This window comes from Georgenia wutianyii (assembly GCF_006349365.1).
In the GTDB taxonomy this organism is placed as follows: domain Bacteria; phylum Actinomycetota; class Actinomycetes; order Actinomycetales; family Actinomycetaceae; genus Oceanitalea; species Oceanitalea wutianyii.
This window is the reverse complement of record NZ_CP040899.1, coordinates 1,259,265-1,316,528: the sequence shown is the minus strand read 5'-3', so window position 1 is coordinate 1,316,528 and position 57,264 is coordinate 1,259,265. Positions and strand designations below refer to the sequence as shown.

Here is a 57,264-nt window from a genome sequence, read left to right as displayed (position 1 = left end):
GACCACCAGGTGGAGTCGTGGCCGACGACGCCGGAGGGTGAGGAGCGCCAGGCGCAGGAGATCGTGCGGCACTACCGCACGCTCGTGTCCCACCCCGCCGTCGAGGCCGTCACCTACTGGGGCCTCACCGACGAGGGCAGCTGGCTCGGGGCGCCGGTCGGGCTCGTGCGGGCGGACGGGAGCACCAAGCCGTCCTTCGACGCGCTGCACGGGCTCCTCAAGGACGAGTGGTGGCTGGCGCCGACGACGCTGCGCACCGACGCCGAGGGACGGGTGAGCGTGCGCGGCTTCCGGGGCGAGTACGCGGTGAGCGCGTCCGGCGCGCGGGCGGCGTTCACCCTCGACCGGGACGGCGACGTCGAGGTGACGCTCCCGGCGTCCTGAGGGGGAAGCCTGTCGGGACACGTCAGACTGCCCCACCTCACGGGGCAGTCTGACGTGTCGACGCACGCTCCCCCGTTGGACGGCCGCGGGACGAGGAAGGCCCGGGCGGCGCACACGCCGACCGGGCCTCTCGCTGCTCCCGCGACTGGACTCGAACCAGTAACCGTCCGATTAACAGTCGGATGCTCTGCCAATTGAGCTACGCGGGATCGCGCGGGAACGATCCTACCAGCAGAGCACGGGAGCGACGGACGCGTCTCAGCCGATCCGCACGCCGCCCAGGCGCTCGGCGACGTCGGGGTCGTGGTGGTCCAGCGCGACCGAGCGGCCGGTGTCGAGCGTCGCGATCAGGCTCATCTCCTCCGGCCCCAGCTCGAAGTCGAAGATGTCGAGGTTCTCCGCCATCCGCTCGGGACGGACCGACTTGGGGATGACGACGACCTCACGCTGGACCAGCCAGCGCAGCACCACCTGCGCGACGGTCTTGTCGAACGTCTCGGCGATCGACGTGAGCGTGGGGTTGGTGAAGATGTCGTTCTTCCCCTCCGCGAGCGGGCCCCACGACTCGATCTGGACGCCGAGCCCGACCATGACCTCCTGGTCGACGGTCCGCTGGTAGAAGGGGTGCGTCTCGATCTGGTTGACGGCGGGGGTGATCTCGTTGTGCGCGGTGAGGTCGACGAGGCGGTCGGGGAAGAAGTTCGACACGCCGATCGCCCGGGCGGCCCCCTCCCGGTACAGCCCTTCCATCGCGCGCCAGAAGGAGTAGTAGTCCCCGAAGGGCTGGTGGACGAGGTAGAGGTCGACGTAGTCGAGGCCGAGCTTGTCCAGCGAGGTCGCGAAGGCCGTCCGGGTGCCGTCCTCGCCGCCGTCGTGGTTCCACAGCTTGGTCGTGACGAAGAGCTCCTCGCGCGGGATGCCGCTGGCGGCGATCGCCCGGCCGACGGCGTCCTCGTTGCGGTAGGCGGCCGCGGTGTCGAGGTGGCGGTAGCCGGCGGCGAGGGCGTCGGTGACCACCCGCTCGGTCTCCTCGGGCGGGACCTGGAAGACGCCGAAGCCGAGGATGGGCATCGTCGTCCCGGTGTTGAGCGTGACGGTGGGGATCTGGGTCATGCGAGTGCCTCCGGTTGGGTGTGGGCCGCCGGGCGAGGCTGCGTCCGTCCGCGGCCCTGCCATCCTCAGCGCTCCCCCGGTCCGGCGCGAGCGCAGGCGCCGGCCGGGGATGCACGAAGGCCCGGAACCAGGGGTTCCGGGCCTCGCCTGCTCCCGCGACTGGACTCGAACCAGTAACCGTCCGATTAACAGTCGGATGCTCTGCCAATTGAGCTACGCGGGATCGTGCCGCTCGACTGTAACAGGAGCGAGCGGGCGGTCGGGAGCCGCGACCGGCGCCCCGAGGTGTGAGTTGGGCCGCACTTGGCTCAGCGCGGCAGTCCCACGGCCTCGCGGACCCGCGCCTCGAGCTCGTCGAGCTGCTGGTCGACGTCCTCCCGGCGCGGCAGCGGGCCGAAGGCGGTGAGCTGGGAGTAGAGGCTGCCGTCCTCCCGGCGCCGGACCGTGGCACGCACCCTGGTGCCCTCGACGTCGATGACCTCCTGGTGGACGACGGAGGCCTGCACCCGCTCGCGGATGGCGGCGGTGAACGTCCCGACGTCGTCGGAGTCGAGGACGAGCCGCTCGTCCGGCCGCTCCCGGTCGGCCCAGGTGATGGTGAACGTCCGGGTGTCCCCGTCCCACGTGCCGGTGTCGATCTCGTGCCACGTCGTGCGCTGCCCCAGCCCGTCCTCGCCGACGACGAGGATCGCCTCGCGCGCGACGACGGCCCACGAGCCGTTCCTCATCGGCGCCACGGCGAGCGGCTTGTCACCCGCGGGCAGGTGGGCGGTGACGGCGTCGGGCAGGCGGGGGGCGCGGCGGCGGAAGACAGGCACGTCACCACGGTAACCGAGGGCCCCGCTACGATTGCGGAGCCGTGCGCCCTCCGCACTGCTGCCCCAGTAGCTCAGCCGGTCAGAGCAGCGGACTCATAATCCGTCGGTCGTGGGTTCAAGCCCCACCTGGGGCACCGGTTCCACGGTGCCACTGTAGCCAGGACTGTAGCCAACGGTCACGCAGTGCGGTCCAGCCGCTCGGCGAGGGCACACAGCTGAGCCCGCTCCCCCGCGGTCAGAGTGTCGAGGCGCGCCTTGAGCGTGTCCAGGTCGACCCACAGCTCGTCGGCCGCCTCCTCAAGCTCCTCGGTCCAGCAGAGCGCGTCGAGGAGATCGGCCATGGCAGAAGCTCGGGTTCTTAAGGCAGACGTGGAGGCGTTCCGCGTGGACACCGACAGCCGCCGTCCCAAGGCACCCTGGGAGAAGACCCGTCGAGTGCTGCGGGAGGTTCCCGATCTCCGGGGCGAGGCCATGGACAGCATGACGTACCGCTCCATCCCGCTGGACGCGGCAGGCAAGCCTTGCTCCTGATCCAGGGCAAGGTACGGCGGGCATTCGCAGTGCGGATGCCCGCCGCCCCTAGTCCGGGTAGTGCCATCACGTCCAGCGGCGACCGAGACGCGAGGGTCATTTCAACGGTCGCGCCAGTCAGTCATCAGTTGACTGAAAGGGCGGGGTTGAGAAGGTGATGGCGCCCGGCTCGGACGGCGCTACATAGTCTTCCACCCGGAACCAATCACTAGCGAAGGACCGGCCATCGCCGAGAACTATTCGTGCACGCATATGGTCAACGTTCGCCCCCACCACCGATTCAAGGTCGCGCCGCAGACCATCCAACATCAGATACAACTCAACGGTTCCATAAGGATCAAGCATGCAGGGAAGCTTCGGGGCATCCAAAGACTCGGCAGCACCTGGCCCCAAGGGAGCCGATCGATAATTCCGGACACCGCCACCACCGAGCAGTCGTTTAATACGGGGCCAACGGTGCAAGAACCGCAGAGGCTTGAGGTTGGCGAATGAGATTCGTCGGGAAGATGTGTCTTCCAGACTCCAACTAACCACCTGGACGGGGTATGGGGAGCGATTGATAGCCGTAATTTTAAGGTGGGGCGTTTCTCCATTGCGGTGAAACTCGGACTTGAATTGATGGCACTCCACATACACACGGCGATTGAGCAGATATCGAACGCTGGAAATTACGGCAATGACTGTCGAGAGCGCGGCCGCATAGATCGCCACCCAATCAGACGCACCCATCGTTTCCACCTCGAATACAGGAACGGTCACGTCCCACATCCTGCCCGGAAGTGCCGCACAACGCGTAGCTTTCATAGCCGCCCCAGCGCGGCTCAGTCCTGCTTGCGCCTGCCCGGCCGCATGCGCCTAGAATGGCCCCCCTTTGCGCATCGACGGCCGCTTGGGTGCCCCCCAACGTGTCCCTCAGCAGGTCGAGACGCTGTGGGAATGGACGGGGCGCACTTCCTGCCGGAGTCATGCATGACCTGCACAGATGCGCCCGAGCGGGAAGGGGTGGGAAGGCCGGGCCGGACTCATAATCCGTCGGTCGCGGGTTCAAGCCGCACCTGGGGCACCGGCACATCGACGCCCTCGACCGCGACGACGCGGGTGGCACCGTCCCGCACGGTCCGTCCGGGGGGTGACGGAACCGGTGGGGGCCGCGGGACGGCGCCTCACCCGGATCTATCGGCAGCGCCGGGTCGTTCGAAAGCAGGAATTGCGGGCCGATATCCCATGCATGGCTCCTCCCTGAGTCTGGACCTGGGCGAAACCGGCCCGAACACGAGCCGGTGCCCCGATATGTTGGAGAAACGGGTGAGCGGCATCGGGCGGTGCCGGCACCCGCCCTGGGGGGACCGCATGAGACCAGAGACCCGGTCGGACAATCCGGCGACGAGTACGCGTGAGCGATCGTGGCGCGAGGAGCTGACGGCAGACTACGAGCTGTCGCAGGCGAGACTCGAGATCGAGCTCTCCGGCGACATCGAGGAGCACCTGTAGCCGGTCACGGCGGAAGCCGCCCCCGCCAACCCTCGATCAAGCGGGGGTCGGGGGCGGCGGACTACGCCGCTGACGGCTAGATGTGCTCCTCGGCCTCCTCCGGCGCGTCGAGCCGCATCCGGAGGCGTGCCTGGTCCACCTCGTAGCGTGCCGCCAGTGCGTCACGCCAGGAGGACCGAAGTGCCGTGGTGGCCAGCATCGAGGGTGTGATCGCCTGCATGCCCATGGTCGCCCTTTCCCGTCGGGTGCTGGATCACCACCGCCCGTGGCGTCCGACCAGACAGTTCTCTCAACTTATCCCCGAGATTCCGCGGATCCCGCCAAGCCGGGAGAAGTTCACGCTTACGCAGGACACGGTTCCGCCTAAAGGAGGAGGCGCCGGCGAGTGCGAGGACGCCGCGGCTCAGTGCGCGGGCGCGGGCTCGACGATCCGCAGGTCCTCGAGGAGGTGGAGGAACGCGCGCGCGTACGGGCTGTAGGACACCTCGTCGCGCACCCGCTCCCAGTCGATCTGCTCGCGCAGCGCCCGGGTGAGCGGCAGCAGCCTCCCGAAGTCGCAGTAGTGCTCCCCGAGCACGCGCAGCTTGGAGGACAGCACGTCGGTCGCGCTGAGCACCGGCATCCGCACGGCGAGCACCTCGAGCATCTCGGCGCGCTCCAGCAGCTCGTCGTGCACCGGCTCCCCCGACAACCGGTAGAGCACGTCGACGAGCTGACCCCGGTGGTAGGCCTTGAACAGCCAGTTCTCGGCGGGCTCCTGCACGTCCAGGCCGGCGGCCCCGATCGCCTCCCGGGCGGTCTCGACGTGCTCCTCCTTGACCACGAAGTCCGCGTCGTGCTCCGGCTCCGGGGCGCCCCGCACCCAGGCCGCGTAGCTCCCGCACAGCGCGAAGGGGATCTCGGCCTCGGTGAGAGCGACCGCGGCCATCCTCAGGGCGTCGTGCAGCGCCTCTCGCTCGTCCTCTGCCATGCCACGGGTGTACGAGCGTGTGCGCCCCTGCACCACGAGCGGACACAATCGGGCCCATGCGCCTGGCGACCTTCAACATCCTCCACGGCCGCTCGCTCGTCGACGACGCGGTGGACCTCGACCGCTACGCGCGCGCCGTCACCACGCTCGACGCCGACGTCCTCGCCCTCCAGGAGGTCGACCGGGACCAGCCGCGCTCGCACGGCGCCGACCTCACCGCCATCGCCGCGGAGGCGATGGGTGCGGTCGAGCACCGCTTCGCCGCGACCCTCGCCGGTCTGCCGACGGCGTGGTCCGCCGCCACCGGCGACCTCCAGCCGGGCACCGCGAGCTACGGCGTCGCGCTCCTGTCCCGCTGGCCCGTGAGCTCGTGGTCGGTCGTCCCGCTGGAGGCGCGGCAGGGGCCGGTGCCGATCGTCTTCCCCGGCAAGGAGGAACCCACGCTCGTCCATGACGAGCCGCGCGTCGCACTCGTCGCCGTCGTCGAGACGCCGCACGGTCCTCTCACGGCCGTGTCCACCCACCTCACCTTCATCCCCGACTGGACGACGATCCAGCTCGAGCGCGTCGTCGCCGCCCTCGCCGAGCTGCCCCGCCCGGCCGTCCTCATGGGAGACCTCAACATGGCCGGCTCGCGCCCGTCGGTCGCGACCGGCTGGCGCTCCCTCGCCGGCGCGCTCACCTTCCCGGTGACCCACCCGGACCGCCAGATCGACCACATCCTCGCCGAGGGCCCGCTCCGCGCCGTCGGGCGGGCGCGCGCGATCGCCACGGGGATCTCCGACCACCGCGCACTCCTCGTCGACGTCGAACCGGGCTGGGGCACTGACGGGGGCGGCTGACCGCCGCCCCCGTCAGCACACTCGGCTCAGTCGCCCTCGCCCAGCCGGCGCCGCAGGACCGGCGCGACGGCACCCGCGGCGGCGAGCAGCGCGGCGAGCCCGGCGAGCGCCCCGACGCCGGCGCCGGTCCGGGCCAGCTCGCCCGAGCCCGGCGTGGGCGGGGAGACGACGACGGGCGGGGTGGAGCCGGCGGGCTCCGGGTCGGCCGGTGCCGGGGCCGGCTCCGGCTCGGCGGGCTCCGGCTCGGCGGGCGCCGGCTCGGCAGGCTCCGGGCTGGGCTCGGGCTCGACCGGCTCGGGCTGGGCGGCCGCCAGCTCCGGCGTGCTCGCCGGCGCGGTCCGGTGACCGGTGGCCTGCTCGTAGTCGTAGCCCATCGCGAGGAGGTCCGGCTCGGAGAAGGGCAGCCCCATGAGCTCCAGGCCGACCGGCAGTCCGGCGTCCGTGAAGCCCGCCGGGAGGGTGAGGGAGGGGAAGCCCGACTGCGCCGAGGCGGCGCAGTTGGTGCCGGGCTGGGACTCCTCGACCGGCCGGGCGACCTCGCGGATCGTCGGGTAGGCGAGGGCGTCGATGCCGCCGTCGGTCAGCGTCTCGGTGAGCATGTCGCGGACCTGCTGCTGCAGGTCGAGCCGCTCGAGGTACTCCGGGGTGGGCATCTCGGCGGTCGCGTCCCACCGGGCCAGGCTCGTGAGCACCGACGGCGTGACGTCCCCGCTCGCGACGATGTCGGAGAGCGTGAGGCGGTCCGCCGGCGCGGTGAGCGCCGCCAGGCCCACCGGCCACCGGGCGCCGTCCTGCGCGAGGTAGGTGTTGAGGTCCCGCTTGAACTCGTCCCCGATCACCCCCGAGCCGGCGACGGCCTCGACGTACTCCTGCGGCATCTCGATCTCGACGACGGTCGCCCCCTGGGCCTCGAGGTCCGCCACCGCCGCGCGGACCAGGGCCGTCGTCGGCGCCTCCGCGGGCGTGACACCGAGGTACTCCGGGTTGGTGAGCAGCCCGATGGTCCGCCCCTCGAGCGCGGTCTCGTCCAGGACGTCGCGGTAGGACGCCGGCACCAGCCCCTCCGAGCGGGCCGTCACCGGGTCCTTCGGGTCGTAGCCCACCGTGGCGTCGAGGAAGATCGCCACGTCCTCCACCGTCTTGGCGATGGGCCCGCCGACGTCCTGCGTGTCGGACATCGGCGCGATCCCGTCCCTGCTCAGCAGCCCCGTCGTCGGCCGCAGCCCGACGAGGTTGTTCTGCGCGGCGGGGATGCGGATCGAGCCGCACGTGTCGGAGCCGAGACCCGCCGTCGCGAAGCTCGCCGCCACACTCGCGCCCGTGCCGCCGCTGCTGCCGCCCGGGTTGCGGGTCTGGTCGTAGGGGTTGCGCGTCTGCCCGCCCAGCGAGCTGATCGAGGTGATGCCGGCGGCGTACTCGTGCAGGTTGGTCTTGGCGATGACGATGGCGCCGGCGGCGCGCAGGCGCTCCACCTGCGTGGCGTCGTCCGCCGGCCGGAAGTCCGCGAGCGCCACCGAGCCGTTCGAGGTCGGCATGTCGCCGGTGTCGTAGTTGTCCTTGACGACGATCGGCACGCCGTGGAGCGGGCCGCGCACCGTGCCCGCCGCGCGTTCGGCGTCCAGCGCCGCCGCCTCGGCGAGGGCGTTCTCGTTGACCGTGATGACCGAGGAGAGGCCGGGCTGGTCCCCGTAGGCGTCGTCGTAGGCGGCGATGCGGGCGAGGTAGCGCTCGACGAGGGCCACCGACGACGTCTCCCCCGCCTCGAGGAGGGCGGCGGCGTCGGCCACGGTGAGCTCGACCACGGCAGGGAACGGGTCGGGCCGGACCACCACGCCGGAGGCTGCCGGGACGCTGACCCCCAGGCAGGCGATGCTCGCGGTCGCGGTCGCGGCGACGATCCGTCGCCGTGCCGGTCGGCTCGTGTCGGAAGTGCGCATGGTTCTCCTCGCTCGGACGACGCGCTGCGCGCGAGGGCCGGTGGCCCTGCCGGGACGCTAGGAGAAGCGTGTTTCGTCGCCGTTGCCCAGGCGTTTCGCCCGGTTTCGGCTCAGTCGTCGGTGCGCAGGGCACGGCGCCGGTTCTCCAGCGCCACGAGCTCGGAGAACACCTGCACCGACTCCTCGCTGTCCGGCGCGGTGCGCTGCAGGCGCCCGCGCAGGTCGGCGATCTGGCGGGTGAGGCCCATCTGGATGAGCGAGAGCAGCACCCCGCGGGCGTAGTTCCCCAGCGCCTCGGGCCGGTCCTCGGGCAACGGGGAGACGGCCAGCTCCGTGACGACACCGGCCACCGGCCCGCCGGCGTTCTCCCGCAGCATCTCGGTCCACCACGCCGCCGCGTGCCGCTCGCCCTGCTCACGGCCGCGCTCGGTGACGGCGCGGTCGAGCTCGGCGCCGTAGGTACGGGTACCGCCGGCCGCGCGGATCGCGTCGTGCACCCCGCGGTAGGCCGGGACGGTGAAGGTGTCAGGGGGGAGGTCGTCGAAGCCGGCGCCCAGCGCGAGGTGCGGGAGCTGGACGACGACCTCGAGGACCTGACGCTCCAGGCGGGCGACCGGGTCCTCCCGGCCCGGACGCGTCGAGCGACCCTGCGCGGGCCCGGGACCCGAGCCCGGACGGGACGCGCCGTCGTCGCCCGGGCGACCGTTGCCGTACTGGCCCTGCGGCCGGCCCTGGTCCCGCGAGGGCGCACCGGCCACGCCCCCCTGGCCGCCCCCGGCCCGCTCGGCGGTGGCGACGGCCTGGCGCACCGTGTGCTCCTCCATGCCGAGCCACCCGGCGAGCTCGCGGGCGTACTCCGAGCGCAGCGCCCGGTCACGGATCCCGGCGACGACGGGCGCCGCGGCGCGCAGCCCGGCGACCCTCCCCTCGGCGGTGTCGAGGTTCACCCGGCGCAGCGCCGAGCGGATCGCGAACGCGAACAGCGGCTCGCGGCGCTCGACGAGGTCACGGACCGCCGCCTCCCCGCGCTGCTGACGCAGGTCGCACGGGTCCATCCCCGAGGGCTCGACGGCGACGAAGGTCTGCGAGGCGAACTTCTGGTCCTCCCCGAAGGCGCGCAGCGCGGCCTTCTGCCCGGCCTCGTCGCCGTCGAAGGTGAAGATCACCTCTCCCCCGCGCGTCGCCCCGGAGGCGAACATGAGCCCGGAGGCGGCGTCGCCGCTCTCCCCCAGGAGCCGGCGCACGATCCGCACGTGCTCCTCACCGAACGCGGTGCCGCACGTCGCGATCGCCGTCCCGATGCCGGACAGGTGCGCGGCCATGACGTCGGTGTAGCCCTCGACGACGACGACCCGCTTCTCCTTGGCGATCGCCCGCTTCGCGAGGTCGATGCCGTAGAGCACCGAGGACTTCTTGTAGATCTGCGTCTCGGGGGTGTTGAGGTACTTGGGGCCCTGGTCGTCCTCGGACAGGCGACGCGCGCCGAACCCGATCGTCTCCCCGGTGACGTCGCGGATCGGCCACACGAGCCGCCCGCGGAACCGGTCGTACACGCCCCGGTTGCCCTGGCTCACCAGGCCGGAGGCGATGAGCTCGGGCTCGGTGAAGCCGCGCCCACGCAGGTGGCGCAGGAGGTGGTCCCACCCGGCGGGCGCGAAGCCGACGCCGAAGGTCGCCGCCGCCTCCTCGGTGAAGCTGCGCTCGGCGAGGAACCGGCGGCCGAGCTGGGCCTGCGGGGTGAGCAGCTGCTCCCGGTAGAACTCCTCGGCCACGCGGTGCGCCTCGACGAGCCGCTGACGTCGGCCGTGGTCCCCGCCCGGACGCGCCGGCCCGCTGCCCTCCTCGTAGCGCAGCTGGACGCCCGTGCGGTTGGCGAGGTACTCCACCGCCTCGGCGAAGCTCAGGCCGTCGAGCTTCTGGACGAAGGAGATGACGTCCCCGCCCTCGTCGCAGCCGAAGCAGTGCCACAGGCCCAGCTGGGGCCGCACGTGGAAGCTGGGGGTGCGCTCGTCGTGGAAGGGGCACAGGCCCTTCATCGACCCGACGCCCGCCTGGCGCAGCGTCACGTGGGCGCCGACGACCTCCTCGATGCGGGCGCGCTCGCGGACGGTCGCGATGTCCTCCCGCTTGATCAGGCCTGCCACGCCCCGAGTCTAGGTGCTCGGCGAGCCGTTCCGGCCGTCCTCCACCGTCACCTGCCGCACAGCCGGGCGTGCCACGCCTGGGCGCTGTGGTCGGTGAGCGAGGCGACCTGGTCGACGACGACGCGCAGCCGGGCGCCGTCGTCGGGCGCCGCGTGCCAGTCGGCGACGAACATGGGCTCGAGGGCGTCCGGACCGGCGTCGAGCAGCGCCTCGGTGATCTCGGTGAGCATCGTGCGCTGCTGGCGGTAGACCGGCTCGTGCTCGCGCGGGGCCATGACGTAGTGGGCGGTCGCCCCCTTGAGGACGACGATCTCGGCGAGCGTGTCGGCGGGCACGACGAGACCGGCCTCGTACCGGGTGAGCGGGCCGGTGCCGTGCTTCTCGCGCGTCGCGTCGTGGGCGGCGTTGCAGAAGCGGCCGATGAGCTGGCTCGTCATGTCCTTGAGTGCGGCGCGGTCGCTCCGGGACTCACTGAAGGACTCCAGCCACACCGGCAGGGCGACGAGCCGCTCGAGGGCCGCCCCGAGCTGGTCGTCGGAGACCGCCGGGTTGTACCACTGGCGCGTCTGGGCGACGACGGCGCGCTGCTGGTCGGCGCGGCGCAGCAGCGCGAGGTCGATCCGCCCGCCGACGACGGCGTCCTCGACGTCGTGCACCGAGTAGGAGATGTCGTCGGCCAGGTCCATGACCTGACCCTCCATGGGCAGCCGCCGCTCGGGCGCCCCCTCGCGCATCCATGTGAAGACCGGCAGGTCGTCGGCGTAGACGCCGAACTTGCGCGACGGGCGCCCGCCGGGCTTCTTCGGGGCCTCCTCGGCCGTCCACGGGTACTTCGTCGCGGCGTCGAGGCTCGCCCGGGTGAGGTTGAGGCCCACCGGCGAGCCGTCGTCGGTGAAGGTCTTGGGCTCGAGGCGGGTGAGCAGCCGCAGCGTCTGGGCGTTGCCCTCGAACCCGCCGATGCCGGCGGCCGCCTCGTCCAGCGCCCGCTCCCCGTTGTGCCCGAAGGGCGGGTGGCCGAGGTCGTGGGCCAGGCACGCCGTGTCGACGACGTCCGGGTCGCAGCCCAGCGCCTTGCCGAGCTCGCGGCCCACCTGCGCGACCTCGAGGGAGTGGGTGAGCCGGGTGCGCACGAAGTCGTCGCTCGAGGGCCCCAGCACCTGGGTCTTGGCGCCGAGGCGCCGCAGCGCCGAGGAGTGCACGACTCGGGCACGGTCCCGCTCGAAGGCGGTCCGGCCCGGGTTCTTCGGCTCCTCCTGCCACCACCGCTCACGGTCGGCGGCGTCGTACGGCGCGCGCTCCACATCGACTGCCACGCTCCGCAGCCTAGTGCGCGCACGGCCGGCCGCGGGGCAGCCGCGGCCGGCCGGCCCTCACGCGAGGGAGAGGAAGAGCTTCTGGAGCTTCTGGACGTCGAGGGTCTCCTCGCCGTCGGACTCCACGAGGCACTGCCTCATGCCCGAGGCGATGATCGCGAACCCCGCCCGGTCCAGGGCCTTGGACAGCGCCGCGATCTGGGTGACGACGTCCTCGCACTCCCGGCCCTCCTCGAGCATGCGGATCACGCCCGCGAGCTGGCCCTGCGCCCGCTTGAGCCGGTTGACGACCTTGCCCATCTCACCGGGGTCGAGCTTCATCGCGCCTCCTTGGTCAGGTCCGCGAACGCTACCCGGGGCCGGGGCCCGTGGGAGTCGTCCGCGGACGGGTCGCTCGCCGGGTCAGGCACCCGACGTCGCGTCCTGCTCGGCCAGCTCCTCGCGGACCTTGTCCATGTCGAGGCCGCGGACCGCGGCGATGACCTCCTCCAGCGCCGGCGCGGGCAGCGCGCCGGGCTGGGCGAAGACGAGGATCCCGTCCCGGAACGCCATGAGCGTGGGGATGGAGGTGATGGCGGCCTGCGCCGCGAGGCCCTGCTCGGCCTCGGTGTCGACCTTGGCGAAGACGATGTCCTCGTGGGCCTCGGCGGCCTTGTCGTACACCGGGGCGAACATGCGGCACGGGCCGCACCAGGACGCCCACCAGTCGACGAGGACGATGCCGTCGCGGGAGATGGTCTCGGTGAAGGTGTCGGCGGTGAGGTCGACGGTGCTCATGGGGTGCTCCTTGGTCTGGGTGGGCGGGTGCGCGGGCAGGTCACTCGCAGGTGCACCGGTCCTGCGGCTCGACCTGGGCCATGACCTCCTCGGCGTGCACCCCGCAGCCGGTCCAGGTGGTCTTGCCGCAGGTGGCGCATCGAATGGGGCTGCACATGGTCGTTCTCCTCGGGGTGGGGGTGACGGGGTCGGGACGAGGGGTCAGGCAAGGGCGGGGGCCACGACGGCGTCGGGCCGCAGCGCGCTGAGGGTGAGCCAGCCGCCGGAGAGGTTCCGCGCGTCGATGCCCTCGCCGCGCAGGATCCGGGTGGCCAGGTAGGAGCGCACGCCGCTGGCGCAGTGCACGGACACGGGCCGGCCGGCGGCTGCGGCGCGCACCTCGTCCAGGCGCCCGCGCAGCTCGGTGTGCGGGATGAGCAGGGCACCCTCGAGGTGCCCGGCGGCGTGCTCCGGGGGCGAGCGGACGTCGAGGACGAGGCTGGTGGCGCGCACGTCGTCGAGGTCGCCCGGCTGCCACTGCGGCATGGTGCCGTCCAGGACGTTCTGGGCGACGAAGCCGAGCATGTTGACCGGGTCCTTGGCCGAGCCGTAGGGCGGGGCGTAGGCGAGCTCGAGCTCGGCGAGGTCGTCGGCGCCCATGTCGGCGCGGATGGCGGTGGCGAGGACGTCGATGCGCTTGTCCACCCCGGCCCGGCCCACGGCCTGGGCACCGAGGAGGCGCCCGTCGGGGGCGAAGCTCGCGACGATGTGGACCTGCTCGGCGCCCGGGAAGTACCCGGCGTGGTGGCCCGGGTGGACCCGGACGACCTCGTGGTCGATCCCCGCGGACCGCAGCGCGGCCTGGTTCGCGCCGGTGACGGCAGCGGTGAGGCCGAAGAGACGCAGGATCGCGGTACCGAGCACCGGCTGCTGGGGGGTGGTGCGGTGGCCGCAGATCGAGTCGGCGGCGCGCCGGCCCTGCCGGTTCGCCGGTCCGGCGAGCGGCACGGGGCCGACGGCGCCGGTGACGGCCTGACGGACCTCGACGGCGTCGCCGACGGCCCAGATGTGCGGGTCGGAGGTGCGCTGGTCGGCATCGACGCGGATCGCGCCGCGCGGGCCGAGCTCCAGGCCCGCCTGCTCGGCGAGCGTGCTCGCCGGACGCACCCCGACGTTGACGACGACGAGGTCGGCGGGCAGCACGGTGCCGTCGGAGAGGGCGACCGTCGCGGCGCCGTCCGGCGTACCGGTGACGGCGTCGGCGGAGACGCCCAGGTGCAGCCCGACGCCGTGCGCGGTGAGCTCTGCGGCCAGGAGCGGGGCGAGCTCGGGGTCCAGGGGCGGGAGGACGTGGTCGGCGAGCTCGACGAGCTCGACCTCCAGCCCGCGCCGCACGAGCGCCTCCACGGCCTCGAGCCCGATGAAGCCGGCACCGAGGACGACGGCGCGGGGCGCACGGCCCTCGGGGCGCGAGCCGAGCAGCTCGGCGACCGCCGACTCGATCGCGTCGAGGTCGGGCACCGTACGCAGGGAGTGGACCACCGGGTGGTCCAGGCCCTCGATCGGCGGGCGGACGGCGACGGCGCCCGGGGCGAGGAGGAGCGCGTCGTAGGACAGCTCGGAGGTCCCGTCGGGCCCGTCCACGGTGACCGCGCGGGCGGCGCGGTCGATCGCGGTCACCCGGTGGCCGGTGCGCACGTCGAGGTCCAGCGTGCGGGCGAGGGACTCGGGGGTGTGGAGGAGCAGGTCCTCGCGCCGGCCGATCTCGCCGGACAGGTGGTAGGGCAGGCCGCAGTTCGCGAAGCTCACGTACCTGCCCTGCTCGAGGACGATGATCTCGGCGTGCTCGTCGAGACGCCGGGCGCGGGCCGCGGCGCTCATGCCACCCGCCACGCCTCCGACGACGACGATGCGCCGGCTCGCGCTCATCAGCGCACCACCCCGCCGGCGCGCTGCCACGCGGCCATCCCGCCGGAGACGCTCGCGGCCTCCAGGCCGGCGTCGCGCAGCTTCCTGGCGCCCGCACGGGACCGCATGCCGCTCGCGCACACGACGAGGACAGGGCTCCTGCCCGCCAGTCGCCGGGATGCGGTGTCGATCCTGTCGAGCGGGACGTGCAGCGCCTGCGGCGCGTGGCCCGCCTTCCACTCGTGGCTCTCGCGCACGTCGACGAGGGCGGCGCCGTCGCGCACGAGCTCGACGGCGCGCTCCGCGCTCACCGAGGTGCCGAGGGCGCCGTCGTCCTTGCCGCGGCACAGGAGGGAGCGGAGCCTGTTCGCGAATCCAGTGGTGCTCATGGCACCAACTTATACCCCCGGGGGTATCGTGCGCCAGTGACGCCGGCGACACCCCGGTTCGACAACGCGCCGGGCGGCACGGCACAGTCCACCCGTGACCACACCCTCCCCCTGGCTCACCGCACCGGTGATCACCGGGGCCCTCGTGACCCTGCGCCCCTACGAGCCCGCCGACCTCCCCCACGTGCTCGAGGCCCTGGCCGACCCCGAGGTCGCCCGCCTCACCGGCAGCGTCCACAGCGACGAGGAGGCGAGCCGGCCCGACGTCGACGTCGACCACGTCCGCGAGTGGTACGAGGGGCTGGCCGCCCGCGACGGCCGACTCGACCTCATGGTCGTCGACAACGCGACCGGGACCTGGGCCGGCGAGGTCGTCCTCAACGACTGGGACCCCGAGAACGAGACGTGCAACTTCCGCGTCCTCCTCGGGCCGGGCGGGCGCGACCGCGGGCTGGGCACCGAGGCCACCCGCCTCCTGCTCGACCACGCCTTCAGCCACCTGCCCCTCCACCGCATCTCCCTCGGCGTCTACGCCTTCAACCCGCGCGCGCAGCACGTCTACGAGAAGGTCGGCTTCGTCCTCGAGGGCCGGGAGCGCGACGCGCTGCGCTACGGCGGTGCGCGGGTCGACCAGCTCGTCATGTCCGTCCTGCGCCCTGAGTGGAGGGCCCGCCAGGAGACGGGAGCCCGCCAGGAGACGGGAGCCTGACCGGGTGCGAGAATGGGCGCCATGACCGCCCCCAGCCCACCGACGGGCGTCGCGACCGCCGCGGGGCCGGTGACCACTCGCATGGTCCACCGCGCCTCACGCGGACACCAGGAGTGGTGGCGCTACGCCGTCGTCTACGTCAACGAGCCGCCGCTCCTGGGCGCCGTCGCCACGGAGCAGGACGTCGCCCAGCGCATCGCGCAGCTGCGCCGCGTCTCCCGGCTCGGCGTCCAGGCCATCCGCATCGGCTGCCCGCCCCTGCCCGGTGAGGCGGGAGAAGGCGTCGTCGCCGCCGTCGACGAGCTGCTGAAGCGGGCCCGGCGCACCGGCCTGCGCGTCATCCTGCGCGTCGACCCCCTCGACCCGCGCGACGAGGCGTGCGCCCGGTTCTGGCTCAGTCGCGGCGCCGACGGCCTGGACCTCGGCCCCGTCCAGGAGTCCGCCCCGGTCTCCCACGCCCGCTACCGCGAGCTGCACGCCCTGCTCGCCGAGCACGCCCGCACCGAGGACCCGATCCTCTCCACACGCCTCGCCCCCGCAGTACAGGCCCGCGCCGCCGACATGCTCCACGAGGACTGGCTGCACCACCTCGTCGACGCAGACCTGCTCCACGTCGCCAGTCCGTCCGAGCTCATCGCCTCGGTGACCGCGAGCCTGCGCATCCGCGACGCTCTCGGGACCGCCGGTGCCTGGCTCGTGCCCGACGTCGCCGAGGCGGGCACCCCGCTGCTGGCGCTCAGCGGCGCGCTCGTCGTCCTCGCCATGCCCGGCGCCGTCTACCTGCGCCAGGGCATCGAGCTCGGTCTGCCGGTGAAGACGTCGCCCGAGCGGGACGACGCCCGGGTCGCGCGGGCCGCGGAGCTGCTGGAGGAGCAGCGCGGCATACCCGGCACCCCCTACGAGACGATCCGCGCGGCACTGCGGCTGCGCTCGGACCACCGCCTCGGCCTCGCCCCGCTCGCGTGGGTCGAGGAGCTCGGCGGCCCCGTGCCCGCGCAGGTGCTCAGCTTCCTCTGCGGCGACATCCTCGTCGTCGTCAACCTCGGCGAGGAGGACCTTCCGCTGCCCGAGGACCGCGAGGTGCTCCTCGCGTCCGGTCCGCTCGCCGTCGGCCCGGGCGCCCGGCAGAACCTGCCGCGGCACACCGCCGTGTGGATGTGGCAGGAGCCCCGGCCGCCCGTGCGCGACCCCCGCGCCCGGCGGTAGCCCGCCCGCGGAACTCCGCTCTCGCGCGGAAGTCGGCTCTCGCGCGGAAGTCGACTGTCGCGCGGAAGTCGGCTGTCGCGGGCGAGGGGCGGGGGGCGGGGGAGGAAACGCGGAGAGCAGGGCTCCCCGGGGGGAACCCTGCTCTCGGTGGTGGTGCGTCCTAGCCCTTGACGGAGCCGGCGGTGAGTCCGGAGACGATGTACCGCTGCAGGAACAGGAAGATGAGCACGATCGGGATCGCCGCGATCGTCGCACCCGCCGCGAACAGGCCCCAGTTCGCCGAGAGCTGGTCCGAGACCCACCCGTACAGGCCCACCGCCACCGTCCAGTTCGACTCCGACTGCAGGATCAGCTTGGCGAGCAGGAAGTCGGAGAACGTCGAGATCAGCGACAGCAGCGCGACGACCGCGAGGATCGGCACGACCAGACGCAGGATGATCGTCCAGTACGTCTGGGCGTGGGTGGCGCCGTCGATCTTCGCCGCCTCGTCCAGCTCCTTGGGCACGGTGTTGAAGAACCCGTACATGAGGAACGTGTTCACGCCCAGCGCCCCACCCAGGTACACCATGATGAGCGCGATCTGGGAGTTGAGGCCGAGCACCGGGGTGATGTCACCCAGGAGCAGCAGCAGCAGGAAGATCGCGACGAACGCGAGCAGCTGCGGGAACATCTGGACGATGAGCAGGGCGATGAGGCCCACCCGCCGCCCGGTGAACCGGAAGCGGGAGAACGCGTACGCCGCGGCGGCGCCCATGAGGACGGTGCCGATGGACGTCACGCCCGCGATGAACACCGTGTTGCCGAGCCACGTCCAGAAGTAGGTGTCGGCGAGCTGGGCGTAGTTCGCCGTGCTCATGTCGGTGAACAGGGCGTTGGAGCCGGTGAGCGTGCCCCGCTCGCTGAGCGAGGCCGAGATGATGTAGACGATGGGCCACACCGCGTAGAGCATGGCGAGCAGGGCGACGATGTAGCGCCACCCCACCTCGCTCCACCAGCGGCGTCGGCTCGGGCGCCGCTCGGCGAGGGTGGCCTGGGGGGAACCGGTCATGGTGGCCATGTCAGTTGATGTCCTCCAGCGCCTGGGTCTTGCGGAACGTGATCACCGAGATGGTCGCGACGATGAGGAAGATGACGAGCGAGAGCGCCGAGGCGAGCCCGTAGTTCGTCGCCGCGCGTCCGTCGAGACCGGAGATGGAGTACACCATCGTGATGAGGATGTCGGTCGCACCGACGGGGACCGAGCTGTCCGGGAAGCGTGGCCCGCCCTCGGTGAGCATCTCGATGCCGTTGAAGTTGTTGAAGTTGAAGGCGAAGGACGAGATGAGGAGCGGGGCGACCGCGATGAACAGCAGCGGCAGCGTCATCGAGCGGAAGATCCGCCAGCGGCCGGCGCCGTCGATGCGGGCGGCCTCCATGACGTCGCTCGGGATCGACTGCAGCGCACCGGTCGTGATGAGGAACATGTACGGGAAGCCCACCCACAGCTGGACCCCGAGCACGACGGCGCGCGCCAGCCACTCGTTGGACAGCCACGGGATCTCCGCGCCGCCGAGGAGCACCTGGTTGATGAAGCCGTAGTCGGTGTTGAGCATGCCCCGCCACAGCAGGTAGGACATGATCGCCGGGAAGGCGTAGGGCAGGATGAGGAAGGCGCGCATGACCTTGCGGCCGCGTACCCGCTCGTCGTTGAGGACGAGCGCGAAGAACAGGCCGAGGAAGAACGTCAGGCCGACGGTGAGGATCGCGAAGGCGAACGTCCAGATGAGCACCTTGAGGAAGGGCTCGGCGTAGCGCGAGTCCGCGAACGCCGTCGTGAAGTTGTCGAGCCCGATGTTCACCCGCCAGCCCACGTTGAGCGTGGAGCCGTCCGGGGCCTCGAACTGACCGTTGTCGTTGGGGGTGTAGACGACGCCGGTCTCGACGTTCGTCATCGTGTCCGTGGCCTCGTCGTAGTCGAGGACCGAGCGGTAGACGAAGCCGTTGCGCGCGTCCTGCGTGCGCACCGAGCCTGCCTCGGCGTCCTCGGAGAAGGGCACGCGCAGGTCGACGACCTCGGACTGCCGGGCGATGACCTCCTGCCGGTCGAGGATCTCCCAGCCCGGGACCTCGGTGATGGTGCCGTCGGAGACGACGGCGTCATCCACCTCGCGCAGCGGCTGCTCGGCCGTGCCGACCAGCACGTCGCCGTCCTCGAGGACGGCGAAGCCGAGCTCCCCGTCACGGTCGACGACGGCGAGGGGGTAGGAGCTCGACCCCTCGACCCGCTGCTCGTTCTGGATGAGCAGCGCCTCGATCGCGTCGCCCTTCGTCGAGTTGTGGCCCTGACCGTAGTTGGTGAAGGCGACGTACCCGGTGTAGGCGACGGTGAAGACCTGGAAGACGAGGAGGAACGCGAGACCAGGGAGGATGTACTTCATCGGCAGCGCGCGCCGCGAGAAGTACACGTAGTCGGCGAGCACGAGCAGGGCGAGCATCCCCGCGAAGACCCCCCAGGACTCCACGGTGAACGCCTGGATGAGGATGTAGACGCCGAGGGCGTTGATGAGCGCCATGACGGCGATCTTGAAGAAGAACCCCGGCGTGTACGTCCGCGAGTGAGGAGTACGCAGAGGTCGGGTCCGCAGCTGCTTGGCGTCGTCGCTCGCCGCCGAGAGCTGAGGATGCTGAGGCTGGGACATCAAAAGCCTTCCGGGAGGTGCGCGGGCGGGGCCAGCGCGTAGGACCAGGATCGCGCGGCGGCGCGCCCGGGGCGACCCGGGCGCGCCGCTGTCGGATCAGCCGCCGATCGCGGCCTGGATGTCAGCGACCATCTTCTCCCAGCCCTCGACCGGGTTCACGGCGCCGGCGATGATCTGGCCCTCGGTGACGCCCCAGAAGTTCCACACCTCGCCCATCTCGGGGATGGAGGGCATCGGGACGGCCTCGGCGCCGACCTCGCGGAAGCCCGCGGCGATCGGGTCGGAGGAGACGGTGTCCGCGGCGCTGATGAGCGCCGGGGTGCGGTCACCGGCCTCGTAGAGAGCGACCTGGGCCTCCTCGGTGGCCATGTAGTTCACGAGGAAGTCGTTCGCGAGGAGCGCGTTGTCGCTCTGGGCGCTCACGTAGAAGCCCTGGACGCCGGTGAACGGACGGGCGGGCTCGCCACCCGCGGACGGGATCGGGTCGACCGCGATGTCCATGCCCTCGAAGGAGGACAGCATCCACGGGCCGCCGAGGAGGTAGGCGGCCTCACCGTTGGCGAAGGCCTCCACGACGATGTCGTACTCCCACGAGGTGTTGAGCGTGCCGGCCGCACCCTGCTCCGCGAGCCAGGTGGCGAAGTTGTTGCCGGCCTCGCCGCCGAGCGCGAGCTCGGGCGAGTAGCTGCCGTCCTCGTTCATCTCGAAGACCGGGGCCCCGAAGGAGGTCTGGAACGGGTACATCGTGTAGGGGTCGCCGACCTCGGTGACCTGCACGAGGAACGGGTACTGGGCGCCGGACGCCTCACCCATGGCGATCATCTCGTCGAAGGTCGCGGGGGTCTCGTCGACCAGCGCGGCGTTGCGGTAGATCGCGATGTTCTCGATCGCGTAGGGCAGGGCGTAGACCTGGCCCTCGTAGGTGAAGGCCTCGACCGCGACCTCCTCGAACTCCGACGCCTTGTCGCCGAGCTCGACCGGGGCGACGACGCCGTTGGCGGTGAACTCACCGAGCCAGTCGTGGGCACCGACGGTGATGTCCGGGCCCTCGCCGGTGGGAACCTGGGCGAGGAAGTCCGGGCGGATGTCGTCGAAGTTCTTCTGCACGAGCTCGACGGCGGTGCCGGTCTCGGCCTCGAAGGCCTCCGCGGCGGCCTCGACGGCCGCCTGGCGGGTGTCGTCCACCCAGATCGTGAGGCTGCCCCCGTCCCCGTTGGCCCCGGCGTCGGCCGTGGCCTCGTCGGTGGTGGTGCTGTCGTCGGCCGGGGTCTCCTCGGCGTCTCCGCCACAGGCGGCCAGACCGAGAGTCAAAGCGGCGGCGGCGGTGATCACGATGCTGCGACGCATGCGTTATCTCTCCTTGTCGTGTGGCCTAGGCGACATCACGGCCTGTGAGCCGCGTCGCTGTGCCGTTTGCTGGAACTGTAAGTCGCCACGGACGGCGATTGCAACACGTTGCAGAGATTTCATGTAACGATTGCACACACAGACGGAGCCGCTGCAGAAGAAGGGGTCTGCCATGCAAGGCCGCACGAGACTGATGGACGTCGCCGAGCAGGCAGGAGTCAGCACGGCGACCGTGTCGCGCGTGCTCAACGGCAAGCCCGAGGTCGCCGCCGAGACCCGCAAGGCGGTCCTCGCCGCGCTCGACATGCTCGGCTACGAGCGCCCCGAGCGGCTGCGGGCGCGCTCCGCCGGCCTCATCGGGCTCATCGTCCCCGAGCTCACCAACCCGGTCTTCCCGGCCTTCGCCCAGTCCATCGAGTCCGTGCTCTCGACCCTCGGGTACACCCCGCTGCTGTGCACCCAGTCCCCCGGCGGCACGACCGAGGACCAGTACGTCGAGATGCTCCTCGACCACGGTGTCGACGGCATCGTCTTCGTCTCGGGCCTCCACGCCGACACACAGGCCGACGCCGAGCGCTACCGCCGCCTGCAGTCCCGCGACATCCCCTTCGTGCTCGTCAACGGGTACACCGGGGAGCTGGACGCCCCCGCGTTCTCCACCGACGACAGCGGCAGCATGGAGCTGGCCGTGCGCCACCTCGTGTCCCAGGGACACCGCAGCATCGGGCTGGCGATCGGTCCCGACCGCTTCGTCCCCTCCCAGCGCAAGCGCCTCGGCTTCGAGCGCGCCACCGCCCAGCTCCTGCCCGGGGGCACCAACCCGGTCGTGCCCACCCTCTACACCTTCGAGGGCGGCCAGGCAGCGGCCGGGATGCTCCTCGACCACGGCTGCACCGCGATCATCTGCGGCTCGGACCTCATGGCGCTCGGCGCCGTCCGGGCCGTCCGTTCCCGCGGCCTCTCGGTCCCCCAGGACGTGTCCGTCGTCGGCTTCGACGACTCACCGCTCATGGCCTTCACCGACCCGCCGCTCACCACCCTGCGCCAGCCGGTCGACGCGATGAGCCACGCCGCGGTCACCTCCCTCATCGCCGAGGTCAAGGGCGCCCGCGCCCCGCGCAGCGAGCTGCTCTTCGTCGCCGAGCTCATCGTCCGCCACTCCACGGCGGCCGCCATCCAGCGCTGAGCACGCCTGGGGGGAGGGGCCCACCGGCCCCTCCCCCCAGGCGCGTACGTCACTCCCCGAACGCCACCGTGAACGCCCGCCGGCGGTAGGCGTAGAGCGTGCCGCCCACGAGCAGCGCGAGCGCCGCGACGGTGAGCGCGCCCTGCACCGGAGCGCCGAGCGCCGGCAGCCAGCCGGCGCTGCCCGGACCACCGGTCCCGCCGGCGCCACCGGCCTCGGTCGGCTCCGCCCCGTCCGGGGCCTCCTCACCGCCCGGCTCTCCCCCGCCCGGGACCTCGCCCGCCGGGGGCTCCTCGCCGGCCGGCGGCCCGGCGGGCGGCGCCGTCGTCGGCTCGGCCGTCGCGCCCGGCTCTGGCGCCGGCTCGGTCGGCGTGGGCTCCGGCGCGGGCGCCGCCCCCGGCGTCGGGCTGAGGACGGCCGCGAGCGCCGACTGGTCGAAGCTCGGGGTGCCGAGCGTGGCGAACCACTCGCGCGCCTGCTCGATGTCCTGGGTGAACGCGCGGCTCAGGAGCAGCAGGAGCCGTGCCTTCTGCGGCAGCAGGTCCCCGGCGGCGATGATCCCCGTCCCCCCACCCGAGACGGTCCCCGAGCCGGTCCGGCTCGAGCTGGCGAACCACACGCCCTCGGCGATCGCGGCCCGACGCGCCTGGCCCGGAGCCGAGGAGATCCCGCCGGCCCCCGTCCCGGCCGTGACGATGCCGGTGACCCCGGCCTCGGTGAAGGCGGTGATCGCCTCGCCGCCGGCCTGCTGGTAGTTGTAGACGATCTCCGTGCGCGGCAGCGAGCCGGCCGCGACCTCGCTGAGGTCGAAGGGGGTGAACCACTCCTCCTGCGCGCAGTCGAGCACCCGGGCGGGCGCACGCTGGACGTGGACGTCGGCGCCGTCGATCCACCCGAGGACGCCGAGCTGACGGGTGATGAACGTGTCGTTGCGGGTCGTGTTGCCCTTCGTCACGTCCCGCGCGGCGTGGATCTCGTCGTTCAGCATGAGCACCGTGCCGAAGCAGTACGTCTGCCCGCTCGCACCGAGCCGCACCGCCTGGAGGAGGTTGGCCGGGCCGTCGGCGCCGAGGACGCCCGCCTCGCCCGCGGTCTCACCGGCCGCCCAGGGCCGCATCGCCCCGGTGAGGACCACCGGCTTGCGGTTCTGCACGGTGAGGTCGAGCCAGTAGGCGAACTCCTCCATCGTGTCGGTGCCCGTGGTGACGACGACGGCGTCGGACTCCTCGAGCGCGTCCTCGACGGCGAGGGTGAGCTCGCGGTACTGCTCGATCGTGTAGCCGCCGGAGCCCGCGTTGCCGAACTGCACGACGTCGACGTCGGCGAAGGCCCCGACCTCCGGCTGGATCTGGGCGAGCATGTCGCTCATCGGGTAGGTGCCCGCCCGGTAGCTCGTGTAGGTGTCGCGGCCCTCGGCCTTGCCGGCGATGGTCCCGCCCGTGGCGATGATGGTGACGTGCGGCCTGTCCTCGGGGGCCGCCGTGGCCGTCCCGGGGGCGAGCGCCAGCCCCACGGCCAGCAGCGCCGCCGGCAGAGCCCGGCGTGAGTTGGTCCTCGTCATGCGTGTCCTCCTCGTGGTCCTCGCCGGGCGGACCGCCGGCACGGACACCGGGACCTTCGTCCCCGTGTGGCGACACACTCGCAGTGAGGTGTTTCACTCCGGTTGCGGACGTGGGTCGCCGGGGTTTCCCGCCCCACGTTGGGAGGGAGGCAGCACCGTGGGTACCGTAACGAGACCCGTCATTCGACCCCCGACTGGAACGCCCGTGACTTCACCCAGCCCTGTTTCCCTGCCCGCGACCGGCCAGGTGGTCCACCAGCCGGCCGCTGACGCCGACTGGTGGCGCACCGCCGTCATCTACCAGATCTACCCGCGCTCCTTCGGGGACGCGAACGGCGACGGGATCGGGGACCTGCCGGGCATCACCGAGCGGCTGGAGCACCTCGCGCGGCTGGGCGTGGACGCCGTGTGGCTCTCCCCCTTCTACCGCTCCCCGCAGAAGGACGCGGGCTACGACGTCGCCGACTACCGCGACGTCGACCCGATCTTCGGCACCCTCGAGGACGCCGACGTGCTCATCGCCCGCGCCCACGAGCTCGGTCTACGGGTCATCGTCGACCTCGTCCCCAACCACACCTCCGACCAGCACGCGTGGTTCCGCCAGGCGCTGGCCGAGGGGCCCGACTCCGCGGCCCGCTCCCGGTACGTCTTCCGCGAGGGCGGCGGCGAGCGCGGGGAGGAGCCGCCGAACAACTGGCAGTCCGTCTTCGGCGGCCAGGCGTGGACCCGCGTGTGCGACCGTCCCGACGCCCCGGGCAGCCCGTGGGAGCACGACGGCCAGTGGTACCTCCACCTCTTCGACTCCACCCAGCCCGACCTCAACTGGGAGTCCGCCGAGGTCCACGACGAGTTCCGCAGCATCCTGCGCTTCTGGCTCGACCGCGGCGTGGACGGCTTCCGCGTCGACGTCGCCCACGGCCTGGTCAAGGCCGCCGGGCTGCCGGACTGGGCGGGCCACGTGCGCATGGTCGAGGGCACCGACGTCCCCGACGACGGCGTCGCGCCGCCCGACGCGAGCGACGACGCCGTCACCGGCCGCAGCCCGATGTTCGACCAGGACCGCGTCCACGAGATCTACCGCGAGTGGCGCGCCGTCCTGGACGAGTACGACGCGCGCATCCTCGTCGCCGAGGCGTGGGTCGAGCCGCTCGAGCGCCTGGCCCGCTACGTGCGCCCCGACGAGATGCACCAGGCGTTCAACTTCGACTTCCTCGTCACCCGGTGGGACGCTCCGGCGCTGCGTGAGTCGATCGCCTCCTCCTACGCCGCGAACGACGCCGTCGGCGCGCCGACGACGTGGGTGCTGTCCAACCACGACGTCGTGCGCCACGCCTCGCGCCTCGGCTTCGCCCAGACCGGCAAGGGCCCCAACGGCATCGGCGCGGAGGACCCGCAGCCCGACGCCGAGCTCGGCCTGCGCCGCGCCCGCGCGGCCAGCCTCCTCATGCTCGGCCTGCCCGGCAGCGCCTACCTCTACCAGGGCGAGGAGCTCGGTCTGCCCGAGCACACCACCCTGGACGACTCGCTGCGCCAGGACCCGGCGTGGTGGCGCACCGGGCACGCCGAGAAGGGCCGCGACGGCTGCCGCGTCCCGCTGCCGTGGCGCTCGGACGCCCCGGGACTGGGCTTCTCCCCCACCGGACGCACGTGGCTGCCCCAGCCCGAGTCGTGGGCCGCGCTGGCACCCGACGCCCAGGAGCAGGAGGAGGGCTCGACGCTGCGGATGTACCGCGCGGCCCTCGAGCTGCGCGCCGGGCTCGGGCTCGGCGCGGGGGCCCTGGAGCTGGTGCCCGCCGGCGAGGACGTCGTCGCGGCGCGCAACACCGGCGACGGACGGCCCGCCGTCCTCGTCCTCACCAACATCGGCGCCGACCCGGTGCCGCTGCCCGAGGGCCACGAGGTGCTCCTCGCCAGCGGTCCGCTCTCCGACGGCGCCGTCCCCGCCGACACCACCGTCTGGCTGCGCGACCAGGCCTGACCCGCGCCCGACCCGCACCCCGCCCCCGGTCCGCCGGGTGGCGGGGTGCGTCTTCTGCTGCCCGGAAACTCCCCTTCACCCGGTTCCACCCGCGGACGTAGGATCGGCGCCTGCGATGACTTCGGGGCACCGCGCCGGTCTCTACCCGGCACACCACCATCGCGAAGGAGCCGCCATGGAACTCGCCCTGGCGATCGAGGCCGAGGGCCTCGTCAGACGTTTCGGGGAGACGACCGCCGTCGACGGCGTCGACCTCTCGGTCGAGCAGGGCACCGTCTTCGGGCTGCTCGGACCCAACGGCGCCGGCAAGACGACCGTCGTCCGCATGCTCGCCACCCTGCTCGCCCCCGACGCCGGCACCGCCCGGGTGCTCGGTCACGACATCCGGCGCGAGCCGGACGCCGTCCGCGCCCGCGTCGGGCTCACCGGCCAGTACGCCTCGGTGGACGAGGACCTCACCGGCGCGGAGAACCTCAGCCTCCTCGCCCGCCTCTACGGGTTCCCCGGGGCACGGGCCAAGGAGCGCGCCCGGGAGCTGCTCGCCGCCTTCGACCTCAGCGAGGCCGCCGACAAGGCGGTGAAGACCTACTCCGGGGGCATGCATCGCCGGATCGACCTCGCGGCGAGCCTCGTCATGAGCCCACGGGTGCTCTACCTCGACGAGCCGACCACCGGGCTGGACCCCCGCAGCCGCAACCAGGTCTGGGACATCGTCCGGCTCCTCGTCTCCGGGGGGACCACGGTCCTGCTCACCACCCAGTACCTCGACGAGGCCGACCAGCTCGCCGACCGGATCGCCGTCATCGACCGCGGCCGGGTCATCGCCGAGGGCACCGCACCCCAGCTCAAGGCCTCCGTCGGCACCGGCACCGTGACCCTGCGCGTGGCCGAGCACTCCCAGCGCCCCGCCGCGGGCGCCGTGCTCGCCGACGTCCTCGGCACCCCCGTCACCGAGCTGCCCGACGGGCTCGGGCTCAGCGCACGGGTCCCGGAGGACGCGCCGGACTCCCCGGCCCGGGCGCTCGTCGCCCTGCACTCCGCAGGTCTCGACGTGCCCGAGTTCAGCCTCGGCCAGCCGAGCCTCGACGAGGTCTTCCTCGCGCTCACCGGAAGCCCGGCCGAGGAGCAGACCGAGCCCTCACCCGCGGAGAGGACGTCATGAGATCCCTCGACATCGGCGCGAACACCGCGCTGCGCGACGCCGTCGCGGTCACCGACCCGCCCGAGCGCGCCTCCGCGCCGGTCACCACGCTCGTCTTCGCCCACCGGGCGCTGCTCAAGATCAAGCACGTGCCCGAGCAGCTGTTCGACGTCACGCTCTCCCCGGTGATCTTCACCCTGATGTTCACCTACCTGTTCGGCGGGGCCATCGCGGGTGACACGCGCACCTACCTGCAGTTCCTGCTGCCCGGGATCATGGTCCAGACGGTGCTCATCGTCAGCGTCTACACGGGCTTCACCCTGAACAACGACATCACCAAGGGCGTCTTCGACCGGTTCCGCTCGCTGCCGATCTGGCGCCCGGCACCGATCGTCGGCGCGCTGCTCGGGGACACCGTGCGCTACACGATCGCCTCGTGCGTCACGCTCGCGCTCGGGCTGGTCCTCGGCTTCCGGCCCGACGGCGGGGTCACCGGGGTGGTCCTCGGGCTGCTGCTCCTGCTCGTCTTCGCGTTCTCCCTCAGCTGGGTGTTCACCATCCTCGGCCTGGTCATGCGCAGCCCGAACGCCGTCATGGGCGTGTCGATGCTCGTCATCATGCCGCTGACGTTCGCCTCGAACATCTTCGTCGACCCGCGGACGATGCCCTCGGGCCTCCAGGCGGTCGTCGACGTCAACCCGGTGAGCCACCTCGTCACCGCCGTGCGCGGGCTCATGGCGGGCGCCACGACGTTCTCCAGCGTCGCCTGGGTGCTCGTCGCCTCAGCCGCCCTCACCGCGGTCTTCGCCCCCATCACCATGCACCTCTACCGCACCCGCGACTGAGGTCGCGCCCTCCCGCCCCCCTGCCCTTGCCCCCACCCCCCCTGCGCCGACAGCCGACTTCCGCACGACAGCCGACTTCCGCACGACCTGGGCGGGGTCAGCCGCCGGAGATGGAGAGCTCGGCCTCGGTGAGCAGGGCCCGGAGGCGCTCGTCGACGTCCTGGCTGTCGAGCCACGCCTCGGGCAGGTGCGGGGTGCGCGGCGAGCCCGCCCGTCCCCGCGGTCCCTCGGCGCCCTCGCCCGGGTAGGGCTGGGTGAGGTCGAGGGTCGCGAGGCGCTCGTCGAGCTCGGCGAGGGTGCTCACCAGCCCGAGCGACCGACGCGCCTCGCTGCCGACGACGTAGCCCTTGAGGTACCACGCCATGTGCTTGCGCAGCTCGCGCAGCGCCTTGTTCTCGTTGTCGAAGTACTCGACCATGAGCTCGGCGTGGCGGCGGACCGTCGCGGCGACCTCCGCCAGCCCCGGCCGCACCCGCAGCGGCGAGCCGGCGAACCCGGCGACGAGGTCGGTGAACAGCCACGGCCGCCCCTGGCACCCGCGGCCGACGACGACGCCGTCGCACCCGGTCTGCTCGACCATCGCGATCGCGTCCTCGGCGGACCAGATGTCCCCGTTGCCGAGCACCGGGACGCTGCGGACGGTCTCCTTGAGCCGCGCGACGGTCTCCCACCGCGCCTGGCCCGAGTAGTGCTGGGCGGCGGTGCGGGCGTGGAGGGCGACGGCGGCCACGCCGGCCCGCTCGGCGATCCGTCCGGCGTCGAGGTAGGTGAGGTGGTCGTCGTCGATGCCCATGCGCATCTTCACGGTGACCGGGACCTCGCGGGCGCGGCCGCGCGAGCCGCGCCGAGCGGCATCGACGGCGCCGGTCACGATCGCCTGGAACAGGTCGCGCTTCCACGGCAGGGCGGCGCCGCCGCCCTTGCGGGTGACCTTGGGGACGGGGCACCCGAAGTTGAGGTCGACGTGGTCGGCGCGGTCCTCCTCGACGAGGATCCGCACCGCCGCCGACACCGTCGCCGGGTCGACGCCGTAGAGCTGGACGGAGCGGACCGGCTCGAGCGGGTCGGGCTCGACCATCCGCATCGTCTCCTCGTTGCGCTCGACGAGCGCGCGCGAGGTGACCATCTCGGTGACGTAGAGGCCCGCGGGGGCGTGCTCTCCGGGCCGGGCCGTGGCGCGCGTGGCGTCGTCGAGCGCGGCGAGTCCCGCCTCCCGGCACAGCCGCCGGAACGGGGGGTTGGTGACGCCGGCCATCGGGGCCAGCACCACCGGGCTGCCCGCCGTGACCGATCCGATCCGCAGCGCACTCACCCGGACATTCTCCCCGACGTCCGCGACCCCGTCATCGTGGCCGCCGTCACGGGTCCGCCGCCGGCGTGCTCCGAGCCGCGACGACGAGCCGCGTCAGCGCTCGGCCGGGGCGCCGCGGCCTGCGGTCGTGACGACGAGCGCGGCACCGATCGCCGTCGTCGCCGGGATGGCGAGCACGAGACCGATCGAGGACACGAGCGTGCGCACGACCTCCTCGGCGATCTCCCCCGCCATGAGCGTGTCGACGACGCCGCGGTCGTAGGAGGCTGCCATGAGCAGCACCGGCAGGGCCGTGCCGACGTAGGCGAAGGCGAGGGTGTAGACCGTCGAGGCGATGTGGTCGCGCCCGATGCGCATGCCCCCGAGCCACAGCCGCCGGCGCGGCATCGTCGGGTCCGCGGCGTGCAGCTCCCACACGGCCGAGGCCTGCGTGATCGTCACGTCGTTGAGCGCCCCGAGGCCGGCGATGACGATCCCGCACAGGAGCAGGTCCTGCAGCCGCAGCCCGGGGAAGGTGCCGGAGAGCATGAGCGAGGTGTCCGAGGTCGTCCCGGTGAGGTTCGCCGCGCGCGTCCCCCACATGGCCAGCGCCGTCGCGATCGCCAGGCCGATGAAGGTGCCGACGAGCGCCGTCGTCGTCCGGATCGACACACCGTGGGCGAGGTAGACGGAGAAGAACATCATCGCGCTGCCTCCGACGAGGGCGACGGCCAGGGGCGGCGCGCCCGTCATGAGGGCGGGCAGGACGAAGACGACGACGACGGCGAGCGAGGCGCCCAGCCCGGCCATCGCGGCCAGCCCGCGCCACCGGGCCACGGCGAGGACGACGACGGCGTAGAGGACCGCGAGCCACGCCACCGGGACGGTGCGCTCGAAGTCCCAGAACACGTAGGGGACGCCCGAGCCGAGGGCGGTCGGGCTGAAGAGCAGCCGCACCCGGTCCCCGACGTCGGCCCCGTTGTCGAGCACCTCGGGCGGCACCTGGACGGGGATGACCTGGCCCTCCCCGACGCCGGTGAGCAGCTCGGCGCGCACCTCCGCGCCCTGCTCACCGGTGACCTCGACGACCTCGGCGGTCTCGATCGACATGCCGTCGCCGAGGAGCGGCACCGAGCCGACCGGGCTCTCCCCGCTCGGCCACAGCCACACGAGGCCGGCGACCGTGGCGAGCAGGAGGGGCACGACGATCGCGGCGAGCACGAGGCGCACCCGGCGCGCCTGGTCCGGCGGCAGCGGGGTGGGCGTCTCGTCGAGCACGTGGACGTGGGCGTGGCTCATCGCCCCGAACCTAACGCGACGCCCGTCGTCCCGGCCGCCACGACACGGTCACGCCCCCGTCGGCCGCCGGTGTGGGGGCGCGGCCGGGTCCTCCGTCCGGCCGGGTCCAGGTAGGTTGGTCCGGTGCTCGCGCCAGCCAGGCGCGGGTCTGACCAGCTCGCACCCGCCAGGTGCGGACGCACACAGACTGGAGTGATTGACGTGGCCGCTGCGCCTTCCCGACTTGATTCGGTCATCAACCTCGCCAAGCGGCGCGGTTTCGTCTTCCCGAGTGGGGAGATCTACGGCGGCACCCGCTCCGCGTGGGACTACGGGCCCCTCGGCGTCGAGCTCAAGGAGAACATCAAGCGCCAGTGGTGGCGCACCATGGTCCAGGCCCGCGAGGACGTCGTCGGCCTCGACTCCTCGATCATCCTGCCCCGCCAGGTGTGGGTCGCCTCGGGCCACGTCGGCGTCTTCACCGACCCGCTCACCGAGTGCCTCTCCTGCCACAAGCGCTTCCGCGCCGACCACATGGAGGAGGAGTTCGAGGAGAAGAAGGGCCGCGCCCCCGAGGGCCTGTCGGAGATCTCCTGCCCCAACTGCGGCACCCGCGGCCAGTGGACCGAGCCGCGCGACTTCAACATGATGCTCAAGACCTACCTCGGCCCCGTCGAGGACGAGTCCGGCCTGCACTACCTGCGGCCCGAGACCGCCCAGGGCATCTTCGTCAACTTCGGCCACGTGATGACCGCCGCGCGCCGCAAGCCGCCGTTCGGCATCGCCCAGATCGGCAAGTCGTTCCGCAACGAGATCACCCCCGGCAACTTCATCTTCCGCACCCGCGAGTTCGAGCAGATGGAGATGGAGTTCTTCGTCGAGCCCGGGACGGACAAGGAGTGGCACCAGTACTGGATCGACGCGCGCACCGACTGGTACGTCGACCTCGGGATCAGCCGCGAGAACCTGCGCCACTACGAGCACCCGCAGGAGAAGCTGTCCCACTACTCCACCCGCACGGTGGACATCGAGTACCGCTTCGGCTTCGCCGGCAGCGAGTTCGGTGAGCTCGAGGGCATCGCCAACCGCACCGACTTCGACCTCAAGACCCACAGCGAGCACTCCGGTCAGGACCTGTCCTACTTCGACCAGGCGAAGAACGAGCGCTGGGTGCCCTACGTCATCGAGCCCGCGGCGGGCCTCACCCGCTCGCTCATGGCCTTCCTCGTCGAGGCGTACACCGAGGACGAGGCCCCCAACACCAAGGGCGGCGTCGACAAGCGCACCGTGCTCAAGCTCGACCCGCGCCTCGCGCCGGTCAAGGCGGCCGTCCTGCCGCTGTCGCGCAACGAGCAGCTCTCCCCGGTGGCCCGGGACCTCGCCGCCGAGCTGCGCACGTACTGGAACGTCGAGTTCGACGACGCGGGGGCCGTCGGCCGCCGGTACCGCCGTCAGGACGAGATCGGCACGCCGTTCTGCGTGACGGTCGACTTCGACACCCTCGAGGACCAGGCCGTCACCGTGCGCGACCGCGACACGATGTCCCAGGAGCGCGTGGGCCTCACCCAGCTCCGCGCCTACCTCGCCGAGCGTCTCGTCGGCGCCTGACCCCACCCCGCCGAGAGCTGGATCGTGCGCGCGCGATCCAGCTCTCGGCGCGTGAGGGGTGGGGACCGGGCACGGCGGGCGCCGTACGCCGGGAGCCCCACGCCGGTTTGACAACGGTTCTCATCCTTATTGAGAATGAGTCTCATGCTCTTGCGCCGTGTCGTGCCCGCCTCCCTCGTCGCCGTCCTCGCCCTCGGCGGGTGCGCGGCCTTCCAGTCCGGCGACGCCGCGACAGCGACCAGCAGCACCCCAGAGGCGTCCGACGACGCGCGCACGACCGTCCTCGCGAGCTTCTACCCGCTGCTGTACCTCGCCTCCGAGATCGGCGGTGACCGGGTGGAGGTCGAGTCCCTCACCCCGCCCGGCGTCGACCCCCACACCGTCGAGCTCTCCCCGCGCACCGTCACCGACATCGAGGGCGCCGACCTCGTCGCCTACCTCTCCGGCTTCCAGCCCGCCGTCGACGAGGCCGTCGCGGTCACCGGCGCCACCGCCTTCGACGCCGGTGAGCACACCCGGCTCCTCACCACCGGCGAGACCGGCCACGACCACGACCACGAGGGCCACGCCGACCACGACCACAGCGGGGAGTTCCTCGACCCCCACTTCTGGCTCGACCCGGCCCGCCTGGCCGAGGTCGCCGCGGCCCTGGCCGAGGAGCTCACCGCCGTCGACCCCGACGGGGCTGCCACCTACGAGGCGAACGCCGAGCGGGTCGTCGCCGAGCTCACCGACCTCGACGCGGAGATCGACGCCGGCCTGGCCCGGTGCGCCCAGGACACGATCGTCGTCACGCACGAGGCCTACGGCTACCTCACCTCCGAGCACGGGATCCGCCAGGAGGGCCTGTCCGGCATCGACCCCGAGGCCGAGCCCTCCCCCGCCCGGCTCGCCGAGGTCGCCGACGTCGTCGACGAGCACGGCGTGGACACCGTCTTCGTCGAGTCGCTCGTCAGCCCGGCCGTGAGCGAGGCACTCGCCTCGGACCTCGGGCTGCGCACCGAGGTGCTCGACCCGCTGGAGAACCAGCAGGACCCCGACCTCGACTACCCCGCCGTCATGCGCGCCAACCTCGCCGCGCTCCAGGACGCCCTCGGCTGCGAGGCCCCGTGAGCGCGACCGCGCGCGAGCGTGAGGACGTGGGAGCATACCGACCCATGGCCCCACCGGTTCACGTCCGCGACCTGCGCGTGACGCTGGGCGGCGCCCCCATCCTCCAGGGCATCGACCTCGACGTCCACGACGGCGAGTTCGTCGCCCTCCTCGGCGCCAACGGCTCGGGCAAGTCGACCCTCGTCAAGGCGCTGCTCAGCGTCGTGCCCGTGACGTCGGGGACGGTCGAGCTCTACGGCGTCGACGTGCGCGACGCCCGCCACGTGCCGTGGCGCCGGATCGGGTACGTGCCCCAGCGGGCCGGCGCAGCCTCCGGCACGCCCGCGACGGCGCTGGAGGTCGTCGGCTCCGGGCTGCTCGACAACCGCCGCCTGCGCCCGCCGCGCCACTGGCGTGAGCGCGCGCTCGAGGCGCTCGACGAGGTCGGTCTCGCCGACCGCGCGAAGGAGACGGTGAGCGTCTTCTCCGGCGGCCAGCAGCAGCGCGTGCTCATCGCCCGCGCGCTCGTGCGCCGCCCCGACCTCCTCGTCCTGGACGAGCCGCTCGCCGGGATCGACCGCGACTCCCAGGACGCGCTGGCCGCCACGCTCACCGGGCTGCGCGACCGGGGCACCGGGGTGCTCGTCGTGCTCCACGAGCTCGGCTCCCTCGGCGGGCTGCTCGAGCGCGCCGTCGTCCTGCGCCACGGCCGGGTCGTCCACGACGGTCCTCCCCCGCCCGCGGCCCCCGGGCACCGCGGCCCTGACCACGAGCACCTGCACCCCTTCGAGGAACCGGCCGCGAACCCCCGCGGCCCCGAGCTGCGGCTGGACCTGTCATGACCCTGCTCGCCGACATGCTCGCCAGCCCGCTCATGCAACGGGCCCTCATCGCCGCCGTCCTCGTCGGCCTCGTCGCCCCCGTCATGGGCACCTACCTCGTCCAGCGGCGCCTGGCTCTGCTCGGCGACGGGATCGGCCACATGGCCCTCACCGGCGTCGCGGTCGGGTGGCTCGTCGGCGGCGCGATGAGCCTCACCCCGCACGACGTGCTCGCCGTCCCGGGCGCCGTCGTCGCCTCGATCGTCGGCGCGGTGCTCATCGAGGTCGTCCGCGAGCGCGGGCGCACGAGCGGCGACCTCGCCCTCGCCATGCTCTTCTACGGCGGCATCGCCGGCGGCGTCCTGCTCATCGGCATCGCCGGCGGGACGACGGCGAACCTCAACGGCTACCTCTTCGGGTCCATCGCCACCGTGAGCCTCACCGACCTGTGGCTGACGATCGCCCTCGCGGTGGCGATCCTCGCCGTCGGGATCGGGCTGCGCCCGGCGCTGTTCACCCTGTCGCACGACGAGGAGTTCGCCCGGGCGAGCGGGGTGCCGGTGCGGCTGCTCAACGTCGTCGTCGCCGTCCTCGCCGCGCTCACCGTGTCGGTGGCGATGCGGGTGGTCGGCGTCCTCCTCGTCTCCGCGCTCATGATCGTCCCGGTCGCCACCTCCCAGCTCGTCACCCGCTCGTTCCGGGCCACGATGACGCTGGCGATGGTCATCGGCGTGAGCGTGAGCGTCTCCGGGCTCACCCTCACCTACGCCTACCCGCTCTCCCCCGGGGCGACCATCGTCATGCTGGCGATCGCGGTGTTCGGCGTAGTATCGCTCGTGCGTCCGCTGCTCGGGCGACGCCGCCCTCCGGCCGACCCGCACCCGGACGTCCAGGACGACGTCGAGCTCCACGAGGCAGCATGAGACCCCGGATCACGCGCCAGCGCGCTGCCGTCAGCGCGCTGCTCGAGCGCACCGAGGACTTCCGCAGCGCCCAGCAGCTGCACGAGTCGCTGCGGGAGTCCGGCGACACCATCGGCCTGGCGACGGTCTACCGCACCTTGCAGGCCCTGGCCGACTCCGGTGAGGTCGACGTCCTGCGCGCCGACGACGGCGAGACCCTCTACCGCCGCTGCGAGAGCGCCAAGCACCACCACCACCTCGTGTGCCGCCGCTGCGGGACGACCGTGGAGATCAGCGGTGCCGGGGTGGAGTCGTGGGCCGAGGAGATGGCCGCTCTCCACGGGTTCACCGCCGTCGAGCACACCCTCGACCTGTTCGGGCTGTGCGCCGAGTGCACCCGCGACGACGACCGTGCCTGAGTTCCTCAGCGGCTGGCCCTTCTGGCTGGTCTTCGGCTTCCTGTTCCTCGGCGCGATGCTGCGCGGCCAGGGCATCTACTGGCTCGGTCGCCTCGCCACCGACCAGGCGCTGCGCCGTACCCACCCCGAGGGCGGCTGGCGGCTGCGTGCCCACCGCGCGCTCAGCGGCGACGGCGCCCAGCGCGGCGTCGCGGCCGTCCGCACGTGGGGGCTGGTCATCGTGCCGCTGGCCTACCTCACCGTCGGGTTCCAGAGCATGGTCATGCTCGGCGCGGGCATCCTGCGCATCGGCTGGCCGCGCTTCACCCTCGCGCAGGTGCCCGGCTCCCTCGCGTGGGCGGGGATCTACTCGACGATCGGCTTCGCCGTGTGGAGCGCGGCGATCGCCGCCGCGGCCGGCTCGCCCGCCGGGATCGCGGCGCTCGTCGCGCTCGTCGCGGGCATCGTCCTCCTCCTCGTCCTGCGCCGCCGTCGCGCGCGCCGGGTCGCGGAGGAGCTCCTCCCCTAGGGCTGGGCCGCGGCGTCGACGGCGCCACCGTACCGCCGGTCGCGCGAGGCGTAGATCTCGACGGCGCGCCACAGGCTGCGGCGGTCGACGTCGGGCCAGTGCTCCTCGAGGAAGACGAGCTCGGCGTAGGCGGACTGCCAGAGCATGAAGTTGGAGATCCGCTGCTCGCCGGACGTGCGCACGAAGAGGTCGACGTCGGGCAGGTCCGGCTCGTCCAGGTGCCGGGCGATGGTCCGCTCGGTGACCTTCTCCGGGTCCAGCCGCCCGGCGGCGACCTCGCGGGCGACCGCCCGCGCGGCGTCGGCGATCTCGGCGCGCCCGCCGTAGTTCACGCACATCGTCAGCGTGCACACGTCGTTGCCGGCGGTGAGCCGCTCGGCCTCCTCGAGCTCGTCGATGACCGACTTCCACAGCCGCGGCCGGCGCCCGGCCCACCGCACCCGCACGCCCCACTCGTTCATGACGTCGCGGCGCCGGCGCAGCACGTCGCGGTTGAAGCCCATGAGGAAGCGGACCTCCTCGGGCGAGCGCTTCCAGTTCTCGGTGGAGAACGCGTAGGCGGACACGTGGGTCACGCCGATCTCGATGGCCCCGGCGACGACGTCGAGGAGGGCCGCCTCGCCCGCCTTGTGGCCCTCGACGCGCGGCAGGCCACGGGCGTTGGCCCACCGCCCGTTGCCGTCCATGACGATGGCGACGTGCCGGGGCACGAACCGCCGGTCGATGCGCGGCGGGCGGGCACCGGAGGGGTGCGGCGGGGGCGGGACCGGACTCACACGCGCTCCACGTGACGAAGGGACCTCAGCTGGCGCTCGAGGTGGTACTGGAGGTGGGCGGCGACCAGCCCGGAGGCCTCGTCGCGCTCCCGCCGGCCGGAGGCCTCCGCGGCCGCCCAGTCCCCGGACAGGAGCGCGCCGAGCAGCTCGAGGGTCTGGCGGGCGGGCGCGGAGGAGCCCGGCGGGCGGCACCGCTCGCACACCGCCCCGCCCTGCACGACGTGGAAGGCCTGGTGGGGCCCGGGGCGCCCGCACTGGGCGCAGTCACCGAAGCTCGGTGCCCAGCCGGCGACGGCCAGCGAGCGCAGGAGGTAGGAGTCCAGGACGAGGCTCGCGGGGTGGCGGCGCGTCGCGAGGGCGTGCAGCGCACCGACGAGGAGGAGGTACTGCTGGGGCACCGGCTCCTCCTCGACCTCGGTGAGCCGCTCGGCGGTCTCGACCATCGCCGTCGCCGTCGTGTAGAGCGCGTAGTCCGCGCAGATGGCCCGCCCGTAGGGGGCCTGGGACTCCACCTGGGTGATGATGTCGAGGCTGCGGCCGACGTGGAGCTGGACGTCGACGAGGGAGAACGGCTCGAGCCGCGCGCCGAACTTCGAGCTCGTCCGGCGCACGCCCTTGGCGACCGCCCGCACGCGCCCGTAGCGGCGCGTGAGCAGGGTGATGATGCGGTCCGCCTCCCCGAGCTTGTGGGTGCGCAGCACCACGGCCTCGTCCCGGTAGAGCTTCACCGCCCCATTGTCGCCCACCGCGCCCTCTGCGCGCCCGGTCCCGCCCCGCGGCCGCCGCGTGTCGTGGTCCGCGCGGGCCTTCCACCGCCCGACGGCGCTGGGGTACCGTCGTGGGAGCAGTCGCCTCGTGGGGGGAGGTGGGGCACGGTGGACGCCGCAGTCGTCTACGAGTCGTCCTGGGGGAACACCCGGGCGGTCGCGCAGGCCGTCGCGCAGGGCCTGCGGGAGCGCCTCGACGTCGAGGTGCTCGAGGTCGGTACCGCACCCCCGCCGCACGAGCTCACGGTCGACGTGCTCGTCGTCGGCGGTCCCACCCACGCCTTCGGCATGAGCCGGCCCGCCACCCGCGAGGACGCCGAGCACCGCGGCGGGCAGCACGTGGGCACCGGGATCCGCGAGTGGCTCGCGTCCTCCGAGCCCCTGGACCTGAGGGGCGCCGCCTTCGACACCCACCTGCGCCACCCCGACCTGCCCGGCCACGCGAGCCGGAAGGCGGCCAAGGCGCTGCACCGGCTCGGGGCGGACCTCCTCACCCAGCCGGAGAGCTTCTGGGTCGAGGGCACCGAGGGGCCGCTGCTGCCCGGCGAGCTCGACCGTGCCCGTGCGTGGGGCACCGAGCTCGCCGCACTCGCGTCCAGCCCGGACGACCCGACCAAGGAGGAACCATGACCGAGATCTCGCTCATCGACGTCGAGGAGCGCCCGACCGTCGCCCTGCGGCGCCAGGTCCGGACCGACGCGCTGGCCGAATTCTTCGCCGGCGTCTTCGACGAGGTGTCCGCCGAGGTGGAGCGCGCCGGCATCCAGATCGGTGGCGCGCCGTTCGCCCGGTACCGCGGGGTCCCCGGGGACGTGGCCGACATCGAGGCCGGCTTCCCCCTCACCGCCCCGTGGCCCGGCGGCGCGGACGGTGAGCTCCTCGCCGGAACCCTCCCGACGGCGCGGGCGGTCGAGGCGGTGCACCAGGGCAGCTACGACACCCTGCGCGAGACCTACCAGGCGCTGGAGGCGTTCGTCGCCGAGCACAAGCTGCAGCTGCAGGAGGAGTGGTGGGAGATCTACGAATCCGGCCCGTCCTCCGACCAGGACCCCGGGACCTGGCGCACCCGCATCGTGTGGCCGATCGAGTACCCGCAGGTGACGAGCGACTGACCGCTCCGGTCGGGGCCCGCCCGCGGACGGGCCCCGACCGGGTCAGCGCACGGCGCGGTTGACGGCCGAGACGATGGCCATGAAGGACGCCGTCGTGATCGACGGGTCGATGCCCACGCCCCACAGCACCTGACCGTCGACCTCGCACTCGACGTAGGCGGCGGCGGTGGCGTCCCCACCGGTCGACAGGGCGTGCTCGGCGTAGTCGAGCACGCCGACCCGGACGCCGAGCTCGGCGAAGACGTTGGTGAAGGCGTCGACCGGGCCGGTGCCGGTGGCCGTGAGCGTGCGCTCCTCGCCGCGGTCGACGAGCGTGAGGGACAGCGTGGCCCGCTCCCCCTCCCCGCCGGAGGTGAGGGTGGTGCCGCGCAGCGCGAACCGGCCCCACGGCGCCAGCCCGGACCCGGGCGGGGCGGGCAGGTACTCGTCGCAGAAGATGTCCCACAGCCGCTCGGCGCTGATCTCCCCGCCGTAGGCGTCGGTGACCTTCTGGACGACGCCGGAGAACTCGATCTGCAGGCGGCGCGGCAGGTCCAGGGCGCGGGTGCTCGACAGCAGGTAGGCGACCCCGCCCTTGCCCGACTGGGAGTTGACGCGGACGACCGCCTCGTAGTTGCGGCCGACGTCGACCGGGTCGACCGGCAGGTAGGGCACGTCCCACGGGACGGCCTCGCGCTTCCCGCCGGCCTTCGCCACGCGCTCCTGGCGCGCCGTGAGCCCCTTCTTGATGGCGTCCTGGTGGGAGCCGGAGAAGGCGGTGTAGACGAGGTCGCCACCGTAGGGGTGGCGGGGGTGGACGTCCATCTGGGTGCACTGCTCGACCGTGCGGCGGATGCCGTCGATGTCCGAGAAGTCGATCTGCGGGTCGATGCCCTGGCTGAAGAGGTTCATCCCCAGGGTGACGAGGTCGACGTTTCCGGTGCGCTCGCCCTGGCCGAACAGGCAGCCCTCGACGCGGTCCGCGCCGGCCATGACGGCCAGCTCCGCGGAGGCGACGGCGGTGCCGCGGTCGTTGTGCGGGTGGACCGACAGCGCGATGAACTCTCGCCGCGAGAGGTTGCGGCTCATCCACTCGATCTGGTCGGCGTACACGTTCGGGGTGGCGCGCTCGACCGTCGCCGGGAGGTTGAGGACGATCTCGCGCGAGGCGTCGGGCTGCCACACGTCCATGACCGCCTCGCACACCTCGAGGGCGTACTCGATCTCGGTGTCGATGAAGATCTCGGGCGAGTACTCGTAGGAGAAGATCGTCTGCGGGTCGAGCACCTTCTCCGCGTAGGCCATGACCTCGCGCGTGCCGGCGACGGCGAGCTCCTTCGTCGCCTCGCGGTCGTTGCGGAAGACGATGTCGCGGAACACCGGCGCGGTCGCGTTGTACAGGTGCACCGTGGCCCGGTGGGCGCCGACGAGGGAGTCGACCGTGCGCTGGATGAGCTCGGTGCGCGCCTGGGTGAGGACGGAGATCGTCACGTCCTCGGGGATCGCCTCGTCCTCGATGATCGAGCGCACGAAGTCGAAGTCGGTCTGGCTCGCCGCCGGGAACCCGACCTCGATCTCCTTGTAGCCCATGCGGACGATGAGGTCGAACATGCGCCGCTTGCGGGCGGGGTCCATCGGCTCGATGAGCGCCTGGTTGCCGTCACGCAGGTCGGTGGAGAGCCACCGCGGGGCCTGGGTGATGCGGCGGGAGGGCCACTGCCGGTCCGGCAGGTCGATGCCGTTGACCTCGTGGAAGGGGCGGTACTTGCCGATCGGCATCCGCGAGGGGTGCTGCTGGTTGCTGGGCTTGCGGGTCTTCATCGTCGTCCACTTCGCTCGTCGGGCGCGCCGGGCGAGAGGGACACCGCGACGAGGGGCCGGCCGCTAGTGGGCCTCGCCGCGGCAGCGAAGGAGAAGGCTCCGTGCGTGCACCCGGCAGACTCTAGCGCACCGCCCGGGGCGGGTGGCCGAGCCGTCCGACGCGCGTCCCCTCACCTGCCCGCGACCTGGATGACGAACGCGCCCAGGTTGAGCTCGTCGCCCTCGCCGAGCTCCGCCCGCACCCCGGGGACGAGACGCTCGAGTTCGCCGTCCCGGCGGCGCACGACGGTGCCGTTGGTCGAGCCGAGGTCCGTCGCCGCCACCGCGCCGTCCGTGACGTCGAGCGCGACGTGGGTGCGCGAGACCGACTCGTCGTCCAGCGTGAGGACGTGGTCCGCCGAACCGCGCGGGGCGCGTCCCAGCAGGGTGCGTCCGGCGGGCGCCCACCCGCCCCAGGGCAGGAGCGCTCCCAGGCGGGTCGGCGCCGCGGCCTCGGGCGACGGGGCAACCGGCACGGCAACCGGCACGGCAACGGGCACCTCGGACGACGCGTCCCGCTCGGCGGGCTCCTCGCCCGAGCCGCCGGCGGCCCTCAGCCGGACCCCGCCCGCGATGCTCCCGGCGAGCAGGACGGCGTCCTGCAGCGCCGCGCCGTGGGTGGCGGCGGCGGTGACGGTGACGAGCGCCTCCTCCGCGGGGAAGAGGAGGGAGACCTCGGCGAGCAGGTGCTCGACGGGCGGGGAGTCCGCGGCGAAGGTGCCGGTCCCGGCGACCTCGTGCTCGACGGTGCGGACCGTCGCGACGCCGTCCACCGTGCCGTAGCGCACCTGGTGGACCCCGGCCTCCTGCCCGTACCGTCCGCGCAGGGCGCGGGCGAGGGAGGCGGCCTGTGACATCGGCGCGCCGGGCACGTGCGGCGCGAGGCGCCCGACCTGGACGCTGAGCTGGATCACGAACACGGCGGGGACCTCGGCGAGCGCCCGCAGCCGGGCGAGCTCCTCCGGGCTGTCGCCGGCCTCGCCGTCGACCACCCCCTCGACCGGCGTCCCGGCTGCCGCCGGGGTCATGAGCATGAGGAAGCCGCTCCACAGCACCGGACGGCCGACGAGGAGCTCGCGGGCCTGGCGGAACTGGGCCTCGGCGGCCGCGCCGTGCTCCGCCACGGGTGTGCCGGCGAACGCGCGGGCGAACTGCCGGCGGAACGCGGCTGCGGCGACGTCGGCGTCCTGGTGGAGCCCGAAGTCACCGACGTCGGCGGGCGCGGTGAGGAGGACCTCCCACTCCCCCGCCCTCGTCGTCAGGTCCACGAGCCGGCCCGCTCGTGGGGCGGCGGCGGGACGGGCTGGGACCGTCCCGCCGGGGAGACCGGGATCTCCCCGCGTGCCGCGCGGGCGTCCACCTCGCGGCTGAGCGCGTCGAGGCGCCGGCGGACGTCGGCGGCCCGGCCGAACTGCCGGCGCAGGCGCCACACGACGAGGCCGGTGACGAGCAGACCCGCGGCCACCGCGGTCCACGCCATCGGGTCGATCGTCAGGCCGAACAGCCCGAACGCGAGGATGCACAGCCCCGCCGCGAGCGCCGCCCACGTGAGGTAGAGGCGCATGGCGACGACGCCGGCGAGGTTGTCGTGGAGCAGCGGGCGCGCGGCGTCGCGGAACTCGGCCACCGACGTGAGCGGCAGCGCCTCGACGTCCAGGACCTGCGGACGGACCCTCACTTGACCAGCGCCCCGTCCCGGTCCTCGAGGTAGGCCGCGTTGGGCGGCAGGTCCCACGGGTTGGTCGACTCGTGCCCGGCGAACCCCACGGAGACGGAACCGGCGGCCCCGTCCGGCTGGTTGCTCTGGTAGATCGAGTACCCGGTGAGCGCCCACTCCGCCTGCGTGCCCTTGTAGCGGACGAGCTGCCACACGAGCTCGGAGTCGTGCATCTCGCGGGCGGTGAACATCGTGGGCACGTACTCGTAGCTGCCCGAGCGGGTGCTCACGCGGACGAGCTGGTCGGCGCGACCGGAGTCGCGGTAGATCTTCATGATCCGGGCACCGGCGGCCGTGACGCCCTTGCCGATGCCGATGGTGACGAGCCCGAGCCCGACGGTCCCCCAGTCACCCTGCCCCCCGCTGGCCAGCACGACGTCGCCGGCCGTGGCGATCGTGCCGGTGATCGCGGCACCGCCGAAGAGGAAGGGCACGGCGGGCCACGCGGGCGGGATGGCGAGGCAGATGACCCCGACGACGGTGAGCACGGCCGAGGCGATGCCGCCCCAGTTGCTCAGCCAGTCCGCCACCGGCGCGATCGCGCGGGCGACGTCCCCGATCCAGGAGTCCTCGATCCAGTCGGCGACGTCGCCGAGCCGGTCCCAGAAGGAACGGTCCCACGAGCGGTCGCCGGCGCCGTTGATGATGTCGCCGTAGTGCTCGGCCCGCTCGCGGTACTCGTCCTCGAGGTTCTTCACGGCCGCCTGGGCGTCACCCAGGAGGTTCGAGGCGGCGAGCTGGTCGTCCTGCAGGCCGAGCAGCTCGTCGCGGTTGTCGCCGGTGTCCTCCCAGCCCTCCAGGGCCCCGGCGGCGGTGGAGACCGCCTGCTGGGCCTCGCTCAGCTGGGTGTCGAGCTCGAGGCTGCGGGACTGGAAGGACTCGAGGTCGTCGGCCCAGCCGTCGAGCGCGCCGTGGACGGACTCCAGGGCACCCCTGAACTCCTCGAGCTTGGGCGGGAACTCGACCATCGACTCCTGGAAGGCCAGGCGGCTCTCCCCGACCCATCCGCCGTAGTCGATGTCGCTGCGCGCACCCTGGAGGAAGGCGGAGAGGTCCTCGATCTTCCAGGCGAACTCCCGGATCTGGCCGGCGAGCGCACGGGTGCCCTCCGGCGAGCCGGGGCACGGGTCGTAGCCGATGGTCGGGTGGGGCCGCATGGCGGTCGTGACGTAGTTGCCCATCAGCCCCGCCCCTCCTGCGCCCGGTTGACCAGCTGCTCGGCGAGCCGGAAGTCGGCGTCCTCGAAGACGACCAGCACGCCCTGGACGTAGTCCGCGGCGCCGGTGGCCTCCTCGGCGAGCTCGTCGGCGGCGTTGGACCACTGCTCGGCGAACTCGTAGAGCTCGTCGAAGACCGGTGCTGCGCCGACGACGAGGCCGTCGAGCCCCTTGAGCCGGCCGCACAGGTCGCCGAGCTCGGTGCTCAGGCCGCGCAGGTCGGTCATGGTCGTCGTCAGGTAGTCATCGTCGATGACGATGTCGCCCATCGGGTGGGTCCTCTCCTCGGGGGAAGTCGCTGGTCAACGTTCTATCGCAGGGTGCGGCGCGGTGTCGCGGCTTCGGCATGGGGAGGGGTCCCCATCACCTGGGGTCCGAGCGCAGGACGGTGTGCTCGACGTCGGCGGGCTCGCCGACGGTGAGGGTGGTCGAGCCGAGCACGACGACGTCGCCGTCGGTCAGCTCGGCGGGCTCCCCGGCAGTCAGCGGGCGGCTGGTGCCGTCGGGGGCGTGGACGACGGTCCCGTTGGTCGACGCGCGGTCCACGACGACGACGGCGCCGCCCTCCACGTGCACCGTGAGGTGGGTCTTGGAGACCCGCTCGTCGGCGACGGCGAGGAGCGCGTCGGCGTGCTCGCCGGCCTTCGGGGCGGGGGCGCGGCCGACGAGGGTGGTGCCGGGGGCGAGCTCACGGCCGTCGGACAGGCGCACCCGTGGCGTGGTCGTGGCCGCCGGGACCGTCGGCCGCGGGCCGGGTGCGGGCGGGGGCTGCACGGGCGGGCCCGGGACGGTGACATCGGCGGGGGGCACCGTGTCCGCGGGCGGCGGCGCGGGGGACGCCACCGGCGCGGGCGGCGGCGGGGGCACTGCCGGCGACGCGTCCGCGGACGGCGCCGAGGACGCCCAGGCCGGCGGTCCGGCGACGCTGCCGGGTGCCGGGTGCGTGCCGCCGACGACGATCGCGCCGCTGCCGAGCGCGGGGGTGAGCGTCGGCGCGGGCGCGGAGGCGGGCTCGTCGTGGGCGACGTTGTGCATCCTCGCGCGGTGGACCCGGCGCAGGCCGCTCGCCGTGAGCGCCGCGACGAGCAGGCACACGACGGCGGTGAGCACCCGGGCGAGCCAGGCGCCGCGCACGTCGTCGGCGGCGTAGGGGGTGGACGCCTCGGCGTACCCGAGGACGGCCTGGACGACGAGGACGGCGCCGGCGCCGGACAGCAGCACGGCGGCGAGCGTCCGCGGGAGCAGCGGCAGGCGCCACAGCTCCCCGCGGCCGACGGCGCGGTCGGCGGCCACGGCCTCCTCGTGGAGGCGCGCGGTCTCGGGCCCGGGCTTGGCGTCGACCCGCCCGCCGTCGGCGCCGACGGCCGTCGCCAGCGTGAGCCAGCCGGCGGTCGCGCGGGCCAGGGCGGAGCCGGTGGCGACCACGGCGCCGCCGAGGACGGTCGCCAGGACGAGCAGCCCGGTGCCGGCGGCCCGCGTCGTGCCGCCCGCGGCGACGTCCGCGGCGAGCACCGCACCGACGACGCCGAGCGCCCAGGCGAGCGCGCCGAGCGCGAACCGGGCCCACGAGCCGTAGGCGGCGCCCAGCGCGGTCAGCGCCTCCCGGCGGCGGATCATCATCGCGCCGTGGCCGGGCCACGGGCGGTTGCGCGTGTCCGGCCCGAGCCAGGGGCGGGCGGAGGCAGGGGTGAGGAGCATCAGGCGACCTCGAGCGGGCGGCGGGCGGCGGCCGGGCGGACGTAGAGCCGGGTGCGGCCGAGGTGGATGACGGCGGGGGCGTGGACGGTAGTGGCCTGCCACGCGCGGCAGCGCTCGAGCGAGCCGTCCGGGGCCTCGAGCAGCGTCCCGTTGGTGGACGCGCGGTCCACGACCCGCACGGTCCCGCCCTCGACGGTGATCGCCGCGTGGGTCTTGGTGACGGTCTGGTCGCTGAGGACGACGACGTCGTCGACGACGTCGTCGGGTCGGGCCGACGGGCGCCGGCCGACGAGGGTGGTGCCCGCGCGCAGGACCTGTCCGCCCGGGAGCAGGACCTCGACCTCCAGCGCGGTCGGCGCCGGGGTCCGGGCGTCGGCGGGCTCGGCGGCCGGGGCGCGCAGCGCGGACAGGTCGAGGGCGACGGTCGGCGGCCCGTCGACCGTGGGCCGCGGCGCGAACGTCCCCGGCGGCGCCGGCGCCGGCTGCGGGGCGGCGACGGTCGGGCGCCGCCACGCCGCCTCGGCCACCGTCCGCACCCCGGCCATCGTGCCGACGGCGGCGCCGGCCGTGGCGAGGGACAGGACGGCGAGCGCCGCGACGAGCAGCGCGCGGGCGGTGTCCGCGGTCACCAGGGAGGGGCCGGTGGTCAGGCTCGCGCCGGCCGGGGTGCCGGTCTGGGCGAGGACGTAGACGAGGGTGACCGCGAGCGCGACCGCCGTGGCGGCCGCGGCGACGGCGAGCACGGCGCGCCACCGCACGACGCCGAGGAGGAGGGAGGCGTCGGAGTCGGTCGCCCCGGCGGCGGGGACCCGCAGCCACTGGGCGGCGGCGTCGGTGATCCGCCGGCCCGAGCGCAGGACCGCTGCCGCCAGCCACACGGCACCGGCGACGAGCAGGAGGCCGAGGGCCGCGAGCACGCCGGTGTGCAGGGCGGGGGCGTCGTACCAGGGCAGGGCGGCCAGGACCGTCGCTCCCCCGGTGCCGAGCACCCAGGCGAGCAGCCCGAGGAGCGTGCGTCCCGAGGACCGGTAGCCGGCGGCGAGCACGTCGAGCGCCTCACGCCTCAGGTGGGCCAGCCCCGCGTGGTGGCTGTGGTCGGGCACGACCAGGTAGGGCACCGCCGCCCTGGGTACCAGCCGGGCCTCGCGCACCGTTGCAGTCCTCTCGTCGTCAAGCGAACGAACGAACACCGCCGGGCACGGACCGTGTGGCCCGTGCCCGGCGGAGACGTCGTGGGTCAGCCGCGCGCCTGGGCGGCGAGCGCCTCGTCGGTGGCCTGCATCTGGTCAGCCGCACCGGTGAGGTAGTTGCTGAGGTTGGTGAGGTTCTCGATGACCTCGGTGGCGTTCGTCGTGAAGTCCGAGTAGGTCTCGTTGAACGCCCCGGAGGCCTGGTCGGTCACGAAGCCGGAGTTCACGAGGTTCTCGATGTAGGTCTTGAGCTCGCCCAGCTTGATCTGGACCTCGTCCTTGCCTGCCACCAGGTAGGTGGCGGCGCTGCGCATCTCCTCGTAGGTGACGTTGATGTTAGCCACGGAGCTGTCTCCTTCAGGTCGGTACCCCGCCGCCCACCGGCGGGGTCGTACAGGACATTCCTACCGGCACGACGGGTGGGTTGTCGCGCCTTCCTCATGGGGAGATCTCCCCTGGCCCCCGGCACTTTCCACGCGCCGGGGACCCCCGGCTCAGCCGAGGAGAGGCAGCTGGACGCGGCGTACCTTCGCCTTGTCCACGAGCATGCCTCGGCCCACCGGGAACTCCTTGCGCTGGACGCGCGGGAAGGACGTGCGGAAAAGCGTGTCCCCCTCGAGCTGGTCGGGCTGCAGGGCCAGCCCACGGCGTCCGTTGCGGATCTCGGACACGAGCGGCCACGAGGCGCCCCACGTGCTCGTGTCCCCCTCGCCGATGACGAGGTGCTCGTTGCGCTTGACGGCCTTGATGACCTCGACGAGCGGCGCGTCGGCCGGGGTCGTGAGGAAGTCCGCGAGCGACTCGATGACGACGACGGTGCCCACCTGGCCCTCCGGCGGCGGCTCCTTGAGGTCCCCGACGACCGCCTTGGCGAGCTCGGCGACCTCTGCGGGCCCGGTGGCGGCGTGCTCCCACAGGTCCAGGCCGCGCAGCGCCGAGCGCCGGGCTCCGAAATAGAGGAACCGGGCCTCGGGGTGGGCGCGACGGATCGAGGTGACCAGCCAGTGCAGCGCGTTGCTGCGACCGGACTGCGGCGGGCCCGCGAGGAGGAAGGTTCCCAGCGCCTCGATGCCGACCGGCTCGAGGGTGTCGTCGGCGACGCCGACCACCGGGAACCCGCCGAGGTGGGCGGGCATGGCGTCCGCGGGGACGAGCTCGGGCAGACGGCGCACCTCGGGCGCCTCGGGCACGCCGGCGCGGCGCAGCGTCCCGGCGAGCTTCTCGATCGCCCGGACCTGCTCGGCGAGGTTGGTCGAGCCGCCGAGGACGGCCACCTGCATCTCCAGGCCGCCGGCGATCGCCCTCCCGGGCGGGGAGGACTCGTCCAGGACGTCCTTGGGGGCGCCGAGCATGGCGTAGGCGCCGGCGTCGACCTGTCGCATGACGACCTTGCGGTTGAGGCTGCCGGCCACCGAGGACGGGATCGCCCCGTGCCGGTCGGCGGTGACGGCGACGTGGACGCCGGCGCCGCGTCCGTCGACGAGGAGCTGGAGGAAGAGCTGGTAGTAGGCCATCCGCGAGGACACCGACTCCCACTCGCTGCGGAAGGCGGCGTACCCGTCGATGAGCAGGAGGATGCGCGGCTCGTCCGGTCGCCCGGCGATCTCCCGGTACTCCTCGATCGTGCTCGCCCGGGCCTCGGCGTAGCGCGCCGAGCGTTCCTCGACGGTCTCGCGCAGCTGGCGCATGAGCCGCTGGACGCGCTCGGCGTCGTCGCCGTCGATGATCGCCCCGACGTGCGGCAGCGCCTCGAGCGCGGCGAGGCCGCCGGAGGAGAAGTCCAGCCCGTAGACGTGGACCGGCCCTCCCTTGGGGGTGATCCCCGCCGCCGTCGCGAGCGTGCGCAGCGCGGTCGACTTGCCCGAGCCGCTCGCCCCGTAGAAGGCGATGTTGCCGTCGACGTCGGGCCGGTAGTAGGAGGTGACCTGACGCTGGTGGGCCGGGTCGTCCACGACGCCGAGCGGCAGCGCCGAGTCGGTGCGCGGGTGGAGCGCGGACAGGTCCTGGACGTCGGCGAGCGTCGGCAGCCAGGGCTTGCGCGGCTCGGGCACCCGGGCGGTGAGCGCGGCGTCGCGGATCGCGTCGACGACGCGGCGGATGTCGGTGGGGCCCTCGTCGACCGGTCCGGTGGGCTCGGCCTCCGGACGCTCGGGGCGCAGCCAGCGCGTCCCGGTGCCCATCGCGAGCGTCTCGACCTGCACCTGCGGCTTGGGCCGGGAGGTGCTCGAGCGCCCACCGGCGTAGCCGGTCTGGAACATCGTCACCCGCCCGGGCCCGGTGCGGGCCGCGCCGCGGCCCGGCAGCGCCGGGTCGAAGCCCGCGGCGACCGGCAGGCCGAGGACGTCCTTGGAGTCGGACTCGTCGTTCATCCGCAGCGCGACCCGGAGGTTGGTGTTGGCCCGCAGGTTGTCCTTGATGACGCCGGCGGGGCGCTGGGTGGCCAGGACGAGGTGCAGCCCGAGGGAGCGGCCGCGCTGCGCGACGTCGACGACGCCGTCGACGAACTCGGGCACCTCGGTGGCGAGGGCCGCGAACTCGTCGACGATGATGATGAGGCTCGGCGGGCACTCGGGGTCGCCGGTGCGCTCGAGGGCGATGAGGTCCTTGGCGCCCTTGCGGTTGAGCAGGTGCTCGCGGAAGTGGAGCTCGGCGCGCAGCGAGGTGAGCGCCCGGCGCACGAGGTGCGGGGACAGGTCGGTGACGAGGCCGACCGTGTGCGGCAGGTCGACGCAGTCGGCGAAGGCCGAGCCGCCCTTGTAGTCGACGAAGAGGAAGGTCACCCGGTCGGGGCTGTGCGCGGCCGCCATGCCGAGCACCCAGGACTGGAGGAACTCCGACTTGCCGGCACCGGTCGTGCCGCCCACGAGGGCGTGCGGGCCCTGGGTGCGCAGGTCGAGGGTGAACGGCTCGGTCGCCGCCTGGCCGATGAGGGCGCGCAGGTTGGCGTCGTGCCGGCGCCGCTGCGGCGGGCTGCCGTCGCGCGGGACCAGCGAGCCGTTCTCGCGCCAGCGCTCCAGGGTGGCGGCCGGGCCCTCGGCCGTGTCCGGGCCGAGCAGGCTGAGGTAGCTGACCCGCGCGGGCAGGTCGGAGGCGTCGTCGACCGGCGCGCCGGCGTCGACGACGGCGGCCAGGTGCGTGGCCAGCGCGAGCGCCTGGTCCGCGCTCACCGTGTCGCACACGAGGGGCTGGACGGCGCTGCCGGAGCGCACGTGCCCGGCGGTGGCGCCCTCGGTGGACGTCGTCACGGTGAGGAAGGTGCGGCAGACGGCCGGGAGGCGCTCCTGGGCGGAGGCGCACCACACGACGTGGATGCCGACGGCCGGGCCCTCCTCGGCGATCCGGACGAGCCGTCCGCGCTCGATGGGGGCGTCGTCCTCGACGAGCAGGACGACGGTGGGCAGGTGGAGGGTGTTGCTCATCGACGGCGTCCGGCGGCGGGCGTCGAGCAGCCCCTCGATGCGGCCGACGAGCTGGATGACGCCGGCCTGGTTGGAGCCGATGTGCGCCCCCTCGAGCGGGGAGTGCACCGACCCGACGTGCGGCAGCCACTTGGTCCACTCCCAGCGGGCCGCGCTGGCCGCGGACGTCGCGACCGTGAGGACGAGCTCGGCGGGCGAGTGGAGGGTGACGAGCTGGGCGACGACGGCGCGGGCGGCGTCGTCGAGCACGGCACGCGGGCCGGCGAGCCCGAGCGCGCCGCTCTCCCGCAGCTGCACCGTGGCCGGGACGCCGTCGATCTCGCGGAAGTCCGCCCGGATCGCGGAGACCATCTCCCAGTGCTCGGGCAGCGCGTCGTTGCGCTGGGGCAGCTTGACCCGGGTGCGCGAGGGCAGCGTGCCCAGGCCCAGCCGCAGGTCGAGGTAGGCGTCGTGCTCCGGGCGCCGGGTCCACAGCAGCGGCTCGAGCGCGAGCGCCGAGCTCCGCACGTCCTGGACCGCCGGGGACTCCCCGAGGCGGGTGGCCCGCTCCCGGTCCCGCTCGATGGTGAGCTCGCTGCGCATGAGGTCGACGGACTGGCCGAACTGCTCGATCGCGGCACGGTACTCGCGCTTGCCGGTCACCCGCTTGTCGATGTAGTTGCCGACGACCATGAGCGGCATCATCGCCATGAACACCAGGCCGAGGAGCCCGCGCCCGACGAGGAGGAACACCGGGGCCATCATGAGCGGCACGACGAGCATGACGATCGGCAGCTTGACCGGCTTCGGCGGCTCGGGGGGCTTGGGGGCGTCGTGCTCCTCCCCCTCGTAGACGGGGGCCAGGCGCGGGGAGCGGTTGAACTCCACGTGCGCGGCCCCGGGCGCCGCGTGCCGGCTGGCGGCGATCCGCACGACCCGGATGGTCGTGTCGCCGAGCGTCACGGTGTCCTCGGGCAGGAGGGCGGCGCGCTGCACGAGGCCGTCGCCCATGAGCAGGCCGTTGGCGCTGCGCAGGTCGACGAGCTCGATGATGTCGGTGACGGCGAGCCGGGCGTGCTCCTTGGACACCGTCGGGTCCGAGAGCCGGACGTCGCAGCCCTTCCCGCGCCCGATGACCGAGGTGCCCTCGGGCAGGGCGACCTCCATGCCGGCGTCGGGCCCGTCGAGCACGGTGAGGCGCGCGGCGGCCGGACGGTCCTGCCCCGACCCGTCGTAGCGGCCCGCGGCCTGCGCGAGGGAGACCGTGGAGCCGGACCGGACGGCCTCGGCGGCCGAGTCCTCGGGCAGCAGCAGCCGCGTGGAGCGGTCGTCGGTGCCGGGCGTGCCGTGGACGCGCAGCGTGAGGTCGCGCAGCTCCTGGTCCGACAGGAACGTCGGCACCGGGTCGGTCTCCGCGATCGCGCGGGCGAGGTCGGCGACCGTCGCCGTGCCGTCCACCGTGACCGCGAGGTCGGCGGGGTCGGCGGCGGTGCGCAGCAGCGTGAGCTTGATCCGCATGTCCTAGCGGCCCTTTCGCAGTGAGGTGAGGGAGACCCGCGAGCGCAGCCAGCGGCGCCGGCCCACGGCCCGGCGCAGGCGGCCCTCGGTGGACTCGACGTGGTCCCAGTAGCCGGAGACGGCGGTCTCGTCGGGCAGGACGGGACCGAAGACGCCGGCATCGGCGTAGCCGGCGAGGGTCGTGGTGTCGAGCCCGGAGACGTCGACCGGCCGCGGGCTGCGGCGGCGGGTGCTGCGCCCCGTGGCCAGGCTCTCCACGACCTCGCGGGCCTGCTCGCGGCGGGTCGCCTCGGCGGTGACCGGCACCCCGAGGTCGCGGGCCCGGTCGACGAGCTCGGCCCACCCGCCGGCCACGCGTCCCGAGCCGCTCCCCCGCGTCCGGCGGCGTCGACGGCGGATCAGCTTGAGCAGGAGGACGAGGAGGACCGGCAGGAGGAGGACGAGCAGCGAGCCGCCGACCCCGAGCACGATGAGGAGGGTGTAGCTCAGCGGCTCGTCCTCAGGGACGTCCTCCTCCTCGGCGTCGACCTCGTCACGGTCCATCGGCGGTGCCTCGGGCGGCTCCTGGGCGGGCGGCGGCGGCTGGAGCACCTGCGGCTGCGGGCGGTCCTGCGGCTCGGGCTCCTCGACCTGCGGGATCCGGTCCTCGTCGGGGGTCGGGTAGAAGGGCACCCAGCCGTGGTCCTCGAAGGCGACCTCGACCCACGCGGTGACGTCGTCGCCGGTGATCTCCACCGGCCCGGTGCTCGCGACGGCCTGCGGCGCGAATCCCATGACCACGCGGGTGGGCAGCCCGACCGCGCGGCCGAGCAGGCCCATGAGGGCGGCGTACTGCTCCTCGTCACCGATCATGAGCTCGTCGGTGACCATCTGGGCGAGGCGCGCGGCGCCGTGACCGGCGAGGGAGGGCGCGTCGCCCTCCAGACCGTGGGAGAAGTAGCCCTCCTGCAGCCCGCCGACGAGTGCCTGGACGCGCGCGAGCGGCGTCTCGGCGGCGGCGACCATCGCCGAGGCCTCGGCGACGACCATCTCCGGCACGCCGGAGAGCTCGGGCTGGTCCACGCGGGCGAGCGGCGCGCCCTCCAGGGCGCTGACCGGCGGCTCGATGACGGGCGTGGCGACCAGCGAGTACCGGTCCCCCGACCGGAGCCCGGTCGTGACGATGCCGGTCCCCGACGTGCGGTTGAAGTAGAGGTTGCGGGCGGTCTCCACGGCGTCCGGCCCGGCGAACTCGACGTCGTAGGTCCGTCCGACGTTGGGCAGCCACACCCCGGCGTACTCCCCGAGCTCGACCTCCACGGTGACGGCGTCCTCGGGCACGGTCGCCTCGACGCGCTCGCCGATCCGGGTGAACGTGCCCGAGCCGGCGCCGCTGCCGTCGGCGCTGCCCGCCACCGCCCACGTCGTGCCGTCGTAGGCGTCCATCGTCGCGAGGCGGACGGGGGCGCCGGCGGGCAGGCCGGTGACGGTGAGGACGGTGTCCTCGCGGTGGTCCTTGAGGTAGGAGCGGAAGCCGGCGAGCGGGCTGGGGTAGTCGTGCGGGTCGAGCGGCGGCTCGATGACCTCGCGCAGGACGAGGCGGTGGTTGCCGCCGGGCGCGAGCAGGCCGGCGCCGGTGCCGCCGACGGCGGCGACCGCGACGAGCACGAGGACGGCCACCGGCCGCCCCTGCTGCAGCCGGCCGGTGCGCCACGTCGCCCACAGCAGGCCGACCAGCGCCCCGGTGAGCCCGAGCGGGACGGAGAGCACCTCGCGCGCCGTGCCGAGGAGGATCGAGACCGCGAGGACGACCGCGGGGGCCAGGAGCGCCCACGCGGGCCGGCGGGTGCGCAGCGACACGGTGACCGCGACGACGGTCGCGAGCAGCGCGAGGAGGTAGGGCGCGGTGAGCGTGTTGCCGACGGCGCCCAGCGGCGGGGCGAGGGTGACGACCGACTTCCACGACGTCACCGCGCCGCTGCCGACCGCGCCGAGGGTCTGCGGCGTGGGCACGACGCCGGCCAGCGCCGTCGTCGGGGCGCCCAGGGACGAACCGAGGACGGCTGCCACGAGGAGCGCGGCGAGGACGGTGAGGGTCGCCCACCGGCGCCACGCGCCGAGCGTGGCGACGAGGGTGCCGAGCACCGCACCCCCGACGGCGGCGGCGACGAGCCGTCCGGTGCCGAAGACGGGCAGGAGCGGGACGAGGGCGAGCAGGACGAGGGCGAAGGGGACGAGGACGTCGACCCAGCGGGCGCGCAGCAGCGCGAGGTAGGGGCTCACCGGTGCTCCGCCTTCCGGAAGCCGCGACGCAGCTCGGAGAGCTCGCCGATGGTGAGGACGGTGACGACGCCGACGGTGTGGACGGCGGTCTCGGCGCCGGCGACGACCTGGACGGCGAAGGCGCGCGCGTCGATCGGCAGGACCGCGCCGGCGGCGCGCAGCTGGTCGGCGGTCACGGTGGAGCCGCACACGAGCACGACCATCGACGCGCGCTCGACCTCCCGGCTGATCTTGTGGGCCATGGACAGCACCCCGCCGGGGCCGTCGCCGTGCTCGAGGCGGGTGAGGACGTCGAGGTACTGCCCCGCGGAGACGGACCGCAGCGTCTCGTGGCTGGTGAGGGTGGTGAGGTCCTTCTCCTCGCGCATCGCCTGGAGGGCCAGGGAGCCGAGCGTGGAGACGGCGACCTCGAACTCCTCGTCGTCGCCGTAGTCCCGCTCGTTGCGCGACATCCCGACGACGAGGTGGGAGCGACGGGTCTCCTCGAACTGGCGGACCATGAGCTTTCCGGCGCGCGCGGAGGTGCGCCAGTGGACGTAGCGGCGGTCGTCACCGGGCACGTACTCGCGCAGCGCGTGGAAGGACAGGTCGGCGCTCGTGACCTCCCGGGTGGGCCGGCCCTCGAGGTCGTGGATGAACCCCGCGGCGGAGGAGCTCAGCGGGACGGTGAGCGGGTGGACGTAGAGGTCCTGCGGCTCACCCCAGGCGACGCCGCGGCGCATGAGCCCGAGCGGGTCGCCACGCACGGTCCGCACCGGGCCGACGGGGATGACGCTGCGGCGGCTCGTGGGGATCGCGAAGATCTCCTCGTGGTCCTCACCACCGGCCAGGCCGGGCAGGTGGAAGGCGACCTGGGCCACGCCCACGGGCAGCTCGACCCGGGCGGGCAGCACCGGGTGGTGAGCGGTGTTGCGGACGGTCACCCCGGCCATGGCCCGGTCACCGACGACGACGCGCCGGTCGCTGAGCCGGAGGGTGACGTCGTAGGGATGGCGCCCGAGGGTGAAGGCGAGCGCCCCGACGAAGGTCGTGACGAGGGCGGCGCCGAGCACGACGAGCTCGACCCAGCCCAGGCGTCGCCCGGCGACCAGGGCGAGGAGGCCGACGGCGAGCACGGCCCAGCCGGCGACGCTGACGGCGCGCAGGGCCCGCTCGACGCCCAGACGCGGGCCGCGGGTGCGCTCGACGAGGCTCCGCAGCGCGCTGGTCTCCCCGATCCGGTCGGAGAGTGCGCTGCGGGCCCGGGTGGTGATGGCTGGCTCGGTCACGGGCTACTGGTCGCCGCCGCGGCGGGTGGGCGGGGCGATCTCGGCGAGCACGGTGCGGATGGCGCCGGCGGCCGTCGCCCCCTCGAACTCCGCCTCGGCGTCGAGCACCATGCGGTGGGAGAGGACGGGCTCTGCGAGGTCCTTGATGTCGTCGGGCACGACGTAGTTGCGCCCGTGGGCGGCGGCCCAGGTCTTCGCCGCGCGGATGAGCGAGATGGCGCCACGGACGGAGACACCGACGGTGACGTTCTCCGTCCGGCGGGTCTCGGCGACGATCCGCGAGACGTACTCCAGGACGGCGGAGTCGACGTGGACGGTGCCGGCGAGGTCGATCATGTCGACGACCGCCGCGCCCGTGATGACGGGCGTGACCCCGCCCGCGCGGTCCCGGGTGGCCGAGGCGGCGAGGATGCTCACCGTCGCGTTGTGGTCCGGGTAGCCGATCGAGGTCTTCATGAGGAAGCGGTCGAGCTGCGCCTCGGGCAGCCGGTAGGTCCCGGCCTGCTCGATCGGGTTCTGGGTGGCGAGCACGACGAACGGGCGGCCCACCTCGTAGGCCACGCCGTCGAAGGTCACCCGGCCCTCCTCCATGACCTCCAGGAGCGCGGACTGCGTCTTGGGCGAGGCGCGGTTGATCTCGTCGGCGAGGACGACCGAGGCGAAGATCGGTCCCTTGTGGAACTCGAACTGCTGGGTCTTGGGGTCGAGGATCGACACGCCGGTGACGTCGGAGGGCAGCAGGTCCGGGGTGAACTGGATGCGCGAGCTCGACGTCTGCACCGCCGCGGCGAGCGAGCGCGCGAGCTGCGTCTTGCCCGTGCCGGGGACGTCCTCGAGGAGCACGTGCCCGCCGCTGAGCATCGTCGTGACGACGAGCCGGATGACACCGGCCTTGCCGACCACGGCGCCGCCGACGGCGGAGACGATCTTCTCGAAGGTGTCGGCGAACCACGCGGCCTGCTCGGGCGTCATCGTGGTCTGCTGCTCGGTCATGGTCATGCGGGGACTCCAGTCGGGGTGGGGCGGAGGGCGTCGGCGGGCTGGGGGGCGGTGCGGGCAGGGGTCATCTCGGCCAGGTGTGGCTGCTCGAGAGGTCGACCCCGTTGCCGCGCACGCGCACGGTCACGGTCTCCCCCGAGCCGCCGCGGTAGGACGTCGCCTGCCACCGGCCGTCACCGGCCAGCTGCACGGTGTAGCTCTTCCACGGGTTGCGCTCACCGGGGGCGCTGAACTCGACCGTGTACCTGCCCGAGGGCATGTTCGCGTAGTCGAAGGCGAGGTAGGCGCACGTGTGGAAGGTGCAGCCGGGCATGCCCACGGCCGAGTCACCCCGGCGCATCGTCACGCTCGGCTGCGGCGGGTCGGGCGGGCGCGGGACGGGGGCCGCGACCGTGCGGGCGGACGCGCTCGCGGTGCGCACCTCGCCGTCGGCCCGCTCGACGCGGACCTCGGCGCGGTAGGTCCGGCCCCAGTCGCCGTCGATGCGGCGGTTGCCGTTGGCCGCGACCTGCTGCCACGCGCCCCAGCTGCCGTTGCCGTTGTCGAGGCGCAGCTGGACGCTCGTGACCGCGCGCCCGTTGCCGTCGGGCGTCGTCCACGCGAACGTGGCGCCGGGCTGCTCGGAGACGCCGTCGGTGTAGCCGTTGTGCCGTCCGTGCGCCTGGCCGCTCGCCGTCGCCTGCCCGAACGGGCCGAAGGGCACCGCCGCCGCCGAGGCGGGGCTGGCCTCGCCGCAGTAGGTGTTGCAGGCGCGCACGGAGAACGTGTAGCTGGCGCCGTCGGACAGGCCGGTGACGCGCTTGTCCCCGGCGAGCTGGCTCCACCCGCCGCCGTTGACGCTCACCTCGAAGCGACGGATGGCGTCACCGTTGTCGGCCGGGGTCGCGTGGGCGAGCTGGACGATCCCGTCCTGGCCGGTGGCCTCCGCGGTGACGCTGGGCACCCGGTCGGGCTGGAGGAAGGAGCGCACCGGCGCCGACTGCGGGCTCGCCGGGGAGGTGCCGGCCTTGTTCGTCGCGGCGACGCTCACCGTGTAGTCGCTGCCGGCCGGGGCGTCCTCGGTGAAGGAGGTCTGCCCGCCGGGCACCGTGAAGGACTTGAACGCCGCACCGTCGCGCCGGATGACGACGTCGAAGGAGGCGATCGCGTCACCGTTGTTCGGCGGGGCCGTCCACGAGGCGCTGATCTGGGCGTTGACCGGGGAGTCGACGCGCTGCGCCGTGGGTGCGACCGGCTGGTCCGGCACGCCGGCCGGCACCTCGGGCGCCGACCACTCCGACCACTCGCTCGGGTCCGGGGCGTCGTTGTGGGCGCGCACGCGCACCGTGTAGGACTGGCCGTTGCGCAGCCCGGTCCACGTGTGGGAGTTCCCGCTCACCGAGACCTGCCCGCCGCCCGGGGACGGCGCGATCTGCAGGTCGTAGGAGGACACGGACGAGCCGCGGCTCACCGGGGTCTCCCAGCGGACCTCGAGCTGACCGTCGCCGAAGACGAGGGTCGGCGGGGCGGGCCGCTCGGGCTTGACGTCGGGGCGCGCGACCGCGGACGGGCCGGACGGCTCGGAGTCACCGACCTTGTTCGTCGCCGTCACCGTGAAGGTGTACTCGACGTCGTTGGTGAGGCCGCCGATGGTGCACGTCGTCGTCGGGCACTGCTGGCTGACGCCCGCCGCCTCGACCCGGTAGCCGGTGATCGGCGCACCGTTGTCGGCCGGCGCGGACCAGGTGAGGACGACGGTCTGGTCGCGCACCTCCTGCACGCGCGGCGGGGTGGGGCGCTCGGGGACACCGATGACGGAGTAGGAGATCCTGCCCTCGACCTGACGGTTCGGGTCTCCCGTGGCGTCCTGGACGATGAAGCGCGAGACCCCGCGTCCGACGAAGTCGGCGCCGGCGGTCACCGTGACGCTCCCGGCGTCGAAGGACGCCGCCGCGCCGCCGGTCTCGGTCAGCGCGTCGATGACGGTGAGCGACTGGTCCGGGAAGGGGTTGAACGCCCCCTGGAGGACGTCGACGGTGCGCGACTCGCCCTGCTCGAGCTCACCGAGGTCGACGTCGTTGACCGACGCGAGGCGCCGGTTGGACGCCGTCACCGTCACCTCGACGACGCCGGGCACGGGCTCGGCCTTGGCGTCCGAGACGGTGATGTCGATGGTGCCGACGGTGCCCTGGGGCGTGTCGACCGGCGCGGACACGGTGAGGTTCGGGCCGTCCAGGCTCGCCTCGATGCCGTCGGGCACGCCGACGAGCTCGTAGCGCAGCTGGTTGAAGTCCCCGGTGTCCGGGTCCTGGGCGAGCTGGCGCAGGTTGAGCACGACCGGAGCCTCCGCGGGCACGA

Annotated in this window: 50 protein-coding genes and 3 tRNA genes (2 of these 53 running past the window's edge); 17 read left to right on the top strand and 36 right to left on the bottom strand. The window is 73.4% G+C overall.

The features are described from left to right. On the top strand, positions 1-384 hold the 3' portion of the coding sequence (locus FE251_RS05860) for an endo-1,4-beta-xylanase (RefSeq protein WP_139948232.1). It extends 900 nt beyond the left edge of the window; only the last 384 of its 1,284 coding nucleotides appear in the window; the start codon falls outside the window, past its left edge; the stop codon is at positions 382-384. Positions 385-520: 136 nt separating this feature from the next. On the opposite strand, the gene FE251_RS05855 is transcribed toward FE251_RS05860, so the two are convergent. The 4 genes from FE251_RS05855 to FE251_RS05840 form a co-directional block, all read right to left on the bottom strand. Beyond that, positions 521-593, bottom strand: a tRNA-Asn gene (locus tag FE251_RS05855). A 49-nt stretch (positions 594-642) separates the two neighbouring features. Then, positions 643-1,488 (bottom strand): aldo/keto reductase, encoded by an 846-nt coding sequence (locus FE251_RS05850; protein ID WP_139949268.1) that lies wholly within the window; start codon positions 1,486-1,488, stop codon positions 643-645. A 159-nt stretch (positions 1,489-1,647) separates the two neighbouring features. Beyond that, a tRNA-Asn gene (locus FE251_RS05845) sits at positions 1,648-1,720 on the bottom strand. An 85-nt stretch (positions 1,721-1,805) separates the two neighbouring features. After that, on the bottom strand, positions 1,806-2,315 hold the full coding sequence (locus FE251_RS05840; protein ID WP_139071659.1) for a hypothetical protein: 510 nt from the start codon (positions 2,313-2,315) through the stop codon (positions 1,806-1,808). Between the two features lie 60 nt (positions 2,316-2,375). Here FE251_RS05840 and FE251_RS05835 point away from each other — a divergent pair. Next, a tRNA-Ile gene (locus FE251_RS05835) sits at positions 2,376-2,449 on the top strand. A 42-nt stretch (positions 2,450-2,491) separates the two neighbouring features. Here FE251_RS05835 and FE251_RS15475 read toward each other — a convergent pair. The 4 genes from FE251_RS15475 to FE251_RS05825 form a co-directional block, all read right to left on the bottom strand. Further along, positions 2,492-2,656, bottom strand: coding sequence for a hypothetical protein (locus FE251_RS15475; RefSeq protein ID WP_168202660.1), 165 nt, complete (start codon positions 2,654-2,656; stop codon positions 2,492-2,494). Between the two features lie 307 nt (positions 2,657-2,963). Beyond that, entirely contained in the window at positions 2,964-3,605 is a 642-nt protein-coding gene (locus tag FE251_RS05830) for a hypothetical protein (RefSeq protein WP_139948231.1), read from the bottom strand. Between the two features lie 808 nt (positions 3,606-4,413). Then, a complete protein-coding gene (locus FE251_RS15930; RefSeq protein WP_255303594.1) occupies positions 4,414-4,536 on the bottom strand; it encodes a hypothetical protein in 123 nt (40 codons plus the stop codon). 204 nt (positions 4,537-4,740) lie between these two features. Next, the gene (locus FE251_RS05825) at positions 4,741-5,307 is read right to left on the bottom strand and encodes a nucleotidyltransferase family protein (protein ID WP_139071660.1); all 567 of its coding nucleotides are present in this window, start codon (positions 5,305-5,307) and stop codon (positions 4,741-4,743) included. 56 nt (positions 5,308-5,363) lie between these two features. Between FE251_RS05825 and FE251_RS05820 the strand changes: the two genes are divergently transcribed. Continuing rightward, entirely contained in the window at positions 5,364-6,149 is a 786-nt protein-coding gene (locus FE251_RS05820) for an endonuclease/exonuclease/phosphatase family protein (RefSeq protein ID WP_139071661.1), read from the top strand. Positions 6,150-6,175: 26 nt separating this feature from the next. Here the strand turns inward: FE251_RS05820 and FE251_RS05815 are convergent, their stop codons facing one another. The 7 genes from FE251_RS05815 to FE251_RS05785 all read right to left on the bottom strand — a co-directional run bounded on the left by FE251_RS05815 (position 6,176) and on the right by FE251_RS05785 (position 14,596). Then, positions 6,176-8,086, bottom strand: a complete 1,911-nt coding sequence (locus tag FE251_RS05815) for an amidase (RefSeq protein ID WP_139948230.1) — start codon at positions 8,084-8,086, stop codon at positions 6,176-6,178. A 110-nt stretch (positions 8,087-8,196) separates the two neighbouring features. Then, positions 8,197-10,230, bottom strand: a complete 2,034-nt coding sequence (gene dnaG / locus FE251_RS05810; RefSeq protein ID WP_139071663.1) for a DNA primase — start codon at positions 10,228-10,230, stop codon at positions 8,197-8,199. Between the two features lie 47 nt (positions 10,231-10,277). Next, positions 10,278-11,552, bottom strand: coding sequence for a deoxyguanosinetriphosphate triphosphohydrolase (locus tag FE251_RS05805; protein ID WP_139071664.1), 1,275 nt, complete (start codon positions 11,550-11,552; stop codon positions 10,278-10,280). 48 nt (positions 11,553-11,600) lie between these two features. Continuing rightward, a complete protein-coding gene (locus FE251_RS05800; RefSeq protein ID WP_139071665.1) occupies positions 11,601-11,864 on the bottom strand; it encodes a metal-sensitive transcriptional regulator in 264 nt (87 codons plus the stop codon). An 81-nt stretch (positions 11,865-11,945) separates the two neighbouring features. Continuing rightward, on the bottom strand, positions 11,946-12,320 hold the full coding sequence (trxA, locus tag FE251_RS05795) for a thioredoxin (protein ID WP_139071666.1): 375 nt from the start codon (positions 12,318-12,320) through the stop codon (positions 11,946-11,948). A 201-nt stretch (positions 12,321-12,521) separates the two neighbouring features. After that, positions 12,522-14,228: an FAD-dependent oxidoreductase gene (locus FE251_RS05790; protein WP_139948229.1), complete on the bottom strand. Its 1,707-nt coding sequence runs from the start codon at positions 14,226-14,228 to the stop codon at positions 12,522-12,524. Then, the gene (locus FE251_RS05785; protein ID WP_139948228.1) at positions 14,228-14,596 is read right to left on the bottom strand and encodes a rhodanese-like domain-containing protein; all 369 of its coding nucleotides are present in this window, start codon (positions 14,594-14,596) and stop codon (positions 14,228-14,230) included. Before FE251_RS05785 ends, FE251_RS05790 begins: the two co-directional genes overlap by 1 nt. A gap of 94 nt (positions 14,597-14,690) precedes the next feature. Between FE251_RS05785 and FE251_RS05780 the strand changes: the two genes are divergently transcribed. Continuing rightward, positions 14,691-15,305, top strand: a complete 615-nt coding sequence (locus FE251_RS05780) for a GNAT family N-acetyltransferase (RefSeq protein ID WP_139071669.1) — start codon at positions 14,691-14,693, stop codon at positions 15,303-15,305. 21 nt (positions 15,306-15,326) lie between these two features. Further along, positions 15,327-16,511, top strand: a complete 1,185-nt coding sequence (locus FE251_RS05775; RefSeq protein ID WP_139948227.1) for an alpha-amylase family protein — start codon at positions 15,327-15,329, stop codon at positions 16,509-16,511. 160 nt (positions 16,512-16,671) lie between these two features. Here the strand turns inward: FE251_RS05775 and FE251_RS05770 are convergent, their stop codons facing one another. The 3 genes from FE251_RS05770 to FE251_RS05760 all read right to left on the bottom strand — a co-directional run bounded on the left by FE251_RS05770 (position 16,672) and on the right by FE251_RS05760 (position 20,536). After that, a complete protein-coding gene (locus FE251_RS05770; protein ID WP_139073220.1) occupies positions 16,672-17,568 on the bottom strand; it encodes a sugar ABC transporter permease in 897 nt (298 codons plus the stop codon). A 1-nt stretch (position 17,569) separates the two neighbouring features. Next, a complete protein-coding gene (locus FE251_RS05765) occupies positions 17,570-19,189 on the bottom strand; it encodes an ABC transporter permease subunit (protein WP_139948226.1) in 1,620 nt (539 codons plus the stop codon). 96 nt (positions 19,190-19,285) lie between these two features. Next, positions 19,286-20,536 (bottom strand): sugar ABC transporter substrate-binding protein, encoded by a 1,251-nt coding sequence (locus FE251_RS05760; RefSeq protein WP_139073218.1) that lies wholly within the window; start codon positions 20,534-20,536, stop codon positions 19,286-19,288. Positions 20,537-20,729: 193 nt separating this feature from the next. Here FE251_RS05760 and FE251_RS05755 point away from each other — a divergent pair, with 193 nt between their 5' ends. Further along, positions 20,730-21,722 carry a LacI family DNA-binding transcriptional regulator gene (locus FE251_RS05755; RefSeq protein ID WP_230976561.1) on the top strand — a complete coding sequence of 331 codons (993 nt, stop codon included), beginning with the start codon at positions 20,730-20,732 and terminating at the stop codon, positions 21,720-21,722. A 49-nt stretch (positions 21,723-21,771) separates the two neighbouring features. On the opposite strand, the gene FE251_RS05750 is transcribed toward FE251_RS05755, so the two are convergent. Next, positions 21,772-23,283 carry an asparaginase gene (locus FE251_RS05750; protein WP_179954780.1) on the bottom strand — a complete coding sequence of 504 codons (1,512 nt, stop codon included), beginning with the start codon at positions 23,281-23,283 and terminating at the stop codon, positions 21,772-21,774. A gap of 205 nt (positions 23,284-23,488) precedes the next feature. Here FE251_RS05750 and FE251_RS05745 point away from each other — a divergent pair, with 205 nt between their 5' ends. From FE251_RS05745 to FE251_RS05735, 3 genes are all read left to right on the top strand, one after another. Beyond that, positions 23,489-25,261: a glycoside hydrolase family 13 protein gene (locus FE251_RS05745; RefSeq protein ID WP_407925288.1), complete on the top strand. Its 1,773-nt coding sequence runs from the start codon at positions 23,489-23,491 to the stop codon at positions 25,259-25,261. A gap of 175 nt (positions 25,262-25,436) precedes the next feature. Beyond that, positions 25,437-26,423 (top strand): ATP-binding cassette domain-containing protein, encoded by a 987-nt coding sequence (locus FE251_RS05740; RefSeq protein WP_139948224.1) that lies wholly within the window; start codon positions 25,437-25,439, stop codon positions 26,421-26,423. Further along, positions 26,420-27,247, top strand: coding sequence for an ABC transporter permease (locus FE251_RS05735; protein WP_139073214.1), 828 nt, complete (start codon positions 26,420-26,422; stop codon positions 27,245-27,247). The genes FE251_RS05740 and FE251_RS05735 overlap by 4 nt, the downstream gene beginning before the upstream one ends. Positions 27,248-27,344: 97 nt before the next feature. On the opposite strand, the gene dusB is transcribed toward FE251_RS05735, so the two are convergent. Continuing rightward, complete coding sequence (gene dusB, locus FE251_RS05730; protein WP_139073213.1) at positions 27,345-28,559, bottom strand: tRNA dihydrouridine synthase DusB; 1,215 nt, start codon at positions 28,557-28,559, stop codon at positions 27,345-27,347. A gap of 93 nt (positions 28,560-28,652) precedes the next feature. Then, the gene (locus FE251_RS05725; RefSeq protein WP_139948223.1) at positions 28,653-29,837 is read right to left on the bottom strand and encodes a YibE/F family protein; all 1,185 of its coding nucleotides are present in this window, start codon (positions 29,835-29,837) and stop codon (positions 28,653-28,655) included. 201 nt (positions 29,838-30,038) lie between these two features. Here FE251_RS05725 and FE251_RS05720 point away from each other — a divergent pair, with 201 nt between their 5' ends. The 6 genes from FE251_RS05720 to FE251_RS05695 all read left to right on the top strand — a co-directional run bounded on the left by FE251_RS05720 (position 30,039) and on the right by FE251_RS05695 (position 35,166). Next, on the top strand, positions 30,039-31,424 hold the full coding sequence (locus FE251_RS05720; RefSeq protein ID WP_139948222.1) for a glycine--tRNA ligase: 1,386 nt from the start codon (positions 30,039-30,041) through the stop codon (positions 31,422-31,424). A 144-nt stretch (positions 31,425-31,568) separates the two neighbouring features. Beyond that, the gene (locus tag FE251_RS05715; RefSeq protein ID WP_223147569.1) at positions 31,569-32,537 is read left to right on the top strand and encodes a metal ABC transporter substrate-binding protein; all 969 of its coding nucleotides are present in this window, start codon (positions 31,569-31,571) and stop codon (positions 32,535-32,537) included. 44 nt (positions 32,538-32,581) lie between these two features. Further along, entirely contained in the window at positions 32,582-33,358 is a 777-nt protein-coding gene (locus FE251_RS05710; protein ID WP_139948220.1) for a metal ABC transporter ATP-binding protein, read from the top strand. Then, positions 33,355-34,260, top strand: a complete 906-nt coding sequence (locus FE251_RS05705) for a metal ABC transporter permease (RefSeq protein WP_139073209.1) — start codon at positions 33,355-33,357, stop codon at positions 34,258-34,260. Before FE251_RS05710 ends, FE251_RS05705 begins: the two co-directional genes overlap by 4 nt. Then, positions 34,257-34,658, top strand: coding sequence for a Fur family transcriptional regulator (locus FE251_RS05700; RefSeq protein WP_139073208.1), 402 nt, complete (start codon positions 34,257-34,259; stop codon positions 34,656-34,658). The genes FE251_RS05705 and FE251_RS05700 overlap by 4 nt, the downstream gene beginning before the upstream one ends. Continuing rightward, positions 34,651-35,166: a DedA family protein gene (locus tag FE251_RS05695; protein WP_139948219.1), complete on the top strand. Its 516-nt coding sequence runs from the start codon at positions 34,651-34,653 to the stop codon at positions 35,164-35,166. The genes FE251_RS05700 and FE251_RS05695 overlap by 8 nt, the downstream gene beginning before the upstream one ends. Here the strand turns inward: FE251_RS05695 and FE251_RS05690 are convergent. Beyond that, positions 35,163-35,942, bottom strand: coding sequence for an isoprenyl transferase (locus tag FE251_RS05690; RefSeq protein WP_139073206.1), 780 nt, complete (start codon positions 35,940-35,942; stop codon positions 35,163-35,165). The genes FE251_RS05695 and FE251_RS05690 overlap by 4 nt on opposite strands. Then, entirely contained in the window at positions 35,939-36,670 is a 732-nt protein-coding gene (gene recO / locus FE251_RS05685) for a DNA repair protein RecO (RefSeq protein ID WP_139073205.1), read from the bottom strand. Before recO ends, FE251_RS05690 begins: the two co-directional genes overlap by 4 nt. 147 nt (positions 36,671-36,817) lie before the next feature. On the opposite strand from recO, the gene FE251_RS05680 reads away from it, so the two are divergent. Both FE251_RS05680 and FE251_RS05675 read left to right on the top strand, forming a co-directional pair. Next, positions 36,818-37,339 (top strand): flavodoxin family protein, encoded by a 522-nt coding sequence (locus FE251_RS05680; RefSeq protein ID WP_139073204.1) that lies wholly within the window; start codon positions 36,818-36,820, stop codon positions 37,337-37,339. Beyond that, positions 37,336-37,821, top strand: a complete 486-nt coding sequence (locus FE251_RS05675; RefSeq protein WP_139948218.1) for a GyrI-like domain-containing protein — start codon at positions 37,336-37,338, stop codon at positions 37,819-37,821. Before FE251_RS05680 ends, FE251_RS05675 begins: the two co-directional genes overlap by 4 nt. 42 nt (positions 37,822-37,863) lie before the next feature. Here FE251_RS05675 and leuA read toward each other — a convergent pair whose 3' ends face one another. The 13 genes from leuA to FE251_RS05610 all read right to left on the bottom strand — a co-directional run. Beyond that, positions 37,864-39,621 carry a 2-isopropylmalate synthase gene (leuA, locus tag FE251_RS05670; protein WP_139073203.1) on the bottom strand — a complete coding sequence of 586 codons (1,758 nt, stop codon included), beginning with the start codon at positions 39,619-39,621 and terminating at the stop codon, positions 37,864-37,866. Between the two features lie 170 nt (positions 39,622-39,791). Then, positions 39,792-40,928: an FHA domain-containing protein gene (locus FE251_RS05665; RefSeq protein WP_139948217.1), complete on the bottom strand. Its 1,137-nt coding sequence runs from the start codon at positions 40,926-40,928 to the stop codon at positions 39,792-39,794. Further along, positions 40,919-41,338, bottom strand: a complete 420-nt coding sequence (locus FE251_RS05660) for a hypothetical protein (protein WP_139073201.1) — start codon at positions 41,336-41,338, stop codon at positions 40,919-40,921. Before FE251_RS05660 ends, FE251_RS05665 begins: the two co-directional genes overlap by 10 nt. Continuing rightward, the gene (locus FE251_RS05655) at positions 41,335-42,558 is read right to left on the bottom strand and encodes a WXG100 family type VII secretion target (RefSeq protein ID WP_139073200.1); all 1,224 of its coding nucleotides are present in this window, start codon (positions 42,556-42,558) and stop codon (positions 41,335-41,337) included. The genes FE251_RS05660 and FE251_RS05655 overlap by 4 nt, the downstream gene beginning before the upstream one ends. Beyond that, a complete protein-coding gene (locus FE251_RS05650; protein WP_139073199.1) occupies positions 42,558-42,863 on the bottom strand; it encodes a hypothetical protein in 306 nt (101 codons plus the stop codon). Before FE251_RS05650 ends, FE251_RS05655 begins: the two co-directional genes overlap by 1 nt. A 94-nt stretch (positions 42,864-42,957) precedes the next feature. Next, positions 42,958-44,292, bottom strand: coding sequence for an FHA domain-containing protein (locus FE251_RS05645; protein ID WP_139948216.1), 1,335 nt, complete (start codon positions 44,290-44,292; stop codon positions 42,958-42,960). Continuing rightward, positions 44,292-45,410, bottom strand: a complete 1,119-nt coding sequence (locus FE251_RS05640) for an FHA domain-containing protein (protein ID WP_139948215.1) — start codon at positions 45,408-45,410, stop codon at positions 44,292-44,294. Before FE251_RS05640 ends, FE251_RS05645 begins: the two co-directional genes overlap by 1 nt. Before the next feature lie 119 nt (positions 45,411-45,529). Next, complete coding sequence (locus tag FE251_RS05635) at positions 45,530-45,826, bottom strand: WXG100 family type VII secretion target (RefSeq protein ID WP_139072014.1); 297 nt, start codon at positions 45,824-45,826, stop codon at positions 45,530-45,532. Positions 45,827-45,976: 150 nt separating this feature from the next. Next, complete coding sequence (locus FE251_RS05630) at positions 45,977-50,398, bottom strand: FtsK/SpoIIIE domain-containing protein (protein ID WP_139948214.1); 4,422 nt, start codon at positions 50,396-50,398, stop codon at positions 45,977-45,979. Between the two features lie 3 nt (positions 50,399-50,401). Continuing rightward, complete coding sequence (locus tag FE251_RS05625; RefSeq protein ID WP_139948213.1) at positions 50,402-52,660, bottom strand: transglutaminase-like domain-containing protein; 2,259 nt, start codon at positions 52,658-52,660, stop codon at positions 50,402-50,404. Beyond that, positions 52,657-53,928, bottom strand: coding sequence for a DUF58 domain-containing protein (locus FE251_RS05620; protein WP_139072011.1), 1,272 nt, complete (start codon positions 53,926-53,928; stop codon positions 52,657-52,659). The genes FE251_RS05625 and FE251_RS05620 overlap by 4 nt, the downstream gene beginning before the upstream one ends. Before the next feature lie 3 nt (positions 53,929-53,931). After that, a complete protein-coding gene (locus FE251_RS05615; protein ID WP_168202659.1) occupies positions 53,932-54,927 on the bottom strand; it encodes an AAA family ATPase in 996 nt (331 codons plus the stop codon). Between the two features lie 64 nt (positions 54,928-54,991). Further along, a protein-coding gene (locus tag FE251_RS05610; protein WP_139948212.1) for a fibronectin type III domain-containing protein crosses the window boundary here: on the bottom strand, positions 54,992-57,264 show its end. Its footprint extends 3,814 nt past the window's final position; only the last 2,273 of its 6,087 coding nucleotides appear in the window; the start codon falls outside the window, past its right edge; its stop codon occupies positions 54,992-54,994.

Excerpts from the sequence above, each read along its gene's own strand:
- FE251_RS15475 (WP_168202660.1), bottom strand. The coding sequence starts at position 2,656 with ATGGCCGATCTCCTCGACGCGCTCTGCTGGACCGAGGAGCTTGAGGAG.
- FE251_RS15930 (WP_255303594.1), bottom strand. The coding sequence starts at position 4,536 with ATGCTGGCCACCACGGCACTTCGGTCCTCCTGGCGTGACGCACTGGCG.
- FE251_RS05825 (WP_139071660.1), bottom strand. The coding sequence starts at position 5,307 with ATGGCAGAGGACGAGCGAGAGGCGCTGCACGACGCCCTGAGGATGGCC.
- FE251_RS05820 (WP_139071661.1), top strand. The coding sequence starts at position 5,364 with ATGCGCCTGGCGACCTTCAACATCCTCCACGGCCGCTCGCTCGTCGAC.
- FE251_RS05815 (WP_139948230.1), bottom strand. The coding sequence starts at position 8,086 with ATGCGCACTTCCGACACGAGCCGACCGGCACGGCGACGGATCGTCGCC.
- FE251_RS05800 (WP_139071665.1), bottom strand. The coding sequence starts at position 11,864 with ATGAAGCTCGACCCCGGTGAGATGGGCAAGGTCGTCAACCGGCTCAAG.
- trxA (WP_139071666.1), bottom strand. The coding sequence starts at position 12,320 with ATGAGCACCGTCGACCTCACCGCCGACACCTTCACCGAGACCATCTCC.
- FE251_RS05790 (WP_139948229.1), bottom strand. The coding sequence starts at position 14,228 with ATGAGCGCGAGCCGGCGCATCGTCGTCGTCGGAGGCGTGGCGGGTGGC.
- FE251_RS05785 (WP_139948228.1), bottom strand. The coding sequence starts at position 14,596 with ATGAGCACCACTGGATTCGCGAACAGGCTCCGCTCCCTCCTGTGCCGC.
- FE251_RS05775 (WP_139948227.1), top strand. The coding sequence starts at position 15,327 with ATGACCGCCCCCAGCCCACCGACGGGCGTCGCGACCGCCGCGGGGCCG.
- FE251_RS05770 (WP_139073220.1), bottom strand. The coding sequence starts at position 17,568 with ATGGCCACCATGACCGGTTCCCCCCAGGCCACCCTCGCCGAGCGGCGC.
- FE251_RS05765 (WP_139948226.1), bottom strand. The coding sequence starts at position 19,189 with ATGTCCCAGCCTCAGCATCCTCAGCTCTCGGCGGCGAGCGACGACGCC.
- FE251_RS05760 (WP_139073218.1), bottom strand. The coding sequence starts at position 20,536 with ATGCGTCGCAGCATCGTGATCACCGCCGCCGCCGCTTTGACTCTCGGT.
- FE251_RS05755 (WP_230976561.1), top strand. The coding sequence starts at position 20,730 with ATGGACGTCGCCGAGCAGGCAGGAGTCAGCACGGCGACCGTGTCGCGC.
- FE251_RS05750 (WP_179954780.1), bottom strand. The coding sequence starts at position 23,283 with ATGACGAGGACCAACTCACGCCGGGCTCTGCCGGCGGCGCTGCTGGCC.
- FE251_RS05740 (WP_139948224.1), top strand. The coding sequence starts at position 25,437 with ATGGAACTCGCCCTGGCGATCGAGGCCGAGGGCCTCGTCAGACGTTTC.
- FE251_RS05735 (WP_139073214.1), top strand. The coding sequence starts at position 26,420 with ATGAGATCCCTCGACATCGGCGCGAACACCGCGCTGCGCGACGCCGTC.
- FE251_RS05725 (WP_139948223.1), bottom strand. The coding sequence starts at position 29,837 with ATGAGCCACGCCCACGTCCACGTGCTCGACGAGACGCCCACCCCGCTG.
- FE251_RS05715 (WP_223147569.1), top strand. The coding sequence starts at position 31,569 with ATGCTCTTGCGCCGTGTCGTGCCCGCCTCCCTCGTCGCCGTCCTCGCC.
- FE251_RS05710 (WP_139948220.1), top strand. The coding sequence starts at position 32,582 with ATGGCCCCACCGGTTCACGTCCGCGACCTGCGCGTGACGCTGGGCGGC.
- FE251_RS05705 (WP_139073209.1), top strand. The coding sequence starts at position 33,355 with ATGACCCTGCTCGCCGACATGCTCGCCAGCCCGCTCATGCAACGGGCC.
- FE251_RS05700 (WP_139073208.1), top strand. The coding sequence starts at position 34,257 with ATGAGACCCCGGATCACGCGCCAGCGCGCTGCCGTCAGCGCGCTGCTC.
- FE251_RS05675 (WP_139948218.1), top strand. The coding sequence starts at position 37,336 with ATGACCGAGATCTCGCTCATCGACGTCGAGGAGCGCCCGACCGTCGCC.
- leuA (WP_139073203.1), bottom strand. The coding sequence starts at position 39,621 with ATGAAGACCCGCAAGCCCAGCAACCAGCAGCACCCCTCGCGGATGCCG.
- FE251_RS05655 (WP_139073200.1), bottom strand. The coding sequence starts at position 42,558 with ATGGGCAACTACGTCACGACCGCCATGCGGCCCCACCCGACCATCGGC.
- FE251_RS05650 (WP_139073199.1), bottom strand. The coding sequence starts at position 42,863 with ATGGGCGACATCGTCATCGACGATGACTACCTGACGACGACCATGACC.
- FE251_RS05645 (WP_139948216.1), bottom strand. The coding sequence starts at position 44,292 with ATGCTCCTCACCCCTGCCTCCGCCCGCCCCTGGCTCGGGCCGGACACG.
- FE251_RS05630 (WP_139948214.1), bottom strand. The coding sequence starts at position 50,398 with ATGCGGATCAAGCTCACGCTGCTGCGCACCGCCGCCGACCCCGCCGAC.
- FE251_RS05615 (WP_168202659.1), bottom strand. The coding sequence starts at position 54,927 with ATGACCATGACCGAGCAGCAGACCACGATGACGCCCGAGCAGGCCGCG.